This window comes from Luteibacter sp. KNZ12-1A (assembly GCF_056755675.1).
The window spans coordinates 1-49,709 of sequence record NZ_JBPGXU010000022.1 but is presented as its reverse complement, the minus strand read 5'-3'; the positions used below and the strand labels follow the sequence as shown (position 1 = coordinate 49,709).

General features: G+C 61.6%; 48 protein-coding genes, 1 tRNA gene and 1 pseudogene. 26 read left to right on the top strand and 24 right to left on the bottom strand.

Annotation, left to right across the window (positions count from 1 at the left end):
• On the top strand, positions 1-710 hold a 710-nt coding region (locus tag ACR9ZJ_RS07225; protein ID WP_481287350.1), incomplete at its 5' end, for a pesticin C-terminus-like muramidase.
• Positions 711-741: 31 nt separating this feature from the next.
• Positions 742-1,401, top strand: a complete 660-nt coding sequence (locus ACR9ZJ_RS07220; RefSeq protein ID WP_481287349.1) for a hypothetical protein — start codon at positions 742-744, stop codon at positions 1,399-1,401.
• Between the two features lie 503 nt (positions 1,402-1,904).
• Here the strand turns inward: ACR9ZJ_RS07220 and ACR9ZJ_RS07215 are convergent.
• Positions 1,905-2,120 carry a hypothetical protein gene (locus tag ACR9ZJ_RS07215; RefSeq protein WP_481287348.1) on the bottom strand — a complete coding sequence of 72 codons (216 nt, stop codon included), beginning with the start codon at positions 2,118-2,120 and terminating at the stop codon, positions 1,905-1,907.
• 196 nt (positions 2,121-2,316) lie between these two features.
• On the opposite strand from ACR9ZJ_RS07215, the gene ACR9ZJ_RS07210 reads away from it, so the two are divergent.
• The 8 genes from ACR9ZJ_RS07210 (at position 2,317) to ACR9ZJ_RS07175 (ending at position 8,327) form a co-directional block, all read left to right on the top strand.
• Complete coding sequence (locus tag ACR9ZJ_RS07210; RefSeq protein ID WP_481287347.1) at positions 2,317-3,351, top strand: DNA-binding protein; 1,035 nt, start codon at positions 2,317-2,319, stop codon at positions 3,349-3,351.
• 54 nt (positions 3,352-3,405) lie between these two features.
• Positions 3,406-4,158 carry a DUF5131 family protein gene (locus ACR9ZJ_RS07205; protein WP_481287346.1) on the top strand — a complete coding sequence of 251 codons (753 nt, stop codon included), beginning with the start codon at positions 3,406-3,408 and terminating at the stop codon, positions 4,156-4,158.
• Positions 4,155-5,375: a three-Cys-motif partner protein TcmP gene (gene tcmP / locus ACR9ZJ_RS07200; RefSeq protein WP_481287345.1), complete on the top strand. Its 1,221-nt coding sequence runs from the start codon at positions 4,155-4,157 to the stop codon at positions 5,373-5,375. The genes ACR9ZJ_RS07205 and tcmP overlap by 4 nt, the downstream gene beginning before the upstream one ends.
• Before the next feature lie 137 nt (positions 5,376-5,512).
• Positions 5,513-5,611, top strand: a tRNA-Ile gene (locus tag ACR9ZJ_RS07195).
• A 28-nt stretch (positions 5,612-5,639) separates the two neighbouring features.
• Positions 5,640-6,407: an SseB family protein gene (locus ACR9ZJ_RS07190; protein ID WP_481287344.1), complete on the top strand. Its 768-nt coding sequence runs from the start codon at positions 5,640-5,642 to the stop codon at positions 6,405-6,407.
• Between the two features lie 19 nt (positions 6,408-6,426).
• Positions 6,427-6,630 carry a hypothetical protein gene (locus tag ACR9ZJ_RS07185; protein WP_481287343.1) on the top strand — a complete coding sequence of 68 codons (204 nt, stop codon included), beginning with the start codon at positions 6,427-6,429 and terminating at the stop codon, positions 6,628-6,630.
• 485 nt (positions 6,631-7,115) lie between these two features.
• Complete coding sequence (locus tag ACR9ZJ_RS07180; protein ID WP_481287342.1) at positions 7,116-7,664, top strand: type 4 pilus major pilin; 549 nt, start codon at positions 7,116-7,118, stop codon at positions 7,662-7,664.
• A gap of 99 nt (positions 7,665-7,763) precedes the next feature.
• Complete coding sequence (locus ACR9ZJ_RS07175) at positions 7,764-8,327, top strand: DUF333 domain-containing protein (protein ID WP_481287341.1); 564 nt, start codon at positions 7,764-7,766, stop codon at positions 8,325-8,327.
• 153 nt (positions 8,328-8,480) lie between these two features.
• On the opposite strand, the gene ACR9ZJ_RS07170 is transcribed toward ACR9ZJ_RS07175, so the two are convergent.
• From ACR9ZJ_RS07170 to ACR9ZJ_RS07095, 16 genes and pseudogenes are all read right to left on the bottom strand, one after another.
• On the bottom strand, positions 8,481-10,523 hold the full coding sequence (locus ACR9ZJ_RS07170; RefSeq protein WP_481287340.1) for an ESPR-type extended signal peptide-containing protein: 2,043 nt from the start codon (positions 10,521-10,523) through the stop codon (positions 8,481-8,483).
• A gap of 125 nt (positions 10,524-10,648) precedes the next feature.
• Positions 10,649-11,194: a type 4 pilus major pilin gene (locus tag ACR9ZJ_RS07165; protein ID WP_481287339.1), complete on the bottom strand. Its 546-nt coding sequence runs from the start codon at positions 11,192-11,194 to the stop codon at positions 10,649-10,651.
• On the bottom strand, positions 11,191-11,721 hold the full coding sequence (locus ACR9ZJ_RS07160; protein ID WP_481287338.1) for a type 4 pilus major pilin: 531 nt from the start codon (positions 11,719-11,721) through the stop codon (positions 11,191-11,193). The genes ACR9ZJ_RS07165 and ACR9ZJ_RS07160 overlap by 4 nt, the downstream gene beginning before the upstream one ends.
• Positions 11,722-11,829: 108 nt before the next feature.
• Positions 11,830-12,237 (bottom strand): annotated as a pseudogene (locus tag ACR9ZJ_RS07155) (lysozyme family protein); the annotation flags it as partial.
• Between the two features lie 104 nt (positions 12,238-12,341).
• Entirely contained in the window at positions 12,342-13,430 is a 1,089-nt protein-coding gene (locus ACR9ZJ_RS07150; RefSeq protein WP_481287337.1) for an ATPase, T2SS/T4P/T4SS family, read from the bottom strand.
• Between the two features lie 42 nt (positions 13,431-13,472).
• Entirely contained in the window at positions 13,473-14,564 is a 1,092-nt protein-coding gene (locus ACR9ZJ_RS07145) for a type II secretion system F family protein (RefSeq protein WP_481287336.1), read from the bottom strand.
• Entirely contained in the window at positions 14,561-16,132 is a 1,572-nt protein-coding gene (locus ACR9ZJ_RS07140) for a GspE/PulE family protein (protein ID WP_481287335.1), read from the bottom strand. Before ACR9ZJ_RS07140 ends, ACR9ZJ_RS07145 begins: the two co-directional genes overlap by 4 nt.
• Before the next feature lie 19 nt (positions 16,133-16,151).
• Complete coding sequence (pilP, locus tag ACR9ZJ_RS07135; protein WP_481287334.1) at positions 16,152-16,745, bottom strand: type IV pilus biogenesis protein PilP; 594 nt, start codon at positions 16,743-16,745, stop codon at positions 16,152-16,154.
• A complete protein-coding gene (gene pilO2 / locus ACR9ZJ_RS07130) occupies positions 16,732-18,018 on the bottom strand; it encodes a type 4b pilus protein PilO2 (RefSeq protein WP_481287333.1) in 1,287 nt (428 codons plus the stop codon). Before pilO2 ends, pilP begins: the two co-directional genes overlap by 14 nt.
• A gap of 1 nt (position 18,019) precedes the next feature.
• Positions 18,020-19,663: a PilN family type IVB pilus formation outer membrane protein gene (gene pilN, locus ACR9ZJ_RS07125; RefSeq protein WP_481287332.1), complete on the bottom strand. Its 1,644-nt coding sequence runs from the start codon at positions 19,661-19,663 to the stop codon at positions 18,020-18,022.
• Positions 19,664-19,665: 2 nt separating this feature from the next.
• Positions 19,666-20,034 carry a toxin co-regulated pilus biosynthesis Q family protein gene (locus tag ACR9ZJ_RS07120; protein WP_481287331.1) on the bottom strand — a complete coding sequence of 123 codons (369 nt, stop codon included), beginning with the start codon at positions 20,032-20,034 and terminating at the stop codon, positions 19,666-19,668.
• 38 nt (positions 20,035-20,072) lie between these two features.
• The gene (gene pilV / locus ACR9ZJ_RS07115) at positions 20,073-21,731 is read right to left on the bottom strand and encodes a shufflon system plasmid conjugative transfer pilus tip adhesin PilV (protein WP_481287330.1); all 1,659 of its coding nucleotides are present in this window, start codon (positions 21,729-21,731) and stop codon (positions 20,073-20,075) included.
• Between the two features lie 9 nt (positions 21,732-21,740).
• Positions 21,741-22,532, bottom strand: a complete 792-nt coding sequence (locus ACR9ZJ_RS07110; protein ID WP_481287329.1) for a prepilin peptidase — start codon at positions 22,530-22,532, stop codon at positions 21,741-21,743.
• Positions 22,533-22,608: 76 nt separating this feature from the next.
• Complete coding sequence (locus ACR9ZJ_RS07105; RefSeq protein ID WP_481287328.1) at positions 22,609-23,163, bottom strand: type 4 pilus major pilin; 555 nt, start codon at positions 23,161-23,163, stop codon at positions 22,609-22,611.
• 80 nt (positions 23,164-23,243) lie between these two features.
• On the bottom strand, positions 23,244-23,789 hold the full coding sequence (locus tag ACR9ZJ_RS07100) for a type 4 pilus major pilin (protein WP_481287327.1): 546 nt from the start codon (positions 23,787-23,789) through the stop codon (positions 23,244-23,246).
• A 156-nt stretch (positions 23,790-23,945) separates the two neighbouring features.
• The gene (locus tag ACR9ZJ_RS07095; RefSeq protein WP_481287326.1) at positions 23,946-24,488 is read right to left on the bottom strand and encodes a type 4 pilus major pilin; all 543 of its coding nucleotides are present in this window, start codon (positions 24,486-24,488) and stop codon (positions 23,946-23,948) included.
• A gap of 223 nt (positions 24,489-24,711) precedes the next feature.
• On the opposite strand from ACR9ZJ_RS07095, the gene ACR9ZJ_RS07090 reads away from it, so the two are divergent.
• Together ACR9ZJ_RS07090 and ACR9ZJ_RS07085 are read left to right on the top strand one after the other, a co-directional pair.
• The gene (locus ACR9ZJ_RS07090) at positions 24,712-27,555 is read left to right on the top strand and encodes an ATP-binding protein (RefSeq protein ID WP_481287325.1); all 2,844 of its coding nucleotides are present in this window, start codon (positions 24,712-24,714) and stop codon (positions 27,553-27,555) included.
• Positions 27,556-27,599: 44 nt separating this feature from the next.
• The gene (locus ACR9ZJ_RS07085) at positions 27,600-27,893 is read left to right on the top strand and encodes a hypothetical protein (RefSeq protein ID WP_481287324.1); all 294 of its coding nucleotides are present in this window, start codon (positions 27,600-27,602) and stop codon (positions 27,891-27,893) included.
• On the opposite strand, the gene ACR9ZJ_RS07080 is transcribed toward ACR9ZJ_RS07085, so the two are convergent.
• From ACR9ZJ_RS07080 to ACR9ZJ_RS07065, 4 genes are all read right to left on the bottom strand, one after another.
• Positions 27,880-28,569, bottom strand: a complete 690-nt coding sequence (locus ACR9ZJ_RS07080; RefSeq protein WP_481287323.1) for a response regulator — start codon at positions 28,567-28,569, stop codon at positions 27,880-27,882. The genes ACR9ZJ_RS07085 and ACR9ZJ_RS07080 overlap by 14 nt on opposite strands.
• An 18-nt stretch (positions 28,570-28,587) precedes the next feature.
• On the bottom strand, positions 28,588-28,863 hold the full coding sequence (locus ACR9ZJ_RS07075) for a hypothetical protein (RefSeq protein WP_481287322.1): 276 nt from the start codon (positions 28,861-28,863) through the stop codon (positions 28,588-28,590).
• The gene (locus ACR9ZJ_RS07070; RefSeq protein WP_481287321.1) at positions 28,860-29,183 is read right to left on the bottom strand and encodes a hypothetical protein; all 324 of its coding nucleotides are present in this window, start codon (positions 29,181-29,183) and stop codon (positions 28,860-28,862) included. Before ACR9ZJ_RS07070 ends, ACR9ZJ_RS07075 begins: the two co-directional genes overlap by 4 nt.
• 98 nt (positions 29,184-29,281) lie before the next feature.
• A complete protein-coding gene (locus tag ACR9ZJ_RS07065; RefSeq protein ID WP_481287352.1) occupies positions 29,282-29,908 on the bottom strand; it encodes a response regulator in 627 nt (208 codons plus the stop codon).
• A gap of 90 nt (positions 29,909-29,998) precedes the next feature.
• Between ACR9ZJ_RS07065 and ACR9ZJ_RS07060 the strand changes: the two genes are divergently transcribed.
• The 5 genes from ACR9ZJ_RS07060 (at position 29,999) to ACR9ZJ_RS07040 (ending at position 39,251) form a co-directional block, all read left to right on the top strand.
• Positions 29,999-34,207 carry a transporter substrate-binding domain-containing protein gene (locus tag ACR9ZJ_RS07060; protein ID WP_481287320.1) on the top strand — a complete coding sequence of 1,403 codons (4,209 nt, stop codon included), beginning with the start codon at positions 29,999-30,001 and terminating at the stop codon, positions 34,205-34,207.
• Positions 34,208-34,312: 105 nt separating this feature from the next.
• Positions 34,313-34,765 carry a response regulator gene (locus ACR9ZJ_RS07055; protein ID WP_481287319.1) on the top strand — a complete coding sequence of 151 codons (453 nt, stop codon included), beginning with the start codon at positions 34,313-34,315 and terminating at the stop codon, positions 34,763-34,765.
• A 127-nt stretch (positions 34,766-34,892) separates the two neighbouring features.
• Positions 34,893-36,239 carry a lytic polysaccharide monooxygenase gene (locus ACR9ZJ_RS07050; RefSeq protein ID WP_481287318.1) on the top strand — a complete coding sequence of 449 codons (1,347 nt, stop codon included), beginning with the start codon at positions 34,893-34,895 and terminating at the stop codon, positions 36,237-36,239.
• Between the two features lie 160 nt (positions 36,240-36,399).
• On the top strand, positions 36,400-37,095 hold the full coding sequence (locus tag ACR9ZJ_RS07045; RefSeq protein WP_481287317.1) for an outer membrane protein: 696 nt from the start codon (positions 36,400-36,402) through the stop codon (positions 37,093-37,095).
• A gap of 98 nt (positions 37,096-37,193) precedes the next feature.
• The gene (locus ACR9ZJ_RS07040) at positions 37,194-39,251 is read left to right on the top strand and encodes a TonB-dependent copper receptor (protein WP_481287316.1); all 2,058 of its coding nucleotides are present in this window, start codon (positions 37,194-37,196) and stop codon (positions 39,249-39,251) included.
• Between the two features lie 493 nt (positions 39,252-39,744).
• Here ACR9ZJ_RS07040 and ACR9ZJ_RS07035 read toward each other — a convergent pair whose 3' ends face one another.
• Complete coding sequence (locus ACR9ZJ_RS07035) at positions 39,745-39,942, bottom strand: hypothetical protein (protein ID WP_481287353.1); 198 nt, start codon at positions 39,940-39,942, stop codon at positions 39,745-39,747.
• Between ACR9ZJ_RS07035 and ACR9ZJ_RS07030 the strand changes: the two genes are divergently transcribed.
• The 9 genes from ACR9ZJ_RS07030 to ACR9ZJ_RS06990 all read left to right on the top strand — a co-directional run bounded on the left by ACR9ZJ_RS07030 (position 39,913) and on the right by ACR9ZJ_RS06990 (position 48,425).
• The gene (locus tag ACR9ZJ_RS07030; RefSeq protein WP_481287315.1) at positions 39,913-40,968 is read left to right on the top strand and encodes a radical SAM protein; all 1,056 of its coding nucleotides are present in this window, start codon (positions 39,913-39,915) and stop codon (positions 40,966-40,968) included. The two genes, ACR9ZJ_RS07035 and ACR9ZJ_RS07030, sit on opposite strands and share 30 nt — an antisense overlap.
• 76 nt (positions 40,969-41,044) lie before the next feature.
• The gene (locus ACR9ZJ_RS07025) at positions 41,045-41,227 is read left to right on the top strand and encodes a hypothetical protein (RefSeq protein ID WP_481287314.1); all 183 of its coding nucleotides are present in this window, start codon (positions 41,045-41,047) and stop codon (positions 41,225-41,227) included.
• A gap of 11 nt (positions 41,228-41,238) precedes the next feature.
• Positions 41,239-41,406: a hypothetical protein gene (locus ACR9ZJ_RS07020; RefSeq protein ID WP_481287313.1), complete on the top strand. Its 168-nt coding sequence runs from the start codon at positions 41,239-41,241 to the stop codon at positions 41,404-41,406.
• A gap of 79 nt (positions 41,407-41,485) precedes the next feature.
• The gene (locus tag ACR9ZJ_RS07015) at positions 41,486-42,793 is read left to right on the top strand and encodes an ABC transporter permease (protein ID WP_481287312.1); all 1,308 of its coding nucleotides are present in this window, start codon (positions 41,486-41,488) and stop codon (positions 42,791-42,793) included.
• 8 nt (positions 42,794-42,801) lie between these two features.
• A complete protein-coding gene (locus ACR9ZJ_RS07010) occupies positions 42,802-43,998 on the top strand; it encodes an ABC transporter permease (protein ID WP_481287311.1) in 1,197 nt (398 codons plus the stop codon).
• A 5-nt stretch (positions 43,999-44,003) separates the two neighbouring features.
• Positions 44,004-45,113, top strand: a complete 1,110-nt coding sequence (locus tag ACR9ZJ_RS07005) for a hypothetical protein (protein ID WP_481287310.1) — start codon at positions 44,004-44,006, stop codon at positions 45,111-45,113.
• On the top strand, positions 45,110-47,218 hold the full coding sequence (locus tag ACR9ZJ_RS07000; protein ID WP_481287309.1) for a peptidase domain-containing ABC transporter: 2,109 nt from the start codon (positions 45,110-45,112) through the stop codon (positions 47,216-47,218). The genes ACR9ZJ_RS07005 and ACR9ZJ_RS07000 overlap by 4 nt, the downstream gene beginning before the upstream one ends.
• Positions 47,219-47,340: 122 nt before the next feature.
• A complete protein-coding gene (locus ACR9ZJ_RS06995; protein WP_481287351.1) occupies positions 47,341-47,799 on the top strand; it encodes a glycoside hydrolase family 68 protein in 459 nt (152 codons plus the stop codon).
• A gap of 182 nt (positions 47,800-47,981) precedes the next feature.
• A complete protein-coding gene (locus ACR9ZJ_RS06990; RefSeq protein WP_481287308.1) occupies positions 47,982-48,425 on the top strand; it encodes an N-acetyltransferase family protein in 444 nt (147 codons plus the stop codon).
• Between the two features lie 71 nt (positions 48,426-48,496).
• Here the strand turns inward: ACR9ZJ_RS06990 and ACR9ZJ_RS06985 are convergent, their stop codons facing one another.
• Entirely contained in the window at positions 48,497-48,985 is a 489-nt protein-coding gene (locus ACR9ZJ_RS06985) for an AraC family transcriptional regulator (RefSeq protein ID WP_481287307.1), read from the bottom strand.
• A gap of 46 nt (positions 48,986-49,031) precedes the next feature.
• A partial coding sequence (locus tag ACR9ZJ_RS06980) for an efflux RND transporter permease subunit (RefSeq protein ID WP_481287306.1) occupies positions 49,032-49,709 on the bottom strand: 678 nt, incomplete at its 5' end.

Here is a 49,709-nt window from a genome sequence, read left to right as displayed (position 1 = left end):
CGGGGGGACCGGTGGGGGGGGATGGCAACGGAGGAAGTGGTGGCGCCTCGAGCGGCGGTGGTGGGACAGCGCCACCTGATCCCCACTGTTTTGCGCCGCAGCCAGCGGCTGACCGCGTCGATTCGTCACGTATCTACGCCAATGAAAATGGAATTCACACTACCGGCTATCTTATTCCTGGGGCGTCCAATGCCGGCGTGACGATTGGTGCCGGCGTAGACCTTGGATCACAATCAGCGAGCGGATTGCAGTCTATGGGCGTTGCCCAAAACATCATCACCACTGTTACCCCGTACTTGGGGCTAAAGGGATCAGCCGCATCCGCCGCGGTAACCAAAAGCGGGTACCCGACGCTGTCCACAGCTGACGCGACTTCGCTTTCGCAGGCACTTCTGGATTCGACGCGGGCTATCGTGGCTTCGAGATTCGATGCGACCTCGTCCGTGGCAAAATTTGATGAGTTGCCGGCTGAGGCGCAGACGGCCATTGTTGATGTGGCGTATCCGAACGGACCCTATCTGGCGACTTCGGCGCCCAGCTTCTGGGGAGATGTAACAAGCGGGAACTGGAGCGCGGCGGTTACCGAACTCAACAATTGGTACGGAACCAACGCTTCGAATCCACGCTACCAGACGGACGCTGCGCTGCTTCAGTCGGCGATAACCGATTCAAGCCTTCCGACCGACACCACGGATGGCCAGTGCAATTGAGCATTAACTTACCGATTCAAGGAGAGCTGCGATGGTAAAGAACATGATGCACCTGGCCCGTATGACGGCTCTTGCTCTATCACTGGTGGCAGTTGGCGTGGCGATGGCTCAAGACGAGTCGGTGACATCCACGCCGCAGGACTTTAAGTGGGCGACGCCCGCGGCTCGTGATGCACTCATACAGAAGGGTTCCGATTACTTCTCAGGAGCAGAGGGAAACTTCGTAAATCCTGAATCCATGCGAGCAAATGGAGCCCTTATGCAGAGGAACGCAGCCCGAGCCAATTCCAACCCTGACGCCCCACCCGATCTGTCATCCCAATTTAGCTATGTATTCGGAGGCGTCCCAGGCCCGCAGACAACACTGCAGGGAGGACAGCAACTCTTTACAGCGTGCGAAGTTCATGACTGCCTTGGGCGAAGGGCATTCCTCGTGACCGACAGTACTGGCGAAACAGTGCAATCTGCAGGTTTTCTCAATGTCGAATGTCCGGTCGGAGCTGATTTTCAGAGATCGGGAAGAACCCTGCCCGCCTCTTGCGATAATGTGCCCACCTTGACCATTTTTTATTCTGATCGCAAGGCAAGGCAACCCGCGCTATCGATCGAGATCATCAAGTGGGCACGAAACCAGGTGATGCAAGACAAGCAGGCCGATCGCCTGAAGATTCGTGAGCAGTTCTTGCGTTGAGCCGCGCGCATTCACCGAGGTGACGACGCATCTCGCATTGCCCATAACGGGCATGCGGGATGCGCTAACGAACAGGGAGTATTCGATGGTGATGCCACCCGAAAGACTGGTTGGCGGACGACCGCACCAAGCAAGTCAATATTACGACTCCGCCATGGACTTCACTCGTCCCGCAGGTTGCGTACGCCTAGGTAACAAAGGATCACGAGCAGTATCAGGAGCGCGCCGTCGACTACACGCCGCGACGCCGTCGTCAACCGTCCCGGTCGCTCGTCAGTTTCCCCAATCTCATCCATCCGCCCCCAGAGATCTTCGGGCTCAAGGCAGCGCCCCTGCAACCTTCACATGCCCGTCCTCGCTACGCCCGGCGGCCTTACGCGGCAAGTGGCGCCGGTCTTGAACTCGCGGCTGTCGCTTTAAGGTCCTCGAGACTGGAAGGTCCTCGAGACTGGTCCGAGAATCGCCAAATAAAAAGCGCCATGTGCCTCGTAAGGCGCTGAGGATCAAACGTAACGCGGGGACGCCCCGGTCACCGCAATGCGAGCGGAGCGCAGGTAGCAGTCCATTTCCGAGCCGTCTGTAAGCCGCTCCAGCAGCAGTTTCATATCAAGAATGTCATTGGTCGACTGGAGAACTCCAGGTTGACGCTCCACCACGTAGACCACGATGGCTAGAGCCTTTTTCACCAGACGTGAAACGCACGCCGTGGTATCCGCCATGACCGTACCGTCTCCAATGTCTTCAGCGATCCCGCTGTACCGCCAAGACGGCCGGCGTCAGCGCGCTGACAGCCAAGGCGGGATAATTCCAGATTATCCCGCCTATTATTGGTCGCGCGAACGGTACTTGTATTGCCACAGAATAGTATGTATATACGTAGTACATACTACGGTACGCTAAAAGACGGGAGTGGCTATGGCACGCGGGCGCGTTTACAAATCTGAGGTCAAGGCGGCGCGTGATGCGCTTTTGCGCGAGGGCACCAACCCCTCGCTCGACGCCGTCCGTATCGCACTAGGCAATACCGGTTCCAAGACCACGATTCATCGCTTGATGCGCGAGCTGGAAGCCGAGGAAGCCGCCGCCACAGTCAGCGCCGGGGAGCGGATCAGTGACGCCCTGCAAACCCTTGTCCAGCAATTGGCCGCCCAGCTGCGCCAGGAAGCGGACGCGACCGTGGCCTCGATTCGGCAGGACACTGAGGCGCAGGTTGCTGCCGCACGCGCGGAAACGGCCGCGCTGGCTCAGCAGTTGCAGGCGTCCAGCGAACAGGTCCAGCGCCTGCAGACCTCGCTGGATACGACCCGACAGACGCTCGCGGCCACAGAGCAGTCGCTGCGCGAACGCGAGACGGCCATCGTTGGCCTCCAGGAACGCCTCGGTGGCCTTCAGCGGCAACTGGACGAGCGCGAGGCGCATCTGGCCTCGGTGGAGGCCAAGCATCAGCAAGCGCGCGATGCCTTGGAGCATTTCCGGCAAGCCGCCAAGGAACAGCGCGACACCGAGGCACGGCAGCACGAACAGGCCGTGCAAGCGCTGCAAGTAGAGCTGCGACGCGCCACCGATGCTGTCGCGGCGAAGAATGACGAGCTCCTGGTACTCAACCGCGACAACGCGCGCCTGACCCAGGATCTGGGGCAGCGTGATCGTAATCTCCTGGAGGCACGGCGCGCCTTGCTGGCTGCGGAGGAACGCGCCGGCGAGATGGATGCCCTGCGCCAGAGCAACCACACGCTGGAGGCACGGCTTAGCCAGGCCATAGCCGATGGAGAGGCGATACGGCGTGAGCTGGCCGAGGCACGCGCTGGCTGGGACACCGAACGTGCGGCACTGCGGGAGGGTATGCAGGAGGCTCGCGCGCAAGCGGAGCGCTGGGGCACGATCGAGACCTTGCTGGCCGGCCTGCAACCCCGTGCCGAGACCGCCCCGGGGGCCACCCCGTCCGCCTGACTTGGCACCCTCTGCATCCACCACTGGCTATGATCATGGGAAAGGAGCCTTGCGATGACCACGACCTCGCGCATCGAATGGACTGAACAGACCTGGAACCCGACCATTGGCTGCACCAAGGTCTCCCCGGGCTGCAAGCACTGCTACGCCGAGACCCTCGCGCGTCGGCTTCAGGCCATGGGACTGGAGGCCTACCGGCAGGGATTCCGGCTAAACCTGCTGCCCGAACGGCTCGACGAGCCACGGCTCAGGAAAAAGTCGACCATTTACTTCGTCAATTCCATGAGCGATCTGTTCCATGAGCGCATCCCCGATGCCTTCATCGATGCGGTCATGGCCGTGATCGCCGAGACCCCGCGCCATCGCTACCAAATCCTCACCAAGCGCCACGTTCGCTTGGCCCACTACTTTGCGAGCCGCCCGGTGCCGTCCAACGTCTGGTTGGGCGTGTCCGTGGAGAATCGGCGTCACGGCGTGCCACGCATCGAGGCGCTACGCCATATTCCAGCGAAGATCCGTTTCCTGTCCTGTGAGCCGCTGCTCGAAGACCTGGGCGAGCTGGATCTGTCCGGCATCCATTGGGCGATCGTTGGCGGTGAATCGGGTCCCAAGGCACGGCCGATGCAGCCGGAATGGGCGCGCGGCATCCGCCGGCAGTGCGACGCGCAAGGGGTAACCTTCTTCTTCAAACAATGGGGCGGCTGGGGAGCCGATGGCAAGCGCCGCTCGAAGAAGGCGAATGGGCGCGAGCTCGATGGCCGACAATGGAACGGGATGCCCGAGACCGTGGCGGCCGTGATGGCTTGATCGACATCGTCAACAGGGACAGGGGGAAACCGATGAGCAGCGCTACGCAGCAAGCCTTGCAACGCTACGAGTCACGGGAGCATTCGCTGGTCAAGCACACCATCCTGGCTTCCTACCTGGAGCGGTGTCTGATGATCATCGGCCAGCGATGGAACAAAATCGCTTACATCGATTGCTTTGCCGGCCCCTGGAAGTCCTCGACGACGGATCTGTCCGACACCTCACCCGGCATCGCCATGCGCCTGATGACCGAGTGCCAGCGTCAGCTACGCACCAAGCTTCAGCGGAAGGTCGACATTCGCTCGGTGTTCGTTGAAGCCGACCCCGAGCGCGCCGACCTGCTGGAGGCGCACATCCTACAGACACCCGCCGATCGCGACCGGCCAGAGATCTGGCGTGCGTCCTTTGAAGAGGCCATTCCCGATATTCTGCGTTGGCTTCAGCCGGATGAGTTTGCCTTCGTCTTCGTCGATCCGTTCGGCTGGAAGGGCATCGTCGAGCCAGCGGTGCTTGCGCCGTTCCTAAAGCGTCCGCACACCGAGTTGCTGATCAACTTCATGTGGAACTTCATCAACCTCGCGACCGGGTTGGCCGAGCAGGAAAATAACCTCATAGCCGTGTTCGGTGCCGACTGGCGTGACGCGCTGGCCGTCGGCGGTGAAACCAAGAAGCGAGAACTTATGCGCCGTTATCGCGGCAAGCTCGCTGAGGTGTGCGACGGTCATGCGTCGCAGCGCTTGCGCACGGCGATGTTGCCTGTCGAATACATCGACAAGAAAAAGGTCATCTTCAATCTCGTGTACGCCACCCACAATGCGACCGGTCTGGTGGTGTTCTGGGAGGAGGCGGAGAAAACGGCTCTGCAGCAGACCCGCCTGAAACTGCAGCACCGGCTCAATACGAAGGCAAAGAAGGGTGGCCAGAGCGACTTCTTCACCGCCGACGAGCACGAGGAGGAGCCCTCGATGCCGTCCTACGATCTGAAACTCGCCTGGTTGAAACGGATGCCCCGCGTCGGCGATACGCTGACGGTCGGCATGATGGCCATGGCCGACCTGATCGAAGAAACCGACGGGCTGCTGTCTGACCTGCAGGCGGCGCTCGCGGAACTGATCAAAGAGGGCATCGTCGAGAATGCGCAAGCCAAGCGGCCGCGCCCGGTCAATGCAGTGAATTTCCGCAAGGACGAGACCTTACGCCGGCTCAAGATCGCCTGAGGTCGCCAGTGGGACATCGCCGGCCATCCCATAAGTATTCACCCTTACCCTAACCGGGGCTGATACCATCCGCTCATGATCCATCCCATCCGCCACCGCGAACGAATACCCACCGCCTCGCGCTGAGGTATTCGTTTGCCCCCGTGGCCGAGAGGTTAGGCGTCCGGTTTATACCCGGATAAAGGCAGTGGCCTGATAAGCCACGCATGCAGGTTCGAGTCCTGCCGGGGGCACCACCGTCGGGCAAGCGCGAGGGGCGAGGCAGTGGTTAGTGCGGTCAAACTCAGCCGGCTCCTGGCCCGTGCCGCGGTGGATCATCGGGAAGAAATCGCGTTTTTTCAGGCGCTGTTGAAGGCGAACGTGTATGCCCACGTTCCCAAGGACGATCCGGTCGGGCGCCGCCTCCGATTTATCCAATTTAACCATCCCGAGACGGGCGTCCTGATTCTGCCGTTTTTCACGGACGAGGCGAAAGCGCGTGCCGCCGCCGGCGCCTCGGCTCGCGTGGTTGCATTGCCGGGCCGGATGTTCCTCGATGCGACATTGGGGGCAACGCTCATGCTCAATCCCAACGACGAGCACGGCATGCTCTATCCGGAAGAGGTAAAGACGCTCCTGGCGACAGGGCGAATCGCGCGCCTCAACAAAGTTACGGTCGCTGCAGGCAGCGAACCAGTGGTGAAGCCGCTGGAGACGATACCGCCGTGGCTCGTGGATCTTCTGCTGGTCTCGTTGGCCAAGCTTCCTTTCGTCGAGTTTGCCTACATAGCCTCCATGCATGCAACCGACGGGGCGGCGCCCAGCAGCACACTGTTGGCCATAGGCACCGAAGCGGGTTTAGGCGAGCGCGCCGTCCATGCGGTTATCTCGGACCTGCAGCCGGCTTGTGAGGAGCATCGGATGGCTTTGGACATTACCTATTTCGAGCCGGGGCAACGTCCACCGTGGATCGGCGGGCTGGAACTGACGCCGATCTATGATAAGAAATGGGGCGAGCGCTTGGTCGACGTCCCGTCAATTAGTCCGAACTAAAGTCCAAAGGACGGAACTGATGGAGCGTGAAGAGGTGAGGCTTGGTCTGCGCGTGCAGATTACGCATAAGACAAAGTACGGTGGCCATCGTTGGCTTGCGCCTGCGCAGGTGCTCAGCGTGGTACACCCCGATTCCGGAAGCCCCAATATACGGATCATGTTCCTCGACGGGGCTGCAGATGTCTTCCACAGCGTCGATCCGGCCGATCTCGACTTCGAGTGACTTGCTCGGCACGGCACACGCTCAAGGGACCACTGCACACGGGGCAGTAGCCTGCAACCGCAGTCGTGCGGTTGAACCGTCCACTTCATTCTGGGGATGCCAGTAGCTGACGGCTCGAAAGGAACCTTAGTACTTACAGCTGCTTATGCTGCAAGTGGCGCCTTTTTTCCCGATTCTCGGCCGACCCTCATATTGAGACAAAACCACGTCCCTCACCCAGCCAGAGTGGGCTATGGTTGGGTTGCGATTGCCAAGGAATGAGGCGAATGCGCGTCGTGAGGCGATGCTTCCTCGAGGACCGAACACCCCTTCCCGGTACCTCCAATGGGCCAAGGCCCCTCGCTAAGCGAGGGGCCTTTTTCATGCACGAATGACCCAAGTCAGATTGAGACAAGTCCCTTTGCCAATGGTGGGTTCTTCCTGCCGTAATAGCCACAAGTGTGGCGCTCTGTTGCCAGGCAAGAATTTCTTCGGAGAATCAGTCAATGAGAGTCGATAAAAATGTCGGTCGTGCGACTGACCTAGACAAGCAGCGCGGGTTTACCCTGATCGAAGCGTTGGTCGTAATGATCGTCGGTATCGTCATTCTGGCCGCCGCGGCTGCGGGCATTGGAAAGCTCTTTCGTTCGTCGGAAATTTCAACTGAAATTTCCAACGTTACGCAGATAGCAGCCAATATGAAGAACATTAAGGGTGGTCCGGAGGCCTATCGAAACATCGACAACAAGCTCTTGATGCAGTTCAAGGTTATTCCGGCGAATATGGCTCAGACCGCGGATGGCGTGATCACAAATAGCTGGGGCGGTAACGTAAAGATTGAACCAAGGTATGAAAGTGGTTACATGATAACCTACGAAAATGTGCCATCCGAAGCCTGCATGCAGTTTGCACTTAAGCTAAGAGGGACTGGCGGAGGATGGTCCTGGCTCGGTATCAACGGCTCGCCATTCCGGGACGTAGCTGCCCTTGGCATTGGTAAAATGGCCGACTTGTGCAAGAAAGAGCAAAACACTATCACGCTCGAAAGAAGCTGATCGATCGGTTGGCGTTCGCCTGCGGCAAGCCCGCCAAGTCATGATTAGGTGCCGATCCAGGTGTTCGTGGAACCGAAGCAACAATATGGAAAGCAAATCATGAAAACATCTGTCGCTTGTCTATGCGTCGTCGCTCTCGCCATTGCGTCGTCCCATCCTTGTGCCGCCGAGGACGCGGAGCCCGCCCAGGTCATCCAGAGCACCTATGTTTGCGAGCGCGGCGCAACGATTCCAGTCACTTACATCAACGTCAAAAGCGGGGACTCGTTTGCCGTTGCAGAGATCGAAGGTCGTCAGGTCGCCATGGCCATCGCGCCTTCCGGCTCCGGTGCGCGCTATGTCGCCGTCAACGAGCAAGAGAGCTATCGCTGGCACATCAAGGGCGACGAAGGCACGTTGTCCTTCCTGGAAGCGGACCACGAAGCCGAAGAACGGACCCTGCTCGCGGAATGTAAAGTGCGGACCAAAGCCGATAATTCGAAACAGACTCCAAAGCCGAAGACCCCGGCGATCGGCATGGCCAATCCTGCCTCGACCCACTGCGTCGAAAAAGGCGGCAAGCTGGAAATACGCAACGAAAAAACCGGCGCGGTTGGCTACTGCCACCTGCCGGATGGCCGTGTCATTGAAGAATGGAAATTCTTCAGAGGCGAAAACAAGTAATACAAATCTGTGCAGGGCGGCAACAAACGTATAAGGATCGAAGCAAGCTAAGCGCTCCAGTGAACGTGCCGTTGTGGGTGACGCCAAAGGGCCGCCAAGGCCAGTCCGTCGACAATGCGCGATCACGACGTCGACACCTTGGCGGCCCCCTGCTTACCAGCCTACCGCCATGCCCGCTCCCACCGAAGCTTCACTTCCGGACGCCGAGCCGCCAAACGACACGTTGACGTGCGGCGAGAACTGGTGGGAGACACCGAGTGCCACCGCCGACTTGCCGCGCTGCATGCCGACGCCCACGCCGAAGCGATTGGGCGTGTTCATCCCCGACGCACTGAAGGCCATTTGCCCATAGGCCGCGCTCATTGCGCCCATCCGGTCCATTCGGTTGCCGATGCGCTCGAACCGGCGGTTCGCCCAGTCCTGCATGCCGTGCACGGCATCCTGCACCTGGCCCCAGTTGGCGGCGTCGGTACGCTGCGTACCGGCGGCGACGTGGGTGAGCTGGCGCTCACTGCCTGCCCTGCCGATCGACACGGTGTTATCGCGATCGGCCACGGAACCGGCGCCCAGAGCGACGGCATCGCTGCCGGTGGCGCGGCTGTCGGCACCCAGCGCGGTGCTGCCGGTGCCGGAGGCCACGGCATGCGCGCCGCTGGCCGTGCTGTTGTCGCCGGTGGCATGGGCGCCGGTGCCGCTGGCGGTGCCGTTGGTGCCGGAGGCCAGTGAGTCGACGCCGCTGGCCATCGCCCCTGCGCCGGAGGCGGCCGCACGGGCGCCGCTCGCCATGCTGTTGTCACCGCTGGCGTTGGCATCGGTACCCATCGCCATGCTGCCGCTGCCGGAAGCTTGCGCACCGTCTCCCATCACGGCACTGCCGGCACCGCTGCCGCTGCCACCCGAGCCACCCATCGAACCGTCGTCGAGGACCTTTTGAATGTGGTTCACCTGCGTGTTCAGCGCGTCGACCTGGCCGCCGAGCGCACTCATCCGTCGCTGCACATCCTGCTGGAAATCAAACAACTGTCCGCCGTTGACCGCCTCCATGCTGTCCTTGGCGATCGAACCGTTGCCCAGGTTGCGCAGCACCGTGCCGCTCGTGCCGCCTAGCGTGGCGCCGCCCATGGCGAGGTCATCGTAGACCAGGGCAAGCATCGGCTTGCCGTCGGGATCGACGAGGCCCGCGGACTTCAGCTGGGCGATCGTCACCGCATCGCTGTCGGCCGTGCCGTTGGCCACGCCGCTCAACACGCGCGTGCCCTCGGTGCCGGCGACATCGATGTGGGTGCCGCCGGAGGCGGCGGCCAGGGTGATGGCGTGGGTGGTAGCGTCCTGTTTGACCAGGCCGACCGCGCCGGTGCTGACCTGGTCCTGCAAGACCGTGATGTTGTTGGCGTTGGTCTTGACGTCCTTGTTGGTAGCGTACAGCTGCGCGCCGGTGACGGCATCCTTGCTGGTGCTGGTGACCTCACCGTCGGAGACACCGGTGAGCTTGCGCGACAGCGAGACGCCATCCTTCTTGCCGGTGAAGTCCACCGTATCGCCACCGAGCCCCGAGGCTACCGTGATGGGCTGGTCGGCACTGTCCTGAAGCACCAGGCCGGTCGCGCCGCTGTTGAGCTGGCTCTGCAAGGTAGTGAGGTTATTGGCGTTGGCGGAGACGTTCTGGTTGGTGGCGTAGAGCTGCGCGCCGTTGACCGCGTCCTTGCTGGAGTCGGACAGCGCGCCATCGGCCAGGCTGGTGATCTTGTGCGATTGCATGGAGGCATCGCTATCGAACGAGGCGGCGCCTTTCAGTGCCAGACCGCCCATACCCTTGAGCTCGAGCCTGCCGTCCTTGTAGCCGGATATGCCCGCATCGGAGCTACTCCAGCCATCAGTGCCTTCCTTCCCGGCTGCGTTGTTGTACATGGTGAAGGACATTTCACTGCCATCGTTGCAGCGATCCGTGGTAGTGCCCGCGGAGCCATAACCAATGGCATATCCATTGGTGCCCTTCTCCGCTCCTTCGCAAAGCTGGATGGCACCGTTACCCGTGCTGGCAGCGAAGGCGACATTGCTTCCCGCCGATGCCATGGCCATGCCGACAACCAGGCCCGCGGCACGTGCGAGCTTTTTCTTGCGCCCTTTCGCGAGCTCCGAAGCTACTACCCATTTTCCGGTCGAGGCATTCCGAACAATCCTGTAGATCGTATTCACGTTTCAGCATCTCTCCATAGCCGGTTTGCGGATACAGGCAATGCACCTGTCCCTGGCTGAAACGTTAATGATTCGCGCATCGCTCGCGTAATGAGACAAGTCTCAATGCGGTCGCCTATCCGACGTCAGCCCGAAACGAAATAGAGCGTCGAATGGCCATTCCTGCAGGCACGGCCGATATCCTCGAGGGAGGATGTTTTCGTGATCTGGGTACTTCCCACGCTCATGCGGGACCAGCCCGCGCCCCTTAGCTTGAGGGAAAGCTGCCCACAAGCCACCGTAGGTACCTGGGTATACAAGATCGTGAACGCCTGGTCGTTACCGGGATCCGGCCTGATCAGTACCTCGCCGTTCCACGCATTGAGAACGTACCCATGCTCGGTGTCTTGACGCATGGTTGCCGGGATCGCCTTGAACCGGACTGCAGCCGAATTGTCGAGTTCGTGATAACCATCCACGCTATTCCTGAGGTTCCTCAGATTGGCGGCTATCTGCGTGATGTTTTCCGCCTCGGTCGTTATCTCCGACGTGCGGAAGAGCTTGCCGATGCCCGCTGCGGCTGCGGCCAGGATGACGATGCCGACGATCGTCACCACCAGTGCTTCTATCAGAGCAAAGCCGTTTTGTCCCGCACGACGGGTCTCGTTCACATGCACGAATTTTTTCCTCATCCTTTCAGCTCTTCCATCCTGAATGACACGGAATTTTCGTCGCCACCGGCCGCGCAGCGAGCGCCGACATCCCTCAGCGTAGGCGCTTTCGTTATTCTTTCTTTATTGATGTCGACAAATTTCCAACCCGTATTCCAAAGCTTGAGGACGAGCTGCTGGCAAGCGCTTTCAGGCACACCGAAATAATCGATAAAAGCATTTCCATGCCACGCGCTGATCAGCACGAGGCCACCCCACCTGTTGGAGATGTGATTATTTTTCACCGTCATATTGGCCGGAACGACTTTGAACCGGATCGCTTGTGCTACTTCGATGTACTCATCGCGATCGGCCCGACTGAGGTTGACCAGTTGCGTCCTCATTTGCGTGATGTTCGCTATCTCTTCCGTGATTTCCGATGAGCGGAAAAGTTTTCCGATACCCGCTGAGGCCGCGGCCAGAATGACGATGCCGACGATCATGACGACCAACGCCTCGATGAGCGTGAAGCCCTTCTGCGCTTCGTGGTAAGAACCGTATTGGTTCATGCTTGCGACTCCAAAAAAATCATTAGAACGGAACCGCTGTAGTGTTGAGACCTGGATTTGTCTCATCGGCGAACGATCGACGCTCTTATGGCGGAGTCAGTAGCGCACGTAGGTGGGATATCGGGCCTTCAGCCACGTAGCCCACCGGTCCGCCCTCTTGATGATGGATGCCCGGTACGTTGCGTTATGCCTCGGTGTCCTGGAATGGTAATTGGCGATGCGCGTCCAGAGGTCGCCGTGGTCTTCGATCAGATGCTTGCGAAGGCGCCACGCCGCCAGGTTATAGGGATAGCACCCTGCCCCGGCGACATCCCGCTCTTCGATACCGAATCGCTTCAGTTCCCTTAAATAAGCCGTATTCATCTGCATGGAACCGACATCGAAGGTGCCGTTGGTGTTGCGCATGCGGAGCCCGGGCCGTCCGCCCTCCTGCTCCGCCACGGCGAGCATGGCGTTGACGGGAATCTGGTATTTGACCGCTGCCGCGATCGAGCAGGAAACCCGCTCCAGAGGCAGTTCTGCAGCGTGCGCGGTCCAGAGCGGCGCGGCCAGAAGAAGCAGCAGGCTACACAGATGGCCGCCGGGGTGGCGGAAGCGAGGCATCTTCATACACCGCTACCTCAGACACGAAGCTTGAACTCGTTGCGCCCGGTGGTCGCCTGGAGGCGAAGCGCATTGAGTGAATAGCGTTCGTTCATATAGCCCGTGACTTCACAGATTTCCCTCACTGCTCGCCCGGGCGCTTCCGCGCATTTTTCGATCACCACGATCAGGTTGATCGCGCTTGCGATCATCCAGCCGATGGTTTCCGGCGTGAAGCTCTGCGCCGCCGGGTCCTCGTAAATGTAGTGGGCCAGTTTCTGCAGCCCCTCCTCCGACGAGTTGGCATGCATCGTCGCCACGCCGCCCGGATGGCCCGAGTTCCAGCTCTTGAGCAAGGTATAGGCTTCGCCGCCGCGTACCTCACCAACCACGATGCGGTCGGGACGAAGGCGCATGGTCACGCGAAGCAGCTGGCGCAGGTCCGCGTCCTTGCTGGTGCGCAACAACGCGTGGTTCTCGGCGCTGACCTGAAGCTCCATGGTGTCTTCCAGCGCCACGATGCGATCGCGGGGACATTGCTCGGCGATATCGCGCAGGATCGCGTTGGTGAGTGTCGTCTTACCGCTACCGGTACCGCCCACGATGAGTATGTTCTTGCGCGAAGCGACCGCATCGCGTATCGCGTCGACGGGGTGTTCGAAGCTCCGTGGCATGCTGGCCGCGGCTTCGGGGGGCGGTCGGCGGGTAGGCGTCGCGAGCGGCTTGATGATGCCGCTCTTCCGGTATTGGTCGAGGGAAAACACGGTGGGAGCGCGCTTGCGTAGTGCCAGCATGGGCGCGGTCACCAGGGGAGGCAACAGTCCTGCGATACGCGAACCGTCGAGGGGGAACTCTCCCTCGACGATGGGTTCGCCGGCGGGAATCGGCGACTGCTGCAGCTCGCCCGCGAGGGTCACGATCAGCTCCGTCGATTCCTTCGGAAAATCGGGCTGCACCATGCGCATGCCGGCGCTATGAGATTCGATCCACAGCGATCCGTCCGGGTTGACGATGATTTCGACCACGTCGCCGTCTTCCAGCGCCCCGGTGATGATGGGACCGCAGATGCGGCGAAGCTCGGCCAGTTTCTGGAAACGGGCGCTGTGCTTGAGGGGAACGTTGTCCATGCGTGTCTCGATGTCTAAGAGGTCGTAGGGAAATCGCAGGCGCTATACGGTCGGCTGGGAAACCGAGGTTTCGATCGCGCCCTCGATGTCGGAAACGGCCGTGACCACCACCGTCAGCATGCCGCCCATGAGAAGAATGGAGGCCATGAGGAACCCGCGGGACGCCACCTGCACCTTGGTGATGGTCTCGTCCAGCCAATGCCGGGCGAATTTCGCCATGGACTGATCGAAACCCTGCAGGCGCGACAAGAGCCGCAGGTAGCCGATGGCCTCCCGGTCGGGAAATTCATAGCCGGTGTCGTGCAAGGCGTCGCCGAAGCCGGCGCCGAGCGCGATGTTGTCCAGCGTGGCTTCGATACGATCGCGCAGCCAGCGCGATCCCGAGCGTTCGAGCAGGAGTTCCAGCGCCGACTGCAACATCATTCCGGAACGGATCAGCAGCGAAACATTCAGCATGAAGATCGAGCCGTGGATCGTCCGGTAGATCGACCAGGGCGGAAGGCGGTCCATGAAGACACGCGGCTTTCCGCCGAGCATGGGCAGGGAGAAGCCGATGGCGAGGATCAGTGTCACCGTGCCCGCCGCGGCGTAAAGGCCGTACTTGTTGACGAAATTGCCAATGATGTAGAGGAAGTAGGCGGAACCCGACCAGTTCTCCGGATTGGAGATGGCGGAAAGCTTGGGTACCAGGTCGCTGGCGATGATGTGCAGAAGGACGCACAGCATGACCAGGAGCACCACGGGATAGATCGACGCGCCGATGATGGCGCCGCGGATCTTCACTCCGGCTTCGATCATGGAGATCGCGTCCTGGAATGCGCTGCGCATGTCGCCGGCCTGTTCGCCGGCCGCGATCACTGCGGCCTCGTTGACCGAGATCCACGGTCTCAGGCCTTCCGCGAGCGTGTTGCCCTGGGAAACCGCGTCATAGCAGCTGTCGATGATGATGGCGTAGCCGTTGTCTGGCCGCTTTCCCTCGTCGCTGGCCACGCTATGCATCTCGCGGAGCGCATCGATCAGCATGATGCGATTCTCGAGCATCATCATGAGATGGCCGTAGAAACGTATACGACGCTTGGCGCCAAACTGGAACTTGGCGATCTTGCGATTGAGATTATGCAGGGCACCGGTCATGCGTGGGCGCCTTCCGGCTGAAAGGCCACGCGGCTGGGCCGGATCGGGCCGATGACGCGTTCCCCGGCCCGCGGATCGACCAGTCCGTCGTTGATCTTGCGGATCAGTGCATCCACCTTGCCAAGGCCCTTGTCCTGCTGGATCCAGTACCGGCTGGCCTCGAGGTGATGCCCACGCACGTAGGCCTGCATCATCCCGGGCGACGTCCGCACCACCTCGGCGACGACGGTGCGCCCGGCGACTCCCCGCTGCTTGCAGGTGTCGCAACCGTCGCCCTGGAGGCGGACAGCGGAAGGGTCGCAATACTGCCTGACGCGGTTCAGCAGGCGCGCGCCAAGCAGGTGTTCGTTCCCGGCAAGGGGGATCTTGCAGTCCGGGCACAGGCGTTGCACCAGCGACTGGTTGACCAGGCCGGTGACCAGCGTCGAATCGGTCAGCAAGGACGGCATGACGCCTTCGTCCTCGAGGCGAGGCAGGATCGCCAGCGCGTCGTTCGCGTGAATCGTGGTCCAGATCAGATGGCCGGTCATCGCCGCGCGGAAGGCCATCTTGGCCGTCACCGCATCCCTGACCTCGCCCACCATGATCACGTCGGGATCCAGCCGCATGGCATCGGCAATCGCGTTGGCCCATTCCTGCTCGACGTTCGCGCCGTCGCCCCGGTCGCCGCTCACCGGCGATTGGTTGGCTCCCTGGATTTCATATTCCGGCGGATCTTCCAGTGTCAGAAGATGGATGCCCGTGTGCTGGACCATCATCTTCTGCATCACCACTTTCAGCGTGGTGCTCTTGCCGCTGCCGGTGGGGCCGGACAGCAGGACCACGCCGGTGCGCTGCTCCATGAGTTCTTCCAGCGCATCGCACTGCTCGGGCAGGTAGCCGAGGTCGGCGAGGTTGGAGGGGGCTCCCGGGCTGTCCGCATAGAGCAGACGCATCACCATCATCATGCCGCGGTCCAGGGGACGCGTATTGACGCGCGCGCCGGACAGGCCGCATTCGCCGACGAATTCTTCTTTCATGCGCGCGCGCTGGGCCTGCATCGGCTTGAAGGTCGGTTCGGCCAGGCACATGCTCTGGTAGATGGTGGCGCAGAGGCGCAGGCCTTCCTCCGGCCGCAGCTGACCGACGGAACGCAGGTAACCGTCGATACGCGAGCGGATCTCGCAGTAGTTGTGGCGCGCGATGATGTGGACGTCCGATGCGCGCGCCGCGGCGGCATCGCGCATCAGGTCGATGATGTATCGCTGCGCTTCGGATTCGTTGCCCAGGGACTTCCGATCGCGTCCCGTGCCGAGCCGATAGAGATCCAGTACGGCGTTCATGCCGCAGATCAGCACCCTGCAGGAAAGCCCCTGGCGCCGCACGGTTTCCTGGTAGCTCAGCACGTGCGGGTCGAGGCGGTGCGAGGACGAGACGGCCAGGATGCATCGCCCCTTCTCCTGCGGAATCTCGACCAGGCACATCAATCCGCGGTTGTCTTCGGCGACTTCAAGGGCGCCGTCCTCGGCGGAGAGGATGCGTGCGCCGCCCTGGATCAGGCCGATCAGATCGGACAATACGTAGTTCATGGGCTTCGGTTCCGCGGCGTCAGTCGCGTCCGGGCAGCGGCGGCGCGAGCATGAGCGCTCCGCCATCCGCTACCGACGGAAGCATGACCGGTGCGCTAAGGCCCGCGACGAACTGGCGGCCGCCCCGGGTGAACGTGACCTTGCCGGCATCGATACGCGTGAGGCGATAGCCGTCCGGCAGGGTGTCGCCCACGCGCGCATCCAGCATGCCGCCGGAGTTGAGTCGAATCGTCGCGACCAGCGCCCTGTCGCGGCCGTAGATCGACGTCACCGCGGGTAAGCTGGGGGGAGTGCCCGAGCCTGGGCCGCTGCTCTTGACGCTCTTCCCGCCCTTGGTGCTCTTGCCGTCGCCGATGTCGCCTGCCGAGGCCTTTTCGAGTTCGGCCTGCGCCTGAGCCTTGGCGGTCTGCGCCTTGAGCAGCATCACTTCGGTCTGCAGCTTCACCAGCTGGGCCGCGACGGCATCGTCCGCGGGCGCGAGGCCTGTGGCCGCGGGGGCTGCCGCGGTATGTGCCGAGGCCGGTGCTTTCGCTTCCACCACGGTTTGTGCATGGAGCGCCGGCAACATGAGCGCGAGGGACACGCCGAAGAAGAAAACATTAGTCTTTGACATAAAGCATTCCTTTGAGCTCCCACTTCGGTGAGCCGTCAGAAAAAACAACTTTCATGGTGGTGAGGCGAAGCCCCGGGATGACGTGGCCGAGCAGATCGGACCGTAATGCCGGGATCGACATCGTCCAGCCGAAGCTTTGCCAGTCCGGCTCTGCGTAGACCTGCCTGGGCCCGCCCGGCGAGGGTCGTGGCGGCTCCGGGAGAGTCGTCTTGCTCTTGCCCAGTTCGGGTACCTCCATGCCCAGCGACTGGAAATGCGAGGTGAAGGCGACGAAAGCGTCGTCTTGCGATAACAGGGCCTCATCCTCTCCACTCGCCGCTGCCTGGAAGCCGACCTCGACCTTGGCCTGCTCGCCCTTGTTCGCCAGTTCGGGGGCGGAGCCGAAGATTTTCGTGGCGGCTGCCTGGAAAGCGTCCACAGGCATCCCGCCGTCCCTGCGGTAGGTCACGGCAATCTTTCCCGCCTCGAGCGTCGCCTCTTCCGCGCGCCATCCGGCGACGAACAGCGGAACGCGTTCGATGACCCGCGTCCAGGAGGACAGCTGGGCAGGGACAGTCGCCAGGGCTTTCCACGGGTGCGGTGCCGGCAGCGTGACGGTCTGTCGGGCCAGTGCGGCGGCCTGCTCTTTCAGGCGCTCGATATGGAGATGCCACGCCCAGCCGCCGGGCAGTGCCAGCAGAAGGCTTGCGGCGATGCCCATGAGCACGCGCTTCTGCTGCTGGGACATCTCGCCGGTGAGCGATTCCAGCCGTCCTGCGGATTTGAGCGCCGATTTCTGCAGCAGCGTGGCCAGAGGCATGTCCGGCCACGATGTCTCGAACTCCTCCGGGGCGTAGATGGCATCCCACTGTTCGCCGACGTCTTCGGCCAGTTGGATGGTGTCGTGCAGCAGGGACTCGACATCCTCCCGCGCCCCGACGACATCGCGCCCTGCCATGATGGCGCCCTGGCGCACGCCGACCAGGACGTAGCGCGATTCGGAAGACCGAAAGGCGCCGATCCAATCCTGCTTGCCCACCGCGGACGCCAATGCGGCCGCCAGCGAATGCTGTCCGGGCTTACCCAGTTCCTTGGCGCCGTAGCCCACCTGTACGGCCTGGCCGACCGCGTGGCGCACGGCCAGCCCGAAGCCCGCGGCGCGGCCCTGGCGTTGCATGATGCCGCGGCCGAGCCTGGCGACGGGCGGCTGCCACACCAGCCCGGAGACCAGGCGCTTCCCGTGCAGTGTGATGGTATGGGCGTCGTCCTTCGCCCTGCTCTCGCCCTTGCCCATCTCAGCCAGCCACGACCGGTGTGATGAGGATCACAATGACGCTGTGGTGCTTGTCGCCGTACCGGCTGCCACCGAGCACCTGGTTATTCGGGCTGCCCACGCCGGAGCGCTTGCTGGTGTCGGTATTCTGCTCGAAGCCCGACAGTGCAAGGGTCTCGCCGGAGCGCAGGCGGACCTTCTGGGCGAACGCGCGCAGGTCGACCGTCGGCAACTGCACCTGGCCGGTGCTCTTGTCGCCGAAGGTTTCCAGCTTCGCCAGGTTGCTCAGGCTGATGTTGTACTGAAGCAGTACCTGCCGGTCTGCCATGGCATACGGCAGCAGCATCATGTTGAAACCGGTCGTCACCGTGCCGGGCTCGATGCCGACGGAAGTGCCGACCTGGGCCACCTGGTTACTCGTTACCGAAGCTACGTAGCCGGTCTGGGTCGCTACCTGCATCGGCACCGCCTGAAGGTTCAGCGTCGTCACCGACGGCTGGGTGACCATCGACACCTTGCCTTGGGCGGACAACGCCTTGACCAGCAGGGACGAATCCTTGAACGTCCCCTTCAGCACGTGCACGTTCGCACTCGCGCCGTCGACGGCGGCTTCGCTCATCATCTTGGAACCGAGGCGCGCGCTGTTGTACGCAAGGTTCCAGTCCACGCCGAATTGATCGGTACGATCGAAGGTGATGCTGAGAATCTTGACGTTGAGCACGACCTGCATGGTCAGCATCTTGTTCTGGCTGTCGACGAAGGAAGCGATCCGATCGAGTACGTCGGGCGTATCGGTCACCGTGATCGATCCGGTGCCTGGAGCCAGCGTGAACTTACCGCCCGCAGTGACCATGGCCTGCACGGACTTGGCCACGTCGTCCATGACCGAACTGGTGAGGGTCGTCGCCACCGACTGCGCGCTGCCAGCCTGGCCGCTGACGCCGCCATCTCCGCTGCTTCCACCGCCGCCACCACCACCGCTGCCGCCGCCGATACCCATGGACGCCATCGTGTTCGTGGTAACGCTGCTGGACAGGGCATCGGTGCCCGGCAAGGCATAGATCTGGAAGGTGCGCGTTTCCGTGCGGAAGATGCGTACCGCGCCATCCTTGATTTTCCAGTTCACGCCGAGCTGCGCAGCGACGGAATCGAGCAGGCCCGAAAGCGAGCCTTCCCAGTTGAGCGTCACCGTGGGTTCCGGCGGGGCCGTTGCGCCGACACCATCGGCCGGGCTACCCGGGCCAAGGACGACGGTGCGTTTGGCACTCTTATCGTCGCTGCCGCTCTTGTCGGCGCCGTTCGTCGCGCCAACGTAGCGCAGCGCATCGGCGCTGACATGAACCGGCACGCCGCAGATGCGCTGCACCCTGTCGGCAAACAGGCTGAGGGTGAGCGGCGCGCTGTCGTGCGCGGTAAGGTTGCAGAAGATCGTCTCGGGCTTGACGGCGAGGGGTTGCGATTTGTTCGCAACCCAATAGCCATGTTCGTAAACGCGCACCGCCGTCGCCGCAGTGGCGCGCATCGTGGCGACGCCATCGCCTGCTTCAGCCATGTTGCGGTCGTTGACGCGCTCGGCGTTACGAAGAGTCGAAGTGGCGCAGCCGCTCAGTGCGGCCAGGATCGATGCCGCCAGGCCGAGGCGAAGTAGTTTACGTGTCGTTGACATGGTCATTCCCCCCTCGCCTGTACGCGAATGAGTTTTTGTTCCTTGAAGATGTCGACCGATAGCGGACGATCGGCCGCGGCGTAGGCGTTGAAAAGATTCGTCACGACCTGGATGAAGTCGCCATCCAGGCGTACGCCCGCCCGCACAGGGAAGTCGTAGTCTGCATCCCAGACCAATTCATAACCGGCCCTGGTCGACCAGGCCGCGACGGTGTCGCGAAGACTCTGGCCGGCAACCGCCTGCCATTCCATTTGCATGGGGGCGTTCGGTTGCACCCGTGCTTCCGCCGCCCGGTTGGCCGGGATGGCGTGCGCAGCAGTACTGGCAATGAATATCCATGCGAGCGTTATGTAGATCGCTTGCTTCTTCATTATCTTTTCCCGTAATAGGATTAAGGTCAGCGGTTGACTCAATACGTATAGCTGAATTGAACACCGTCGTCGGTGCTGCTCACGACGTTATAGCGCTCACCGGGCTGAGCAATGAACGTCGCGGAGCAAACATCCAAGCCGAGATATAGTTTTTTGATTGGCGAGGAATAAATGTACTGCTGTGGCCTGGCAATAAACGCTATCGGGCTTTCGTAGTTCAGGGTATTTCCATTTCTATCAGCAGGGTAAACTCCGATAAAACAACGCGAAGCCGCAGAATCGTAATCGCCGGTGGTTGTTGCCGTTACAAACGCGGGAACCCCTAAAGAATTTCTGAATCCGGTGACGTTGTTTTTATTCCAGTGCAATGCGTCGTCGTAGTTGGTGGTATTTTTTTCTACGCCGGTCATAAAGTAGAGACTGAAATCGCCAGTGCGTCCGTGGCTGAATGGTGATGGCGCCGACTTGCTCCAACGAGCAAGATTCTTGTCGTTTTTCTTGCATAGCATGAGTTCGCCCGCGGAATCCCGGTTGACATGTCCAACCGAGCCGCAATTGGTGCCCTCGACTACCGGGGAGCCGCCAAATACGAGGTCACCGCTATTGATGACTACGTTGTTTCCGGCAACGACTGCGTCCGTGGACTCAAGACGGGATGCCCGGACTGTTCCGCCTACCGATTCGTCACCGCTGATCGACGAACTTCCTTTAACTGTCGAGCTTCCCTCAACGGTCGAATTCGCATGCACCGTCAAGTTTCCATCGGCCTCGATTTCGTTCGCCCATAAATTTGTGCGCTTTCCGTTCGGGTCGCCGATGGTAAGCCACCCTCCGCTGGAGGGAGCGATGGAAAGCGTGTCTTCCTTGTCCGCTTCGGCAAACTTGAACCCGAGGCTTTTGACACCGTGGATATCGCGAATCCTTCCATCAAGAACGACGGTGCCGACGTTATTGATCTTGTTGAAATTCATGTCGACATCGGTTTCCATCCGATTCAACTCCGGCTTCCCGGCGACGGCCTTGCGATGAAGCAGGCTGTCGAGATCGGGGTCGTTGCCCGTCTCATCACCAAGGAAGGGCACGTACATGACCAGACTGAGGTCACTCTGGGTGAGGTGTCCGCCGAACCAGAAGCTGTCGAGGCTGGAGGGATCGTCCACCTGTCCGCTCGCGGTCCAGTAGGTAAGCTTGTTTCCGGGAACGCCCTTGACCCGGTTCCAGTCGAAATACAGGCCTCCGGCACCCAGGAGCCGGGCGATCTTCATCGAATGCCTGGCGATGTCCACGGAGCCATCGGTATAAATCAGCGAATCGACTCGCTTGCTGCCATTAGGCAGCGTGACGACGCGAATTCTCCCGTCGTAGGTCTGACCGAGCGGATTGACGGTTTTATTGTCTAGACCCGGGGGCAGATAAGGTTTCACCTTGTCCCAGGGAACATACGCAGGCGTCCCTCCCTTGCTGAGTTCGGCGGCATTGTCGTCCACATAATGCTTCAACGCATCGCCGAGCCGGCGCATCTGGCCGGCAACCACCTCGTTGGCCACGCGGTCGTTGTAGCGGCCCAGCCACACCGCCGCCACGCTCAACATGGTGGTGATGACGATGAGCGCCACGATCACTTCCAGCAACGTAAAGCCCGCACGGTAGCGTTGCGGGGAAAACGTCTTGGTTTTATTCATCCAGATACGTTGCATGACCATGTCTCAATAAGCATGTAGGGCGACAAGCAAGCCGCCGGCAGCCAGCGACGGACCGAATGGAACCTGGTACCCGTCGATGCCGCGTACGCGGATATGCATGAAAAACATCCATGCCGCGGTCAACGCGACGGCGACGACCACGACGGGCACGATGGCGTCGAATCCAAGCCATGCGCCCAGCGCGGCCAGCAGCTTGGCGTCGCCCATGCCAAGCGCTTCGCGCCCGACGACGCGCTCCGTTACCTTCGCCACCAGCCATAGAAAAACGTAGCCCACCACCGCGCCGATCAATGCCGCCGCGAAGCTGACGAATCCGGGGCCGGCGTTGAATGCGATGCCGAGGCCGATCAACGGAAATGTCAGAACATCGGGAAGCACCATGTGATCGACATCGATCGCACTCAGCGCCACCAGAAACGAACTCAGCACGCACAGGCCGATCCACGGATAGCCCACGCCCATCCGCATCGCTGTAACAGCGAACAACGCGGCGGTTAGTGCCTCGACTACGGGATACCTCGCCGAGATGCGCATCCCGCACTGGCGGCACCGGCCGCGTAGAAGGAGATAGCTCAGCAGCGGTACGTTGTCCCGTGCCGCGATGGCTTCGTGGCACGACGGGCAGCGCGAACGGGAAAGGCACAGGCCTTCGTCCTTTAAAGTCCCGGGCTCCGCAAAAAGAATACGCGGCACCCGGTGGATCACCACGTTCAGAAAGCTGCCGACGCAGAGCCCGGCAAATCCACCAAGCACGGCGAGAAAGACCGGATTGGAAAGCAGTGTCGCCGGGTTCATGCCGTCTGCCTCATCAGTGATTGGGGTGCCGGCGTGCCCGAAGATGACGCGACCGGTGCCGCGTCATCCGGCTGGATCAGCTCGACGACACGAAAGTAAGTTTGTTGCTATCGGGCTTGCAGGCATCGGCGATGCCGGCGAGGCTCGTATCCGGCTTGATCTCGACGCTTCCTGCGCTCAGGCTGGCCCATCCCGCGTTGCGCAACTTGAGCGCAAGCTGCTGGCAAGCCTCGGACGGCACGCCGTCGTACGTAATCTTGAAGTTCTGGTTGCTGGAGCCCGTCCCTGTGATGTCCACATCGCCGTTCCAGGTGTTCTTGATGGACGCCGTCGTTTCGTCGCCTTGCGTCACCGAGGACACGGTCATGGTGGCCGGGACGGCCTTGTATTGCACCGCGACGGCGTTCCTGAGACCGGCATAGCCGTTCGCGCCATTCTTGAGGTTGCGCAGGTTGGCCGACATCTGGGTGATGTTTTCCGCTTCCGTCGAAATTTCCGACGTGCGGAATAGCTTGCCGATGCCCGCGGCCGCCGCGGCGAGGATGACGATACCGACGATCATCACGACCAGCGCTTCGATCAGGGTAAAGCCCCCTTCCCGCTTCCGTCGCGACAGTAGCTTGCTGTTCATGCTCGTAACTCCACTTCAGGTGCGCTTTCATCCAGGACCTGGCCGGTTCGCTTCCGGCCAGGCCGTATCGTTCCGTTGGATCAGCTCGAAGACACGAAGACCATCTTGTTGCCGCCTTCGGTACCGCAAGCGGTGGCGATGGCCGCGAGGCCGGTATCCGACTTGATCTCGGTGTCGCCCGCCTTCACGCTGGACCAGCCCGCATTGCGCAGCTTGAGCGCGAGCTGCTGGCAGGCCTCGGAAGGCACGGCGGCGTACGAAATCTGGAAAGCCTGGTTGCCGAGCGCCGGCGTGATGTCCACGGCACCGTTCCAGGTATTGAAGAGCTTCGTGGTGTCCTTGTCGGTGGACGCGGTCATGGTCGCCGGAACGGCCTTGTAATCGACCGCGAGCTTGTTGCTGAGGCCGTCGTAGCCATTGGCGCCATTCTTGAGGTTCTTCAGGGTGGCCGACATCTGCGTGATGTTCTCGGCTTCGGTCGAAATCTCCGACGAACGGAAGAGCTTTCCGATGCCGGCGGCCGCGGCGGCGAGGATGACGATGCCCACGATCATCACGACGAGCGCTTCGATTAGCGTGAAGCCCTTCTGTCCGTCGACGCGGGACTTTGACTTGTTGAATTTCACTGTTTGTTACTCCGTTGAAAATCTGTTTATCGGGAAGTGGGGCTGCTTTGAACTGTAGTTTCGGCTCTAAAAAGAGCCTGGCCATTAGAACGGGGTGCGTGGACGGCGAACGAGTTGATTTGTCTCATTAGCCGCGAAAAATCCAGCCGACTGGCTTCAGGTAGGGCCACTCACGAACGCCAGCTTGTTGCCGTTCGCGCCACCGCCGGCGCAGCGCTTGCCGAGATCGGCAAGGGTGACACCCGTGGGAACCGCCACGCTGTTTACTTCAATTCGTTTCCATTCCGAGCTGCGCAGTCTGAGTACCAGCTTCTGGCAGGCTTCCTCGGGCACCTTGTAGTAATCGATGAAGAAGACCCTGTTGCTGTCGGTGGCGCCGATGTTTACGTCGCCACTCCAGGCATTGAAGATCTTGTTCCCGTTCTGCGCCATATTCGCCGGGACGGCCTTGTATCGGATCGCCAGCGCATTGTTGATGCCGGCGAAGTATTCCTTTCCATTGCTCAGGTCTTTCAGCCTGTCCCGCATCAGAAGGATGTTCGACGTCTCGGTGGCTATCTCGGACGTGCGAAAGAGGCTACTGATGCCGGCGGCGGAGGCCGCCAGGATGGTGACGCCGACGATAAGCACAACCAATGCTTCGATCAGCGTAAATCCTCCCTGCTTCTTGCAGCAGGGCACCTTGTTCTTGCGATTCATTAGTCCGTACCCTGCCAGGAAATTGCAGAACGACTCGGAAAGTCGAGGCGAAACCATTCGCTTCGTTGGGGCTGGAACGTCTATCGTCAGACGGCCATTAAATCGAAGACGTGGCATGCCAACAATGCGAATTTTCTAGGGATTTCCCCTTGCCAACACAGGGAGCCTTGACGACACTGGCCTTGCCCCAACGGAGTGGACCATGCCAGGAACCTGCCGCAGCATGTCGATCGGTCGCCGCTACGCGAGTCGCGCCGTGCGCTTCCTTATCGCGTGGTCGATGGTCGCGCTGCCGGTCTTCCCTGTACTTCCGGCCACCGCGCAGAATGCGGCGTCAGCGACGTATCCATCGCCGATCGGTCGTCATCGCCAGGCTGCCTACGCCCTGGATGTCGGGCTGTCAGCGGACGACCGTGCCTATCTCGCAAGCCTGCCGCCGCTGCGCATCGCATACGACCCCGAATGGGCTCCCTTGTCGTTTCTCGACGATCGCGGGCAGCTGGCCGGTCTCACGGCCGACTATCTGGCCTATTTCGAAGCCGCGCTGCATGTCAGGTTCGAACTTCTGCCCAGCGCTTCGTGGCAGGAGGCCATGAAACTCGCCGACAGCGGGCAAGCCGACATCGTCGCCGCGGCGGAGCCGGGATCGGCCTTCGCCGTACCGTATACGCTCACCACTTCCTATGTGACCTATCCGACCGTGGTGGTCACGAGGGACGACGCCGCTCCCGTCAGACGGATGGACGATCTGTGGGGGAAGCGCCTGGCCATCACCCGGGGCGAGGATTTCGGTGGCTATTTCTCCGGGACCCTCAACCGGTTCCAGGTCGTTCCCGTCGAAACCGACCGGGAAGGCTTGCGGGCTGTCGCTCGCGGGGACGCCTTTGCGACGGTGGGCAACCTGGGTGTGCTCGATCCGCTCATGCGCAAGGAATACGCCGGCGTCCTCCGCATCGCCATGCCGACCGGACACCAACAGTCTCTGCACTTCGCGGTTGCCGCGCGCTATCACCGGCTCGCGGGGTTGATGGACAAGACCCTGGCGGCCATTCCGCCCGGCGAAAAGGAGCGCATCCAGAACACCTGGATGTCCACGCGCGTCCAGTACGGCGTGTCGAAGCAGACTCTCTGGCACGTACTGGGGCCGATCGCGGCAGTCGTTCTTGTCTTCATCGCGGCCCTCGGCATCGCATTGCATTATGTTCGCGCCGAGGTGAAGCAACGCAGGCGCAGCGAACGGGCGTTGCGCATGCAAACCGAGCGCCTTGCGCGGGCCACTGCCGACGCGGAGGAAGCGTCGCGCGTGAAGGATGCCTTCCTGGCCACCATGAGTCATGAAATCCGCACGCCGATGAGTGGCGTCATCGGTGTACTCGACCTCATGCACCGCGAACACATGCAGCCCGACGACCGGCATCTGCTGGACATGGCACGGGGTGCGGCATCGAGCCTGATGCGCATCCTCAACGACATCCTGGACTTCGCCCGGCATCAGGACGGTGAGCTGCGTCTGGACGTGGCGCCGATGGGCATTCGCGAGGTGATCGACGATGTCGTTGGCCTTTTTGCCCACGAGGCCCAGCGCAAGGGATTACGTTTCGACGTTGTCGTGGACGCGCGCATCGGCTTGCAGCATCGCGGCGACGGGCACCGCATCGGCCAGATGCTGACGAACGTCGTCAGCAACGCCATGAAGTTCACCGATAGCGGTGCCGTCGTCGTTCGCGCGGAGGACGGCGGCATGCAGGGCGCGTTGCAGAGAGTGACGATTATCGTGGAGGACTCGGGTATCGGCATCTCTCCCGAGCAGCAGGCGCGCCTGTTCCACCCGTTCAGCCAGGCCGATACATCCACGTCGCGGCGTTATGGCGGAACGGGCCTCGGACTTGCCATCTGCCGCCAGATCGCCGAAAGCATGGGAGGTTCGATCCGCCTGGACAGTGCCCTTGGCGAGGGAGCGAAGATCGCGATAACGATTCCGATGGAACCTGTGCCGATACCGGCGGGTGCGGATGTGCGCCGCGAAGCCTGGCTGTCGATCAGCGACCCGCTCGTCCGGGAGGCCATCGGCCATCACCTAGCCGCGCTCGGCGTAACGATTCGCACCGCGGGCGAACTCAAGACCGCGAGCGCGGAGCCGTTGCTGATCTTCAGGGACACGGAACTGGCCATGCTGGACGTAGAGCGGGCCATGGTGATCGTCAACCTGACACGCAGTCACACTCCTGGTGCGAAAGGCACCCCGGAAGGTGCGTTATCGATGGGTGTATCCCCCGTCCTGTGGCGCGACGTGGTGCGCGCGCACGCGATGCTGACCCAGGATGTCCTCGACCGGCAGGCGGCCAGGGAAGTGGCGCAAGCGGCAGGCATGGTCGGGCCGCAACGTCAGATGTCTGCCCTGATCGTGGAGGACCAGCCCCTGAACCAGGAGTTGCTGCTTCGACAGATGGCCTCGGTAGGCGTGGCGCAATGCGACCTTGCGAGCAACGGCATCGAAGCGCTGCAACGCGTCGAGGAAAAACGTTATCAGTTGATTGTCACGGATTGCGCCATGCCCGTCATGGGCGGCGAGGAACTGATCCGGCGGATCCGTCAGCGCGAGCATGAGCGTCCTTCGCTCGGCCGTGCCCGACTGGTGGTGCTCACGGCGAATGTCACGCTGTCCCAGCGCCAGCTCTGCCTTGACGCGGGTGCGGACGAAGTGCTTACCAAGCCGGTGAGCCGGGAGCGGCTGTCGGAATTGCTCGATGGCATCGTGCCGCAGGCGAACTCGCCCGCTTACGCCATGGCGCCACTCGATGGACCGTTGCTCGAAGAGCTCCACGACACCTTGCGGCGGGACGCACACGCGTTGAATGCCGCGCTGGAACGTCGTGACCTGGCCGACGCGAAGTCGGCCGCTCATCGCCTTCTCGGGTGCGCGCGATGGTTTGGATTGGACCGGTTGGCCGAGGCGGCCGAGGTCCTCGAGGATGTGCTGGACGACGGCGTGGACGATGCGGCACAGGAGGTCGACCGCCTCATGGATGTGCTTCGTGTGACGCTGTCGCCGAAAACCATCGAATGAGACAAGTCCAGGCGGCATCGGTGCATGGACCTCGGCTACAGTCCATGCCGCATACATTCGAGACGGAGTTCGCCTTGGTAAAGGACCGGCATCTTCCAGCCAGTGACATCGACGGGCGCCGGAAGGCGCTGGAACACATGCTTTCGTGCATCGCGCGTGCGGATCGGGCGATCACCTCCATGGAGGTGGCTGCCTCATGCGGCATGCCGCACCTGCGCGTCCTGAATCTGGTGGGGCACCTCAAGCGCGAAGGCGTGGTCCATGCCTCCCTGATCGCCGGCGCTTCCCGCAACTACTACCTCATTCACTCGTTGTCGAAAGGGCTTATCCCACGCTGAGATCCACCCGGCGGCAGTAGTCCAGCAATTCCTGGTCGGTGCTGAGTCCCAGCTTGGCCAGCGCGTTGCATTTATGCCGGCTGATGGTCTTGCGGCTGCGATTCAGGCGTTCGGCAATCTGTTGCGAGGTCAGTCCGTCGTGCGCAAAAAGGCGCAGCACCTCGATCTCCGCCCGCGTGAGGGCCGCCTTGAGCCGGGGTGCCGCCGAGGCCTCGAGGAGCAGCGCCTTGAGGGGCGTGCACACGTAATCCCTGCCCCTGCTTACCGCCTGGAACGCCAGGGTCAGTTCATTCACTCCGCCGCCCTTGGCGACCAGTCCCTTGACGCCGAGATCGAGAAGCGTCTTCAGCAGACCCGCGTTCCGCAACGCGGTAATCACGATCACGGGCACGTTCGGATGAAACCTGGCCAGTCGTTCGATCAGCGAAAGGCCATCGCGATTCTGCTCGTCCGGCATGGCGAAGTCCGTGACCAGCACATCGCAGTCGACCTGCGCAAGCAAGCCGAACAGTTCGGCCGGACCGCTCGCCTCCCCGACGACGCGGGCGAGGCCGCCGGATTCCAGCGCCATCTTCATGCCGTAGCGGATCAGCGCATGATCGTCCGCCAGTACGACGGTCGGCATCGCATGCGGCGGGCAGACGCGCACCGCCGTCGGGGTAGTTTGCATCAACATGTTTTCATAACTCCGCGTTTATCCAGTAAAAAACGCCAGCGGGGTTTGCAGGAGCACCTGGCGAATACATTTGCCGTTCGGGGTAAGGCCCGTGACGTAGTGGTCAACTACGTCGCCGGGTTCGTCCCCCATGACGGGCTTCGAGAAGATCAAGCCGTGGCTGTGAAGCAAGTCGAAGGCATCCAGCACCTGCCTTTCGGTGAAACCCGAACCGGCGTCGTAGTCCGTCGCTCGAAGCGGGGCATGCATCGCCACCGCGTAAAGAATGTCGTAGATCAGTTCGATATCGGTCACGCGCCCTTCCCTGGCTCTGGCAGTCCGGGGTCCGGGTGCTGCTGTTCGTTGCGGTCAGGCAGAAGCGCATGGCGCAAGAGGCGATGAAGGATCGTCCCCGCTTCGTTGGCCCCATCGGTGAAGCTGATGGTGCACGCCCGGTCGTGGACCTCGACCTCCGGTGCCGAAATGAGGTGCTCGCGCCAGAGCATGCACATGCACGACAGCACGTCGCGCCGCGCATAATGACGGGTCGTGAGGTCATGCCCGGCATGGAGCTTTCCACGCGAGATGACTATGCCGAGCAGGTCGTACACGAGAAGTAGATCGTTGTATCGCATGGCGGCTCCTCCATGTTCTCCCCCTTGTAGAGAGAGCATGGCGTGGCGTTCAGGCGATACCTACTGGAATATTCTCGACTTGGCCGCCGGGGCCGGCTTTACGCGTTAAGCCCTTGATTAATGATGTACTCGTATAGCTCGGCGTCGCTCTTCAGGCCCAGCTTGCGCTTGGCCGAAATCTTGGTCCAGCTGACCGTCTTGACCGTTCGCTGTAGCATCCCGGCGACTTCCGCAGGCGAGTTGCCGCTGGCCAGCAGGCGCACCACTTCGAGTTCGCGGGCGGTGAGGCGCGCCGCCTGCCGGCCTTCCTCCGACGTGAGGCCCTGCTCGGCCAGTTCGCGCTGCAGCTTGTTGCTTATATACGTCATGCCCTTCCTGACGGCCCGGATGGCCGCCGGCAATTCACTCATTTCCGCGCCCTTTTCCACGACGCCGAGCACGCCCTGCCCGAGGAGGGCGCGCAGGATTCCCGCGTTGGCGATATTGGTCAGCACCACGATCGGCAGCTCCGGGTACTTACGGCGGATCATGCCCAGCATGGCCGATCCATCCAGATGCCCCTCATGGGGCATGGCGAAATCGGTCACCAGCACGTCGCAGGGCGTGGCGGCGAGGATCAGCATCAACTCCTGCGAATTGCGCGCCTCGCCAACGATTTCCAGGCCGCCCTGCTCTATGAGCATGCGGCTTCCGAGCAGGACAATGGGATGGTCGTCCGCAAGCACGACGCGCAAGGTCATGAAATCAGCCCCAACGATGATTGCAGGGTAGGATACTAACCGAGCCGCCGGCCCGGCGGCGTAGCGAGACTATGCATGTATCGATGGTGGCGCCATGTCCTGCTCGGCATCGGGTTCTGCATCATCTGCCACGGCGCCGCCGCTGCCACCGACGCGGATCGCCTGGCCTGGTTCAGGGCGCATCCTAGCCTGACCGTGGGCATCCTGAGCGATGACTGGGCGCCCTATCATTTCTACCGCAACGGCCAGCTAAGCGGGCTGAGTGTCGACTACCTCGCCGCCCTGCTCCGGGGTCAAGGCGTCGTGCTGCATCCGAGGACGTACGCCAGCAAGCCCGCATTGTTCGACGCCGTATGTCGAGGCGAGGTCGATGTCGTACTGAACGTGCGCATCACGCCATCCAAGACCACTTGCATGGCCTTCAGCGAGCCGTACATCAACGCCCTGCCCGTGATCGCGGCGCGCAAGGACGATCCGCGACACCATAACGAGAACAGCCTGGCTTCCTCGCGCATCGCCTACGACAAGGACACCGCGGCGGAAGACTGGCTGCGCCATTGGTTGCCCACGGCCACCGGCATTCCCGTGGATGGCACCAGGGAAGGTTTGCGGCGAGTGGAGCATGGCCAGGCGGACGTGTACCTGGGCGATCCCTACGCCGTCGCCTTCGCCATCGGCAACGACAAGGACACCCGCCTGGGCATCTATACCCAGACTCGTATCACCAATCGCTCGCTTCATTTCGCCGTCCCGAAGGATCGCCTGCCCTTGCTGGAGGCGCTGAACGCGGCCCTACGTCGCCTGACGCCGGCGGAAGCGGGGCAATTGCGATCGCGCTGGCTCAGCCAGGGCATGAGCGACGGGTGGCCCGGCGGCGGCGTGACGCTGACACCCGGGGATCGCCAGTGGCTGGCGACACTCCCCCCACTGAAACTGGGGATCGATCCCGACTGGGCGCCGATCGCCTACGTCGATGCCCATGGCCAGCCCGACGGCATCGTCGCCGATTACCTCGACCATATCTCGGCGGCACTCGGGATCCGCTTCACCGTCGTGCCCACCGACTCGTGGGAGCAGACGCTCGCCCTGGCGCGATCCGGCCAGCTGGATGTCATCGTCCCGGTCAATGCCCTTCCCGAGGGGCATCGGGAGATGGTTCACACCCACCCCTTCATCACGTTCTCGGACGTCATCGTCACCCGCCCGCAAGCCTCGCCGCAGGGCATCGAGGACCTGGCCGGCCGCCGCGTCCTGATTTCCGACCCCAACGAACTCTCGGGTGTGTCGCCGGATCTTATCCCGGGCGCCACCGTCGTCGTGGCGTCGAGCGGGCGCGAAGCCATGAGGATGGTGGCCGCGGGCGAGGCGGATGCATACGTCGGAAACGCCGCCGTCGCGGACTTCGATATCCGCAACCATTTTCCCGGCGAACTGAAGATCGCCTCGCCGGCCAACATCACCACGGCACAAAGCATCGCCATCCATGCGCGGTACGCGCGGTTGGTGCCGCTGATCGATCAGGCCATCGCCGCCATTCCGGAAAAGGAAGAGCAGCGCATCCGCAGCACCTGGCTGTGGTCTCGCTACACCCCGGGGCTGGCATGGCGCACCTTCTGGAAAGCGACCCTCCTGGCGACACTGGGCGTGGTCACCGTGCTGGGCGTCATTCTCACTGCCCACTTCCGTCTGCGTCGCGAAGTCCGCCAACGCCTGAGCGCGGAACAGGAACTGGCCGACCAGTCGCGATTCCGCGAAGCGCTGATGGAATCCCTGCCCTATCCTGTCGCCGCCAAGGACGACGCCAACCGCTACCTGGCGGTCAATCGCGCCTACGAATCCGCGTTCGGCACCCCGCGCGACATGCTGATCGGCAAGACCACCCTGGAAACCGCGCAGTTCGATACGGAGTGGAACCGGCGTTTCCATGCGATGAGCGAGGAGGCGCAGCGCACCCAGCAGCCCTACCACGCCGAGCTTCACCTCGCGGATGACGAACGCGGCGAGCGGTACTGGCTCTACTGGATCCATCCTTTCCGGCTGGCCAGCGGGCTGCCCGGCGGCCTGCTGGTCACGCTGGTCGATGTCACCTCGATCCGCCTGGCGGAGCGCCGCGCAAGCGTGCTCGACCAACGCCTGAAGCGCGTGACGAGACAACTTCCCGCCGTGGTTTTCGAGCTTCGCCGCGCGACGGACGGCAGACTGAGCTTTCCCTATGTCGGCGGCAACACACAGGCCATGTGGGAGCTCGATGCCCCGGTCATGGAGGCTGACGAACGGACCGCCTTCGCGCGGGTGCATCCCGACGATCAGGCCATGCTTGCCGCGGCCGTGGAACACTCCGCGCGCGTGCTGGAACCGATCTCCATCGATTTCCGCATCGCCGCGCATGATCGCGAGCGCTGGATCCACTCCGACGCGACGCCCCAGGCCGAAGACGATGGCACCATCTTCTGGAGCGGTGTATGGGTGGATGTGACGGACGACAGGGAGCAAGCGCGCTTGCTTGCCGCCGCTAAGGAAGAGGCCGAAACCGCGGCGGCCGCGAAGGCCAGTTTCCTTGCCACCATGAGTCACGAGATCCGCACCCCCATGAACGGGGTGATCGGCATGCTAGAGCTTTTGCGCGACGGACCTCTCAATCACGAGCAGCAGCGCATGCTGCGCATGATCGACGAATCCGCCACGGCGCTGATGCAGATCCTCAACGATGTGCTGGACTTCTCCAAGATCGACGCGGGGCAGATGGAAATCGTCCATGAGCCCGTCGATCTGCGCGCCTTGCTCGACAGCGTGTGCGGCGTGGCGGTCACGCTTGCCCACGACAAGGGCCTCCATGTGCGCAATGTCGTGGACGCGCGCATCGCCGCCGAGCTGGATGCCGATGGGATGCGCCTGCGCCAGATTCTTTTCAACCTGCTGAGCAACGCCATCAAGTTCACCGAGGCGGGCGAGATCGGCGTCGACATGATGGCGCTCGACACCGACGCGGCCCATCAGCGAATCCGGCTGACGGTGCACGACACCGGCATCGGCATGACGGACGACCAGCGGCTCGGTTTGTTCGAGCCCTTCGCGCAGGCGGATGCCTCGATCGCGCGTCGCTTCGGCGGTACCGGCCTGGGGCTGACGATATGCCAGAGGCTGGTCGCCCTGATGGATGGATCGATCCGTCTCGAAAGCGAGCCAGGCGTCGGAACGCGCGTGATCGTTGAATTGGCCTTTCCCATACACCGTCTCGCGCGCTCGGGTGTGCTGGATGGCAAACGCGCGCGCATCGAGTGGCCGGACGCCCAGGGTGCGGCTGCGTTGGGGGAACTCCTGCTGTCGCTGGGCATGCGCGTCGTACCCGACGACACGGCCGACATACGTTTCGTCGACGAAATGTGGCTCGACTCCGAGGAGTCCCGAACGCCCGTGGTCGTCGTGACCGACGAGCCCAGCCCCCTGGGTTATGTCATCGAAGCCGAAGGTACCTGCCTGCTCAGTCGCAATCCCCTGATGTCGACGGCGGTGCAGGCCGCCTGCCTCCATCTGCTCGGACTTGCGCCGCCGGTTTCCGCCGGACCGGATCGACGACCGGAAACACGGCACCCTGGCCTGATCCTCGTGGCGGAAGACCACCCGATCAATCGCACGCTCATCCAGCAGCAGCTGGAACGACTCGGCTACGCAAGCATGGTGGTGCCCAATGGCCGCGAGGCACTGAAGGTGCTGGACGATCGCGACATAGCGTTGCTTATCACCGATTGCGCCATGCCCGAGATGGATGGCTATGCCCTGGCCAGGCATATCCGTGCGCAGGAGTCTGGAGCAAAGCGTCTGCCCATCCTTGCCTTGACCGCCAGTGCCCTTCCCGACGAGGCCGAGCGCTGCGCGGACGCCGGCATGGATGGCTTGCTCGTCAAGCCTGCCTCGTTGGCGCAACTGCAGAAAAACCTTTCGCGTTGGATGCCCGTGGCACCCAGTCAGCCCACGGCACTGACCACCTTGTTCGGCGGGCACGCCGACCTGTCGGCGCTGGTCGACGGCTTCGTTCTGACGACCAGGGACGACCTCGGCAAACTTCGCGCAGCCATCGCCCGCGGCGACACGGCCGCGACGGCAGACGGTATCCATCGCATCGGCGGCGCCAGCAAGATATTCGGCCCCGGCGCCCTGGCCAATCGAGGGGAAAACCTGCGCGCAGCCCTCATTCGGCATGGCATGCAGGAGCATGCGGAAGAGTTGGAAGCCTTCCTTGCCGGCGTGGAGCAGTTGTTGCACGAGCTGCAAGCGTCGCGCTGAACCGTACCCTGAACGGTCACCATACCCTGGCGTATTGCTGGAATATTCCAGTAGGTCGGCCTGATGCGATGCAACATTATCTCACTCCTATTCAGGAGATGAGTCATGTCCACGATCGTCATGGCGGCTAACCACCCCACTTATCTCGAGATGATGAAGGTCTTGCTCGAGTACACCGGCCAGTATCGGGTCGTCAGCATGTGCACCGACGGCCTCACCGCCCTCGCGCACGTCTACGCCCGCACTCCGGATCTGGTCGTCATCGACATCGACAGGTCGGATTCGGACGGCCTGGAACTGATTCGTCGCATGCGCAAAGACGGTTTCGACCGGCCGATTCTGGCCATCTCGTCGGCCAGCATGCCGAGGATCGCGCAACGTGTCGGAAGGGTGGGTGCGTCAGGACTCGTGCACAAGGCGGCCCTTCTAGGAGAGTTGACGGTAGCGGCGCGCATCGTGCTGCAGGGAGGCGTCTATTTCCCCGCATACGTGCGATACGGCTCTCTCCCCGGGAGCGGGCGTGCGCGGTCTTCGGAAATGCAGTTCGCCTTCTGCTGAGGCGCCGGTCGCGCGATTGATGTCTCGGTTTCGGCATCGCCGGATCGATTGACCTACTGGCGGCGTTTGCCGGCGGCGCGAAGCGTTGTCGCCGGGCGTGGCTTTATTTCAATGTAAGGAGTAATCAGTGAATCACGTATCTCGAGGGACGTGGCGCGCCCCGTCTTGCTCGCCCGGCCAACAGGCCAGGTTTGCACTAGGCTGCTCGCTGTTGATCGGCGTGGTGGCGCAACTGGCTGTGACCGCGGTGCATGCCCATGGCATGACCTCCAAGCCGATCGCACGCCAGTACCAGTGCTACAAGGACGGCGGCTTCTGGTCGGCGGCCGATGGCTCGAAGATCCCCAACCCTGGCTGCCGCGCGGCCTATCTGACGGCCGCCGAAACCGGTGGTCAGCAGGCGGGCGTGTATCCCTTCCAGCAACACAACGAAGTGGCCGCCAATCCGCCGAACTATGAAGACCTGGCCTCGGTGCAGCGCGCCGTGCCCAATGGCCTGCTGTGCGCGGGCGGCGACCCGCGCAAGCGCGGCCTGGACGTACCGCAGTCGCGCGGCTGGGCCAAGACCATGCTGACCCCTGCCAACGGCTTCATCGACCTGACCTGGGACGCCACCGCGCCGCATAACCCGTCGTTCCTTCGCGTGTTTCTCACCAAGCCGGGCTGGTCGCCGGATCGCGAGCTGCATTGGGAAGACCTGGACCTGATCTACCAGGGCGAAGCCCCGCAACCGGATCGCAGCGTTTATCCCGCCGTCTACCGTTACCGCGTGCCGTTTCCGGCCAACCGGTCGGGCGACGCGATGGTGTACAGCATCTGGCAACGCCGCGATATGGGTAATGAAGGTTTCTTCAACTGCAGCGACGTCACCATCCAGCAGAGCGACGCGCCGCCGCCGCCGTTCCCGTGGGTGGAAGAAAAGCCTTTCGTCGACGAGGCGATAAAGCCGGTGCCGGGCGAGCAGGTGCGCTTCCGTGTCATGGGCGGAAACGCCTCGGGCAGCGAGGTTGTCGACGTGAAGCTGCCGATCACCGCGCAGAACCGGAACGTGCAGCAGTGGGCTGCGCAATTGGGCGAGCAGGTCAACCGCTCGTACTTCGGGCAGGTGCAGGTGGGCGTGCGTGTCGACGACGCGGTTCGGTTCGACACCGCGCAGATCTATGCGAACAAGGTGTGGCTGAAGAACAATGGATCGAGCAGCGCGATGAGCGTCATCCCTGCCGACGATCCGGGTCCGGGCCCCGATCCGATTCCGGATCCGAATCACCTGACGTGGCCGGATGGCCTTGGCAAATACAAGGCGGGCGACGTCGTCGTCGGCCTCGACGGAAACCTGTGGAAGTGCAAGCCGTGGCCGCAGACCGGCTGGTGCAACATCATGCCTAACCGCGATCCGTTTACCTGGCCGTACGCGCCGGGCGGCAACGCCGCACCTGCCGACGAAAGCCAGCGCGCGTGGGTGCGCGCCGATTGATCCTCCGCTCCAGCGGCGGGAACGACTGGAATTTTCCAGTCAAACCCGCCCCCTCCTTTGAGGATACTCATCCTCGCCAGATCGCAGATGCGCCATGCCTGACATGAGCGCCACAAAACAAAGCTTCATCACTCCTATAAAACAACCAAGGGTACTCACCATGAAGAAGTCCATGCTTGCTCTCGCGTTCGTCACGGCCGGCATCGCCGCCGCTCCTGCCTTCGCCAAGAACGACCAGGCGGTCGGCAGCGGCAACTGGTTCGTCAGCGCCAATGCCGGCCGCACCAACGGTAGCGATACCGGCGGCTTCGGCAGCAACAAGTCCGGTTTCAATTTCCTGAAGGGCGAAAAGGGTCGTCGCACCGGTTACGGCGTGCTCGGCGGTTACCGCTGGAACATCGGCGAGACGTATGCCGTGGGCGCGGAAGTCGGCTACACCGACCTCGGCAATTTCCGCGTGAAGAACGTCTTCAATTCGCATGGCGTCAACCAGCGCAGCACCACCAATGCCCTGCATGGCTGGATGGCTGGCGCGAACTTCCGCATGAACCTGACGCCGAACTGGTACTACAGCCTCCACGGCGGCTACTTCCGCGCCAACGACAACGACCATAGCTACAACAACAGCATGGGCCAGAACCTGGGCCTGCGCAGCGGCGGTCGTTCGGGCCGCGGCAGCTGGTACGCCGGTGTCGGCACCGGCTGGGATATCAGCGAGCAGGTGAGCCTGGGCGTGCATTACGACTACTTCCACGCCAACGCCGGCAAGATCAAGAACACCGTCACCGGCGAAACCGGCAAGGGCCTCAAGCGCTCGACCGGCATCGTCTCGGTGAACGCCGAATACCGCTTCTGATCGTCCGCCGCCTCATCGGCTTTGCGAAGACGGGCGCTCAGGCGCCCGTTCTTCTTTGTCAGCCTGCCGGCGCCACTTCGCATTCCAGAGGATCCGTCATGTCTTCCACCTTCCTGCCAAGGTGCGTCCGGACGCGCCCCATCGGCACCTGTGCGGTCGTCGTGCTCGCGGCCTGCGGCGCGACGTCGGTCGCGCGTGCCGCCGACGAATCGCACACATTGACGCCGGTCGTGGTCACCGCGCCGATGCAGACGGACCCGCTCATGGTCGTGACCGATCCCAAGGCGCCGCACCAACCGGTGCCGGCCAGCGACGGCGCGGATTTCCTCAAGAGCATTCCCGGCTTCGCCAGCATCCGCAAAGGCGGCAGCAACGGCGACCCGATGCTGCGTGGCATGGCCGGCTCGCGACTCCATGTGTTGATCGACGGTGGACAGATCGGCGGCGGCTGCGGGTCGCGCATGGATCCCCCCACCGCGTATATCTCGCCGGAGCTGTTCGACAAGGTCACGGTGATCAAGGGGCCGCAGACGGTGCGCCACGGCCCCGGCAATTCCGCCGGCACGGTATTGTTCGAGCGTGAGCTCTTTCGCTATGCCTCGCCTTCGGCAAACGTCCAGGGAGGTCTGCTTTTCGGCTCGGCCGGTCGCAACGACCGGATGATGGATGCACGCGCCGGTACACCGGATGGCTACGTGCACGTGCGCGCCAACCACACGCATGCGCAGGATTATCGCGATGGCGACGGCCACCGCGTGCATTCGGCCTACGACCGCTGGAACGCCGATGTCGCGTTCGGCTGGACGCCGGACGACGATACCCGCCTGGAACTGTCCACCGGCAGGGGCGATGGCCATGCGGCCTACGCTTCCGGCGGCATGGATGGCGCGCAGTTCCTGCGCGAAAGCGCCGAGCTGAAATTCGAACGCCGGCATCTTGGCCAGCACTTCGACAAACTCGAAGCACAGGCCTACTACAACTACACCGACCACGTGATGGACAACTACACGCTGCGTCGGTCGGACACGCGCGGCACGACGCCGAGGGTCAGCGATGTGGACCGGCGCATCGTGGGCGGCCGCGTGGCCGGCACATGGCTGTGGTCAGATGCCTGGCGCGTGGTCGCGGGATTCGACGGTTCGACGAATACGCATACCACGCGCAAGGGTGGTCCGCCTGGCAGCGGCACGGGTGATTACCGCATGCAGCCAAGCAAGCGAGATGCCCGGCTGCGCAGCGTTGGCGGATTCGGCGAAGCCCAATGGACCCTTGCACAAGGCGAGCGTGCCATCGCCGGCGTGCGCGTGGATCGCGCATCGGCTGACGGCTACGGGCTTTCCGTCGAAACAGGCGGCAAGGCCGTGGCGAACGCAGGCCGCACGGCGACGCTTCCCTCCGGGTTTCTGCGTTACGAGCACGACCTGTCCGCGACGCCGGCCACCTTCTACGCCGGTATCGGTCACGTGCTGCGGTTTCCGGATTACTGGGAACTGTTCGGGCGGCACGCGAACAAGACGGTGGCGTCGTTCGCCGGGTTGCGCCCGGAGAAGACCACGCAGCTGGACGTGGGCCTGCAGTACCGGAGCACGCGCCTGGAAGCCTGGGTATCCGGGTACGCGGGCGTGGTGAACGATTTCATCCTGTTTCGTCCTGGCCCGGGAACGGGCGGTAGACACGCCGCGAACGTGCGCGCGCGCATCGCCGGCGGCGAGGCGGGGCTGGCCTACACGCTCACGCCGCGCTGGACTTTGGACGCCACATTGGCCTATGCCTGGGGTGTCAACGACAACGAACATCGGCCACTGCCGCAGATGCCCCCGCTGGAAACACGGCTTGGCCTGACCTACGACACCGGCAAATGGTCCGCGGGCGCGCTGTGGCGTCTCGCCTCGACGCAGCGCCGCGTGGCGCCAGGCGAAGGCAACGTCGCAGGGCAGGACCTCGGACCCAGCACCGGCTTCGGCGTATTCTCGCTCAATGCCGGCTATCGGCTGGGTCGCGGTCTCACGCTGAGCGCGGGTATCGACAACCTGTTCGACAAGACCTACGCCGAGCACGTCAACGCCGCCAACGCAGGCCTGCCCGGCTACGTCAACACCTTGCGGGTCAACGAGCCGGGCCGCACCGGCTGGCTAAAGCTGGGCCTCGATATCTGATCCCGCGGAGAGTTCCAACGTAACGTTCGTCGCTTGCAATGGACGCGTGGTATCTCTTTATGCCGTCCCCGCCGCAAGCCGAGTGCGATCGATGTTACCGGAAGAGGTTTAACGGCCGACGGCTTCCGCGACAACACGCATCGACACACCCGGCCGAGTGGATGGGCAATGTCAGCGGACAGCGCTTCCTGTTGTAGGGCAATTCCTACATTTCGCAATAATTTGCGCCCCCTTCTCTGCCTATCCGACGAGACATCCGGACAAATGCCAGGTCTGTGCGCGTCCAGATGAGGGACGACAGCAGAATCGAGGCTCCCTGCGTATCCATGCGATGTGTCCTTGGGGTCGATAAATCGTAAAACCTTGCTATGGATTCTATGAACTAGGCTGGTATATATAAATCAACCACCTCGCAAATCCGTCGAAGGAGGCAAGGATGCAGCTCAGGAGAAAGGACTGGATCCTCAGGCCCCGCCGCCTGGCGAGAAACCAGTCAGGGCACCGCCATGCGATGGCCTGACGCCCGCTCGGTAAATAAAGCAGATGACGTCACGCCCCCGCCTTCGGCGGTGCTGGTAACGATCCTTTGTGCCGTCTCTATCGCCACCTGCGTCGTCGTGGCGTACGTGTACTTCATTGGTTGAACTGACAAGGGGATGTCATGCGGCACGATGGAAACAGGCACCTTCACCTTACGATCCTCCCAACGGAGCGTTGTAATTTCCGCTGTACTTACTGTTATGAAGATTTCGCCATAGGCAAGATGAAGCGCCCTGTGGTCGATGGCATCAAGAACTTGATAAAACGGCGCGTCGAGAACGCGGGATTGAAGTCACTGCAGTTCGAGTGGTTTGGTGGCGAACCCTTGGTCGCCAAGGACATCGTCCACGAGCTTGCTGACTACGCCTATGGCTTCTATGAACGCGGAGATTTAGAGGAGTTCGAGGGCGGCCTCACTACCAATGCCTTCCTTCTGGACTCTTCAACATTGGAAACCCTGGTTTCCCGCCGGCAACGCAACTTCCAGATATCCCTGGATGGTGACGAGGAAGCTCATAACCGCTCGCGTCGGTACGCGAATGGATCTGGAACATTCAGGGAAATCTGGGCGAACCTCGTTTCCGCTCATTCCTCTGACCTGGCATTTGAGACCATCCTTCGGCTTCACATCATGCCGGGAAATGAGCAGGGGTTGTACGAACTGACAGAGAAAATCGTAGACCAATTTGGTGGCGACCCAAGGTATAGCGTCTACGTTCGCCATATATCCGATCTCGGCGGAACCAATCTCAATGCGAAGGAAATGCAGACCATTTCGATGGCGGACGCTCACCGCATCTCCCTGCGCATTGAGGAGCGGCTCGTAAAGGCTGGTTTTGCCGTCTCCAACGGCGTCGGCAACATTTTCGAAAGTGCGATTAAGGTCACGGACATCAAGCTCAAGTCCGCCGCTTTGGCAGAGCCCAAGTCTTCGAGCGGAGACGATCACCAATTCGGTTATATCTGTTATGCGGCCAAGCCCAATCACCTCATGATCAGAGCGGACGGCAGGCTCGGCAAGTGCACCGTCGCCCTCAATAGCAAAGGTAACGACGTAGGCCGCCTTCTCGAAGACGGTCGCGTGCAGATCGACGATGAGCGCATGAACTTTTGGCTTCGCGGTCACCTTAGCCGCAACCCTGAAGAGCTCGGTTGCCCGGCTCACTCGTACGGATGACGTCACGGTTTCATGGACGATCGGTCTCGCGCGAGGAAACGCGCGTCAATCATTGTGCAACCTCGGAGAATGGAAGATGAGTAATGGATCGACAGGACACGGCATCGTGTTCGTTTATGACGAAGATGGCCTCTTCGACATCCAGGACGATGCATCCCCGTACGACCTGAGCGGCGGCATCCAGGCATCCATGGCGGGTGCTGGGGAAGGACTGGTCGTTTCAGGATTCGCCTGCTCCAATGACAAGAACTGCAAATAAGGAAAACCAGGATGAGCACCGAATCGAAGCTTTTTGTTTATGACGAAGATGGCTTGTTCGACATCGTCGACGCAGAGCAGATTTCCCGCCTGAGCGGCGGCATACAGTCGTCGATCGGCGGCCCCAGCGCCGAAGCCGTGTCGGGAGTGTTCTGCCATAACAAGGACTCCTGTCAGTGACATGGACAAGGGCCACTAGCCCTTAAGTCCCGGTGCCGCTTCGGCGGCACCGTTCTGAAGTTCCGTGAGAGAGTTTTATATGCTTGGCTATTCCCTTGAGTCCGCATGGCATGGCACCCGCAGACATCCGTTCATGTCGGCGTTCATGGTGATCGCCGTCGCTTTGGGTATCAGCGCGCCGTTCTCGGCGATCGCACTCGTAGAGCGACTTGGCGGGGACCCGCTACCTGGGCTCAGCGATACCATCTTCCACCCTCAGATAGAACCTCGCCCAGCAGATGTGATAGCACGGGATCCCATGATGCCCGCTGATCTGACCCTCCAGGACGCAGAGGCGCTATACCAACTACCGTCCTCTCCTGCCGCCGCCATGATGAGTGCCAATCGTCTCCCGGCGAAACGCGAAGGCGATGACTCCCCACTGCGGATGACCCACACGCGGGCGACGACTTGGCGCTTCTTTAGCCTCTTTGGCCTCCATTTCCTTGCGGGCCGAGGCTGGACCGCCGCCGATGATAACGATCGTGCACCGGTGGTGGTTCTGTCGCGGGTGGCCAATGAACGAATCTTCGCCGGAAAGAACAGTGTCGGAAGGGAAATGCAGATCGCGACGCGTACCTTCAGGGTCATTGGCATCGTCGACGATTTTAATCCGAAACCGCATTTTTACGACCTCGGCAGCGGGCCGTTCTCGAATGCGGAAGACCTCTACATGCCGTTCAGAACCTGGATGGATCTTCCGCAGGACTACGGCTTTGGCCCTACTCACTGCTGGCCGGCCAGCGGGCAGTCCGGTGAACACCCCACGTCTCCGAATTGTACTTGGGTGCAATATTGGGTAAGCCTCACGGAACCTAACGCCGCCGCCCACTTTCAGGAAAACCTGCAGGCCTATGTCAGCAGCCAGATGGCGTCCGGACGTTTCCAAGTCAACGCTAAGCCGATGCTTAGTAACGTGCGGCGTTGGGTGGAAGTCAATCACGTTGTACCGCCAACCGTTCGCATGCAAGCCGTGATTGGTGCCGGGGTTTTTCTTATCTGTATGATCAGCGCAATCGGTTTACTCGTGGCAAAGTTCTCACGTTACGGTTCCGAACTGGCCATTCGCCGCGCGCTCGGCGCTACCCGTAAGGACATCTTCCTGCAGTGCTTGTTCGAAGCCGGCATTGCCGGTCTCGCCGGCGGCATTCTTTCTATGCCGTTGACCTGGCTGGGCTTCCGGATGATCCAACAGCAATCCCCTACCCTGATGGAAGGAATACACGTCGACGTCGCTGCACTTTCACAATCCGTCGCCGTGGCGATTACCGTCATGTTCGCCGTTGGCCTCTACCCTGCCCTCCGGTCCTCTCGGGTAGCGCCGGCTCAATTGATCAAGACGCTATGAACCGATTCTTGGACATCATTCCCACCATTCTTGCCATGCTTCGGCGGCAGAAGTTCATCCACGTCCTACTGTTGTTAGAAGTCGCTGTCTTGACTGCGGTTATCATCAATGCCATGGCCGTCGTCGCCGCCACCCAAACCCGGTGGAGAACGTCAACTGGCATAGATGAAGCCGACATCGGTGTCATCCGGAGCATCGGTGTGATCGGGGCACCCAATCCTTCGACTGCAGCACAGAACCTTGAGCTTCTGCGCGAAATTCCCGATGTGGAATCAGCCGCGTATGGCGCGCCTCCATTAATGAATACGTCCACGATCGACGTTCGCCGAAGTGCCGACGGTCATTCCACGTCAACCACCGCCTACCTCTTCCAGGGAAGTCAGGGCCTTGCGCATACCCTCGGCGTCGACGTAACGCAGGGACGTTCCCTCAGCGAAAATGACCCGCCTCCAGCGGATTCCCTGACGGATTCGAGCATTCTTCCTGTACTCGTGACTGAAAGCCTCTCCCGGCACCTGTTTCCCGATAGTGGCGCTCTGGGTAAGGTCCTGTACTCGGATGGAAACCCAATGCGAGTGATTGGTGTCGTTCGCCACCTCCGGTCGCAGTTGACAGGGGCACCAACGGACGACGAAGGCATTGTTAGTGAGATACGCATCGAGCAGGAAAACGTAGGGGGTGCCTTTACCATTCGCGCTCGCAAGGGGAGGTTGGATCACGCCTTGTCCCAAGCGGCGTCGTCCATGGAAATGCACAATCCGGGACATGTGCAGGCCGATGTCTTCACTCTTCCGCAGAAGCGGCGGGAGTACTTCGCCTCCGACATGGCAGTCACGCGGCTGCTGCTCGTCATCACCGGGATATTGCTTGCGATGCTGGCCTGCGGACTGGCCGCCCTCACTCATTTCCTCGTGCATCGTCGTCTCCGGCAGATCGGCATCATGCGAGCGCTTGGCGCCATGCGGCGCGACATTGTCTTTTTCTTTGCCTGCGAGAACTTCTTTGTGACAGGTAGCGGCGTGGTACTTGGCACGATCATGGCCATCGGCATGAACGTACAGCTGGCGGAACGATATGGTCTTGCCAGGTTGCCGTCCTCTCTTGTACTCGCAACAGTTGTAGGGATGTTACTTGTAAGTTTTTCAGCGGTTTTCCTCACCCTACGACGAACGGTCCACCGAGATCCGGCGTCGCTTCTGGGATAACGCCCATGGCGACTATCGATCTTCGCAGGCTCATTACCGCCGACTCGCTCGTCGATACCGGCCGCACACCCCGCAAGCCCATACTGTCTTGGCTGGATACGCTGATCGAGAAAGCGGCTGCTATTGCTGTGAGGGGCGGACAAATCGCTTCAAGTGAGTTTTCATCCGTACAGAACAATTTCTCGCTGTTGACGCTACTGACGCTCGGGACCGTTGCCGCGCGCCGTGAGTGCATCGACCAGATCCGGCACGCGGTCGCAGAGCGTGCCATGGACGAGGTCGTGCAACCCTGGGTGAACCTGGCGCGGCTTGATCGCATCGACGGCGATGTCGAAGGTTCAGCGAAGAAGCTCGCTGTCTTGCGACGCCTGGCAATCCACGGCAGGGTGACTCTCGATGGCGTCAACATAGGCAGCGAAAGCGACCGGCGTTTCGCCGCCAGCGTCTTCGCCGGCGAACATTTTTACCTAGCCATCTCCAGCACAGACGAGTTGACTCGCCACTTCCGGCGCATTGAACGACTTTTTGGCCGAAAGGAACATCCGTTGTATGCCGAGCAACAGATCATCGCTGGCACCCAACACGGCGATATGGTCATGGTCAACGCCGGATTGTCGAACCGCGCCTGGTTCACTGACGCCAGGACGCGCCTTGCCGGCATGTACTACAGGGCCGTATGGTCGATGCAGCAAGGCGCTTTCCAACCTTCGGAGAAATTGGCCGTTGAGTTACTGCGTCTGCCGGCGCCCACCGCTAACGTGATGCCGGACCATGTGATGGTGAGGATTCTGTTCCGTGCCGCCCTTCTGAGACTCACCTGCGGAGACGCGGCATGCGCCACAGAGCTGTTTCAACGCACAGAAGAGTACGCGGGGTACCTCTCGGACGCCGAGTATGCGGCCAGGGCGGGAGCAGAACTCGAACGCCTTCGTGGACGGACGACATGGCGCGAGGCTGCGGCGACCAGTGGCTATCGGCTCTTCCGTGACGTTCCGCCATTCTTCGATGGTCGGTGGGACAGCGAAATCGCACGGCGCTTGGAACATCTGCGCGATCGAGTTCACGAGCTTCGCCGCCGCTCTCCATGTTCTATCAATGGGATATCTTACGCATGAGGAAGCGACTGCCGGTCGTCCTCCAAGCCGAGATCACGGAATGTGGCTTAGCGTGCGCGACGATGATTTGCCAGTATTACGGACACCGTATCGATCTCAGCTGGATGCGCACGCGCTATTCATCCTCGTTATCGGGCATGTCGCTTCGTCGCACGGCGGCTATCGTAGACGATCTCGGCCTGCAAGCACGGGTCATACGCTGCCCACCGAATGTTCTGCAGCGATTCGGGCGGCCGTTAATCCTTTACTGGAGCCATGATCATTTTGTCGTATTCGAGAGCGTCAAGCGCGGTCGCTATATCGTGCATGACCCAGCAAAAGGTCGATGCGAGATCGACGCGGTGGAATTCTCTCGTCAGTTCTCCGGTTACGCCATTGATGCCGAACCGGGCGAGGACTTCCAGGCTATTGCGCACAAAAAGACCCCGCGTTTCGGTAATGATGTTCGAAATATCATGCGCTCTCTGGTGGGTGCCGGCGCGCTACTCCTTCTGGTAGCGGTATGCCTGGAGCTTACCGGTCTTGTCGGGCCACTACTGCTGCAGTGGGTAATTGAGCGGGTAATTGGCACACGCGATGTAAACCTGCTTTATCTTCTGAGCGGACTTTTTGCTTTCACTATCCTGCTCAAAGCCGCCCTGAGCGTAGCCCGTGACTGGTCTATCGCCTCGGTCAGCGCGTCTTTTGTCAGACGTTGGGGCAGCGATGTCTTCCACCACCTGCTCAGGTTACCGCTGCCGTACTTCGAGAAGCGGAACATAGGTGACGTCCTGTCTCGTTACCTGTCGATCCAGTCGATCCAGTCGATACTATCCACGAACATCATATCCTCGATCATCGATGGAGGAACTTCAGTAATCGCGCTGGCGCTTATCTCGGCTTATTCATGGTGGTTCACGCTATTAGCATCATCCACCCTCTTGGTATACGGGGCGATACGATTGTTCATCTATACTCCGCTGATGCTGGCGAATCAGGAGCAGCTCAATGCCAGCGCACGGCAAGAAAGTCTTATGATCGAATCCGTCAGAGGGATAGCCACTGTCAAGCTGTTCAATGATCATGACGGACGAACGAGCCGGTTCACGGCGTTGTTCACGCTCACGCTCAACAAGATGATCCGCGTCAAGTTTCTCAGTTCCATGGCGCGATCGGGGAACGAAGCGATCATGGGGCTATGTCGCCTCGGAATCATCGCTCTGGGTGCGCGGGAAGTGCTCGACGGCAGCTTTACCATTGGCGCATTCGTGGCGGCCGTGGCCTATGTCGAGATGTTCTTGCTCAAGGCGGCGGCGCTTGTCGACAATTTGATCGAGCTCCGGCTACTCGACCTCCATGTGGATCGCCTGCGTGACATTACAGAGCAGACCAAGGAGGATCTTGGAAAGGGATTCTCTCCGACATGTATTGGCGCGCTTCGTTTCGAGAATGTCGGATTCAGATACGCAGACGACGAATCATGGATCCTTCGCCACTTCAACGAAACCATCGAGCCAGGTGAATCCGTGGCCTTGGCGGGTCCATCAGGGGTCGGAAAGACGACACTCGTTAAGCTTATCCTTGGGTTTCTGGAGCCGACAGAGGGACGGATTCTTTACGATGGCGTCGATATCGCTGACATTGGGCGCGGCGGATTTCGTTCCGTCTGTGGCACCGTACTCCAAAGCGATAGACTCTTTTCCGGCTCAATTGAAGACAACATCTGCTTTTTCGAGGCGGACCACGATCAAGAGAGAATGGTTCATGCCGCGCGCTTGGCAGCCATCGATGAGGAGGTTCAGGCTTTCCCGATGGGCTATAAAACATTGGTCGGCGATATGGGATCCGCACTTTCGGCGGGACAAGAACAGAGGATCCTCCTGGCAAGAGCCATCTATCGAAGCCCACAAGTTCTCCTGCTCGACGAGGCCACCAGCCATCTTGATGTGGTAAACGAGCGCGTGATCAGTCGTAATGTCGCAGCCTTGAACATGACGCGGGTGATGGTGGCGCACCGCCCGGAAACGATAGCATCAGCAGACCGTGTGATCCTCTTGGATTATCCAGCGGTAAACGAGCGGAATGTGTCCGATACGGCGCGCAATGTGGCGCAGCAACCCGCGTGATTGTGTAGCCAGCCGGTGACCGAGATCGCGTGCGTTCGGCAGTGATGAATGCGGCCGCGCTCGTTGCGGACTCACCACCAACGGAGTGCGTGTCGTGACCTTGCGCGCCGGCGAAGCGCCGCCTGGAAGGCATTGACGATCTATTTCAGCGGAAGGTAAAGATCACGGCAGAAGACCTCGGCTACGTTGGCGGTGACCCGGCCGCGGAAGACCCGGGTACTGTCAATGCATCGGGTGCAGTGTTCCAAAAGGCCAACATCGGCCTGGCGGTGGCCACCAACCGCCCGCTGACCAAATGGAAGTTCCTGCCACCCATCCTCTCGGCGAACTGCGTCACCGACCAGACGGTACGTCCGCAGATCTACATGCACGAGGGTAAGTATTGCCCGTTTACCATCACCCACCGCTCCACGTATGCGGAAGGCGTCGACGGGCCGGATGGCGTCATGGGGTTCGTGGGCAGATCCGGACGTCAACAAGCTTTGAGAAGAACAAGACCCCCGTTGCGAAGGCTACCAGCCCTCCGTGACGGGGACGACGTGATTGCCCTTGCGAATACTGATTTTGCAGCAGCGAGGTAGAAGCAAACCCGGCAGCCTTGAGGCGCCAAGTATCAGGACCGCCCCGCTGTGCACGTGGGGAGCCGAGAACATGGCGTAGATGAAAGCATTTCTTCAGTCGCGTACGCTTGGTCATATCTGTCATCGCCCCCATCGAGCGGATGGGTGACGCCGTCAATTCGAAACACAGAGCAGACCAAGTCATGATTATTCGCCCCGCTGTCCCCGGAGACTTGCCAGCCCTCCGTGAGCTCTTTCTGCGGTCTCGGGCGGCGACATTCAGCTGGGAACTGTCCTCGTCGTTGGCACTAAGCGACTTCGACAACCAGACCGTTGGTGAATGGCAGCTGGTCGCGCTCGACGGCGGCCGGCCCGTGGGTTTCATTTCCGTTTGGGAGCCTACCCACTTCATCCACCACCTGCACGTCCACCCGCAGTTTGCCCGCCGCGGCATCGGTCAGGCGCTCCTGCGGGCCTTGCCGGGCTGGTCAACCACGCGCTATCAGCTCAAATGTGTGCGACTCAATACGACGGCTCTCGCGTTTTACCACGCGAACCAGTTCGCACGGGTAGGCGAAGGCAACGATGGCGCTCAAGATTACCTGCTGCTCGAATCCCCCTGCGATGTGTGTCCTATCCAGCGGTAGAAGCGCCGGATGCGTTCGATACGGCGCGCAATGTGGCGCAGCAACCCGTGTGCCTGGAAAGCATTGACGACCTATTTCAGCGGAAGGTAGAGATCACAGACCATCTCGGGTACCGGCGCATGCGGAGGCAGCGAGAAATGACGCTGGCAGTAGATCGGAAAATCCCGTGCTTCCTCGCCACTGTTCGGCAGCCAGTCGCGATAAAGGTAGAGCGCCGCGGGTTCGAGGTTGTTCGTATTCTGGACGACGCGCAGCACTGCGCAACGTCCGCCGGGAATGACACCCGGCTTCACGTCCGTGTCGTCCACATCGATGAGTCGATCGGTCCCCACGCACAGGTCCATGCTGTAGTCGGCTGGGTTCGGGGGTATGCGCTCGGAACGGAAGATGTTGAAGGTCGGGCTCGTCGAGGGCGATAAACCAGCCGCTTTGCGCCAGGCGATGAACCGCTCGATGGTCTCCGGTAGTCGCTCCCGGTCGCCGCGATGCTCGAAGATCGCAACCGGCGTCGGAGGGACCTCGCGAATCGTTACATCGCCGGGTTCATACGTTATTTTCATGAGTGTGTTCCTTGCGTGGTCGAGACCGCGCGGTCGCGAAACAACGTCAGACGCACAAGCGGAGAGGCCACTCTGGACTCCATCCAGATAAAGGCGCCGGTACCTGCGATGGCGAGAGCCAGAAGGCCGGCATTGGCCAGGCCAGGGGCGCCACGGCCGTCATGGTGGGATTGCGCGCGGTCACGGTGATGGATCTCGTCAGGTTTCGCCGTTGCAGCACCCCCGGCTCGGAGTCCAGCGTGACCGTGGCCAAGGACGAGAGCGACACCGCTGTGCCTTGGACGGGATAGATCAAGGTATCGCCGAGGTCGGCCGCCGGCGCACGTTCGACGACATCGTCGCGAATCATCACCGGTACGGATGTCCCATGGTCGTCGATCGCGGTGACCTCGGCTCCGCTGAAGCGCATTTGCAGCGCTTTCATGACGTCATCGCGGGTCAAACCCGCCGCGTGAAGCTTTCGTTGATCGATGTCGACACGGTACCGCGGCACACGCGGGCCCCAACTGTCGACGACATCGACCGTGCCGGGCAGCGCTCGCAACGCGGCGGCGACCCTGGCACTGACGGCCCGAAGCTGGGCTTCGCCCGGACCGCTGATCCGGTAGACGGCAGCGCCCGACTCCGTCGACCCCAACGAAAAGCGTTTGGGCTCGGCGTACGCCCGCGGGTATTGCCGGGACAGATACGACCTGGCGCGCGTGATGACGGTGTCGATGTCCGT

What these genes read in the sequence shown, in the direction of transcription:
- ACR9ZJ_RS07220 (WP_481287349.1), top strand. Translation starts at nt 742, where the DNA reads ATGGTAAAGAACATGATGCACCTGGCCCGTATGACGGCTCTTGCTCTA.
- ACR9ZJ_RS07215 (WP_481287348.1), bottom strand. Translation starts at nt 2,120, where the DNA reads ATGGCGGATACCACGGCGTGCGTTTCACGTCTGGTGAAAAAGGCTCTA.
- ACR9ZJ_RS07210 (WP_481287347.1), top strand. Translation starts at nt 2,317, where the DNA reads ATGGCACGCGGGCGCGTTTACAAATCTGAGGTCAAGGCGGCGCGTGAT.
- ACR9ZJ_RS07205 (WP_481287346.1), top strand. Translation starts at nt 3,406, where the DNA reads ATGACCACGACCTCGCGCATCGAATGGACTGAACAGACCTGGAACCCG.
- ACR9ZJ_RS07185 (WP_481287343.1), top strand. Translation starts at nt 6,427, where the DNA reads ATGGAGCGTGAAGAGGTGAGGCTTGGTCTGCGCGTGCAGATTACGCAT.
- ACR9ZJ_RS07180 (WP_481287342.1), top strand. Translation starts at nt 7,116, where the DNA reads ATGAGAGTCGATAAAAATGTCGGTCGTGCGACTGACCTAGACAAGCAG.
- ACR9ZJ_RS07175 (WP_481287341.1), top strand. Translation starts at nt 7,764, where the DNA reads ATGAAAACATCTGTCGCTTGTCTATGCGTCGTCGCTCTCGCCATTGCG.
- ACR9ZJ_RS07165 (WP_481287339.1), bottom strand. Translation starts at nt 11,194, where the DNA reads ATGAGGAAAAAATTCGTGCATGTGAACGAGACCCGTCGTGCGGGACAA.
- ACR9ZJ_RS07160 (WP_481287338.1), bottom strand. Translation starts at nt 11,721, where the DNA reads ATGAACCAATACGGTTCTTACCACGAAGCGCAGAAGGGCTTCACGCTC.
- ACR9ZJ_RS07150 (WP_481287337.1), bottom strand. Translation starts at nt 13,430, where the DNA reads ATGGACAACGTTCCCCTCAAGCACAGCGCCCGTTTCCAGAAACTGGCC.
- ACR9ZJ_RS07145 (WP_481287336.1), bottom strand. Translation starts at nt 14,564, where the DNA reads ATGACCGGTGCCCTGCATAATCTCAATCGCAAGATCGCCAAGTTCCAG.
- ACR9ZJ_RS07140 (WP_481287335.1), bottom strand. Translation starts at nt 16,132, where the DNA reads ATGAACTACGTATTGTCCGATCTGATCGGCCTGATCCAGGGCGGCGCA.
- pilP (WP_481287334.1), bottom strand. Translation starts at nt 16,745, where the DNA reads ATGTCAAAGACTAATGTTTTCTTCTTCGGCGTGTCCCTCGCGCTCATG.
- pilO2 (WP_481287333.1), bottom strand. Translation starts at nt 18,018, where the DNA reads ATGGGCAAGGGCGAGAGCAGGGCGAAGGACGACGCCCATACCATCACA.
- pilN (WP_481287332.1), bottom strand. Translation starts at nt 19,663, where the DNA reads ATGTCAACGACACGTAAACTACTTCGCCTCGGCCTGGCGGCATCGATC.
- ACR9ZJ_RS07120 (WP_481287331.1), bottom strand. Translation starts at nt 20,034, where the DNA reads ATGAAGAAGCAAGCGATCTACATAACGCTCGCATGGATATTCATTGCC.
- pilV (WP_481287330.1), bottom strand. Translation starts at nt 21,731, where the DNA reads ATGCAACGTATCTGGATGAATAAAACCAAGACGTTTTCCCCGCAACGC.
- ACR9ZJ_RS07110 (WP_481287329.1), bottom strand. Translation starts at nt 22,532, where the DNA reads ATGAACCCGGCGACACTGCTTTCCAATCCGGTCTTTCTCGCCGTGCTT.
- ACR9ZJ_RS07105 (WP_481287328.1), bottom strand. Translation starts at nt 23,163, where the DNA reads ATGAACAGCAAGCTACTGTCGCGACGGAAGCGGGAAGGGGGCTTTACC.
- ACR9ZJ_RS07095 (WP_481287326.1), bottom strand. Translation starts at nt 24,488, where the DNA reads ATGAATCGCAAGAACAAGGTGCCCTGCTGCAAGAAGCAGGGAGGATTT.
- ACR9ZJ_RS07090 (WP_481287325.1), top strand. Translation starts at nt 24,712, where the DNA reads ATGTCGATCGGTCGCCGCTACGCGAGTCGCGCCGTGCGCTTCCTTATC.
- ACR9ZJ_RS07085 (WP_481287324.1), top strand. Translation starts at nt 27,600, where the DNA reads ATGCCGCATACATTCGAGACGGAGTTCGCCTTGGTAAAGGACCGGCAT.
- ACR9ZJ_RS07080 (WP_481287323.1), bottom strand. Translation starts at nt 28,569, where the DNA reads ATGTTGATGCAAACTACCCCGACGGCGGTGCGCGTCTGCCCGCCGCAT.
- ACR9ZJ_RS07070 (WP_481287321.1), bottom strand. Translation starts at nt 29,183, where the DNA reads ATGCGATACAACGATCTACTTCTCGTGTACGACCTGCTCGGCATAGTC.
- ACR9ZJ_RS07060 (WP_481287320.1), top strand. Translation starts at nt 29,999, where the DNA reads ATGTATCGATGGTGGCGCCATGTCCTGCTCGGCATCGGGTTCTGCATC.
- ACR9ZJ_RS07055 (WP_481287319.1), top strand. Translation starts at nt 34,313, where the DNA reads ATGTCCACGATCGTCATGGCGGCTAACCACCCCACTTATCTCGAGATG.
- ACR9ZJ_RS07045 (WP_481287317.1), top strand. Translation starts at nt 36,400, where the DNA reads ATGAAGAAGTCCATGCTTGCTCTCGCGTTCGTCACGGCCGGCATCGCC.
- ACR9ZJ_RS07040 (WP_481287316.1), top strand. Translation starts at nt 37,194, where the DNA reads ATGTCTTCCACCTTCCTGCCAAGGTGCGTCCGGACGCGCCCCATCGGC.
- ACR9ZJ_RS07030 (WP_481287315.1), top strand. Translation starts at nt 39,913, where the DNA reads ATGCGGCACGATGGAAACAGGCACCTTCACCTTACGATCCTCCCAACG.
- ACR9ZJ_RS07025 (WP_481287314.1), top strand. Translation starts at nt 41,045, where the DNA reads ATGAGTAATGGATCGACAGGACACGGCATCGTGTTCGTTTATGACGAA.
- ACR9ZJ_RS07020 (WP_481287313.1), top strand. Translation starts at nt 41,239, where the DNA reads ATGAGCACCGAATCGAAGCTTTTTGTTTATGACGAAGATGGCTTGTTC.
- ACR9ZJ_RS07015 (WP_481287312.1), top strand. Translation starts at nt 41,486, where the DNA reads ATGCTTGGCTATTCCCTTGAGTCCGCATGGCATGGCACCCGCAGACAT.
- ACR9ZJ_RS07005 (WP_481287310.1), top strand. Translation starts at nt 44,004, where the DNA reads ATGGCGACTATCGATCTTCGCAGGCTCATTACCGCCGACTCGCTCGTC.
- ACR9ZJ_RS07000 (WP_481287309.1), top strand. Translation starts at nt 45,110, where the DNA reads ATGAGGAAGCGACTGCCGGTCGTCCTCCAAGCCGAGATCACGGAATGT.
- ACR9ZJ_RS06990 (WP_481287308.1), top strand. Translation starts at nt 47,982, where the DNA reads ATGATTATTCGCCCCGCTGTCCCCGGAGACTTGCCAGCCCTCCGTGAG.
- ACR9ZJ_RS06985 (WP_481287307.1), bottom strand. Translation starts at nt 48,985, where the DNA reads ATGAAAATAACGTATGAACCCGGCGATGTAACGATTCGCGAGGTCCCT.